The following is a 57,671-nucleotide window of genomic DNA, read 5'->3' as shown; positions in this document are numbered from 1 at the left end:
AAAAAATAAAGAGGCTTAAAGCCTCTTTATTTTTAATTTAAATTGATTAGTTCTATATCACTCTCCTTAACTTTTTTGTTCAGATTTTTAACATCATTTTCAAAAATAGCATAAATTTTAGCCAGTTCCTCATCAATTAAAAGTGTGATTTCTTTTTTAAATTCAACAGACTGGTCAGTGGGTTTAAAGTCTCCAATGGAGCTCAGCGAATTTAAATGTGCCAATTTATTATTTAACTTGATTGGAAAGTTTAGTGGGTCTTGCGAGCTTTTACTTTTTGTTTGATATAAATTGTTTTCGAGTGTGGTCAATTCCTTCATGATTTTATCTGTCAAGTCAAGAATTTCTTTGTTTTTTTCTTTGTCAGAAATTGATTTTTTCAATTTTTCTAATTGTTCTTTAACTGTTGTAATGTTCTTCAATGTTTTATGAATTTCAGTTAATTTTTCCTGAATTTCAATGATAAAATCAAACTGTGCCTGCAAATCTTCCCTGGTTGCGTTGCTTCTTGGGTCTTTTAACAAAGTGAAATTTTGTTCAGAAATTGATTTTCCGTTTTTGCTTAATTTTACTTTGTATGCTCCCGGCAATGCTTTTGGTCCTTTTAGCGATGCCCACCATAAAATCATGCCTTTTATTTTTTCGGCATCAGGATATTGCATCTCCCAATTAAATTGATTTGAACCCTTTTCAACTTTTAATTTTTCTTCATTTTGGTCTTCATTAGGGTTGGTTGAAAATGTTTTTATATGTTTTCCTGAATTTTCATAAATAGAAAGGTTGATGGTATCTTTCTCTTCCATATTTTTCACAAAATAATTAATGACAACACCGCCCGGGTGGTTTTGTCCGGCCGTTTTGGATTTTCTGTCGCTGCCGCCCATCCTGTAACTGTCCATGGGTTTGAAAATAAAAGCTTCTTTTGCGATGATCGATTCATTTATTTGATGCAAAGGAGTGATATCATCAATGACCCAAAATGAACGACCTTGTGTTGCTGCAATTAAATTATTATTTTTAGTGGCTAAATCCGTGATTGGGACAATGGGTAAATTCAACTGAAAAGAATCCCAATGATTTCCATCATCAAAACTTATATACATTCCGTTTTCAGTTCCGGCATAAAGCAATCCTTTTCTTTTTGGATCTGCCCGTAGCGCTCTGGTAAAATGTTCAGAAGCGATTCCTGTTGTTATTAATTTCCAATTTTTGCCATAGTCTTCCGTTTTATAAATATAAGGTGCGTAATCTCCCAATTTATAACGCGTGCCAACAATGTAGGCCCCACCTAATGTAAAAGGATCAACTTCAATGCAATTGAACATCATCCATTCAGGCATTTTTTTAGGAGTCACATTTGTCCAATTTTTTCCGCCGTCACGGGTAATATGAACCAAACCATCATCAGAGCCGGTCCAGATCAGGTCTTTTTCAAAAGGAGATTCGACCGCGGCAAAAATAGTTCCGTAATATTCCACTCCTGTATTATCTTTGGTAATAGGACCTCCAGAAGCTCCTAAAGTTTTTGGATCGTTTCTTGTCAAATCGGGGCTGATAATCTCAAAAGACTGGCCTTCATTAGTTGTTGTATGAAGATGATTTGAAGCGACATATAACTTCTTTTTATTATGTGGCGAAAAGAAAATAGGATAATTCCATTGAAAACGATATTTCATATCTTCAGCACCATGTCCCATAGGATCATCCGGCCAAACGTTTATAGCTCTGGTTTCATTGGTCTTGTGATTAACTCTTGTTAGCAAGCCGCCATAACTTCCTCCATAAACGATATCGTTATTTAAGGGGTCTACTGCAATATGGGCACTTTCTCCGCCGGCCGTACTTTCCCAATCACTTTCTCCAATTGTTCCGTTATCCGTTCTGTGAGAAATTCTAATGGTCGAATTATCTTGTTGAGCGCCATAAATTCTGTATGGAAAATGGTCGTCGGTTACAACTCTGTAAAATTGTGCAGTAGGCTGATTCAGGTAAGTGCTCCAATTTTCGCCGGCATCAAAACTTATTTGTGCACCACCGTCATCACCAATTATCATGTGTTGATTGTTTTCCGGAGAAATCCATAAATCGTGGTGATCGCCATGCGGAGCATCAAATGATTTAAAAGTTTTACCGCCATCTTTTGATTGATGGTAATTTACATTCAAAACATAAACAGTATTTTCATCTTGAGTATCAGCATAAATACGGGTGTAATACCAAGCACGTTGTCGTAATTCACGGTCATTGTTAATCAATTTCCAGGTTTTCCCCGCATCGACAGATTTATAAAGACCACCGTCATTATTTTCAATTAAAGCCCATACAATATCTGAATTCACGCTGGAAACGGCAACACCGCTAATTCCCCAAATTCCTTTTGGCAAACCTTCATTTGCTGAAATATTGACCCAGGTTTCTCCTTCATCAGTACTTTTCCATAAGGCAGAACCCTCTCCTCCGCTTGATAAACTGTAGGGAGTTCTTCTTACATTCCAGGTTGAAGCGTACAGAATTCGTGAATTATTGGGGTCCATAATTAAATCTACTGCCCCGGCGTCAGCATTTGCAAACAATACTTTTATCCATGTTTTGCCTCCATCTTTAGATTTATAGACCCCTCTATCGTCAGTAGATTTATACAAATCCCCTAAAACGGCCGCAAATACAATATCCGGATTTTTAGAATGAATTCTTACTCTTGGTATATGGCGTGAATTTTTTAAGCCAACGAATTCCCAATTCTTACCGGCATCAACCGATTTCCACATTCCGTCGCCAGAGGAAACGTTGCCTCGTACGGTAACTTCGCCATTACCAACATATATTACGTTGTTATCTGATTCACTTACGGCGATAGCACCAACAGAGCCTCCAAAAAAACCATCAGAAATAGAACCCCAGGTGTTTCCGGCATCAGTGGTTTTCCATACACCGCCTCCTGTAGCTCCAAAATAGTAGAGATTTGCCTTGTTTGGAACACCAGTAACAGCAGCACTTCTTCCGCCTCTGAATGGACCAATATTTCGCCATTGAATTGCATTGTAAAATTCTTCACTAAATTTGGATACTATTTTTTGTGCGTTAACTTTGTGAGCTGAAAGAAAAAACAAAAAGCCAAAAAATAAAATGTATTTTTTCATAATGTTTGGTTGAAATAATTGAAAAGTAAATCTATTAAAAATAATTTTATTTTAAGCTACTAATTATAATAAGGATGGAATCATTGAAAATCAATAAAATCAATAAAGCTGTTAACGGGAATATCCAAATTACCGGATCAAAAAGTGAAACAAACAGGTTGTTAATTTTACAGCAGTTTTATCCGAATTTAACGATTGAAAATATTTCAAATTCCGATGATTCCGTTTTGATGCAAAAGGCGTTGAAAAGCACCACTGCCGAAATAAATATTGGGCATGCAGGCACGGCAATGCGTTTTTTAACAGCTTATTTTTCGGTGAAAGAAGGCACTGAAATTGTGTTGACCGGTTCGCACAGAATGAAAGACAGGCCTGTAAAAATATTGGTTGAAGCCTTAACTTCATTAGGCGCTAATATTCAATATTTAGAAAAGGATGGTTTTCCGCCGTTAAAAATTTCTGGAAAAAAGTTAGCGAAGGATTTTGTTGAAATTGAGGGAAATGTGAGCAGTCAATACATTTCTGCATTGTTATTAATTGCGCCTACGTTAAAAAACGGACTGAAATTAAAATTTAAAGGAGAAGTAACTTCTGTTCCCTACATAAAAATGACGTTGCGATTGTTGGCTGAATTGGGTATTGACTATGTTTGGGAGGACAATTTAATTACTGTTCAACCGAAGCCAGCCATTATATCAAAAACGATTGTGGTTGAATCCGATTGGAGTTCGGCGTCTTATTACTACAGTTTATGCGCGCTAAGCCCAAATGCTGAAATAACCCTTTCATCTTATAAAAAAAATAGTTTACAAGGCGATTCTGTTTTAGCGACTGTTTATAAAAAGTTAGGTGTTGAAACTATTTTTAAAGATAATGCTATAATATTATCAAATCAACAACCATTAACTAACAACCAACAACTAACTTTAGACCTCGTAAACGCTCCTGATATTGCGCAAACTATTGCCGTTACCTGTTTCGGTTTAGGGGTTGAGTGTTATTTAACCGGACTTCATACGTTGAAAATTAAGGAAACCGATAGGTTGATTGCATTAAAAAATGAATTGGAAAAATTGGGAGGTGATGTAATTATTACAAATGAATCGTTGCTTTTAAAACCTTCAACCAAAATAAATGAAAATATAAGTATTGCAACTTATGACGATCATAGAATGGCCATGGCTTTTGCGCCATTGGCTGTAAAAGTCGCGATTGAAATTGAAGATGCCGGTGTAGTTTCAAAATCTTATCCTGCTTTTTGGGAAGATTTTGAACATATTTGCCTTTAATTGGCTGCAAAACAAACTTTTATTTTAAAAACACTTGACAACGCCTATGCGGATGTTGTATCTTTGCCCTCGTTCTATTAAAAAATAGATGAAACGAGCATAACAGATTTTGATACGAGAAGGAATGATTAATGGCGAACAGCAGCTGTTACCGCTAAAATAAAATTTAAACAGATGAAACAAGCAGAATAAAAGGCTCCCTATAAGAGCACATAATTAATGGCTTGTTCCTCGCAACCAATAAATAAAAAGAAAAACAAACAAATGAAATTATCAAAATTTAAGTTCGAATTACCAGAAGATTTATTGGCAGAATATCCTGCAGAACATAGGGATGAATCGAGGTTAATGGTTTTGGATAGGAAAAAGAAAACCATTGAACACCATAGTTTTAAAGAAATAATCAATTATTTTGATGAAGGAGATTTAATGATTTTAAACAATACCAAAGTTTTTCCTGCTCGTATGTACGGAGAAAAGGAAAAAACCGGGGCGCGAATTGAAGTTTTTTTATTGAGAGAATTGAACGCTGAAAGCAGGTTGTGGGACGTGTTGGTTGATCCGGCGCGTAAAATAAGAATAGGAAACAAATTATTTTTCGGAGATGATGAAAGTTTGGTTGCTGAAGTTATTGATAACACTACTTCAAGAGGAAGAACATTGCGCTTTTTATATGATGGAACCTATGAAGAATTCAGAAAAAAATTGGAGGAATTAGGAGAAACACCATTGCCAAAATATATTAAAAGAGCCGTTGAAAAGGAAGATGAAGAGCGTTACCAAACAATTTATGCAAAGCATGAAGGCGCAATTGCCGCTCCAACTGCGGGATTGCATTTTTCCAAACACTTGTTGAAGCGTTTGGAAATTAAAGGAATTGACTTTGCCGAAATTACTTTGCATGTGGGCTTAGGAACTTTTAATCCTGTGGAAGTTGAGGATTTATCTAAACATAAAATGGATTCTGAAAGGTTAATTATTATGCAGGAGGCTGTAGATGTAGTGAACAGAGCTATTAATCAAAAAAGAAGGGTATGTGCTGTAGGCACAACGGTAATGCGTGGTGTTGAAAGTGCGGTTTCATCTAACAATCACTTAAATTCTTTTAACGGTTGGACCAATAAATTTATTTTTCCTCCTTACGATTTTAGCATTGCCAATTGCATGATCACAAATTTTCATACGCCAAAATCTACCTTAATGATGATGGCTGCCGCTTTTGCGGGTTACGACTTTTTAATGGAGGCCTATGAAGTAGCCGTTAAAGAAAAATATAAATTTTATTCGTACGGCGATGCGATGTTAATTATATAATTAAAAAAAAACTATTTTTTAATAATTAAATTCCCGCCCTTTGCGGGAATCTTTTTATAAAGGTGATTCAAAATGATTAAAAAAAAGGACATACGTGCTTTAACTAAAACCCAATTGCGCGAATTTTTTGTGGAGAAAGGGGACAAGGAATTTAGGGGGAATCAGGTTTATGAATGGCTATGGGTTAAAAGTGCCCATTCTTTTGAAGACATGACTAATATTTCAAAGGAAACACGTCAAATGCTGGAAGAAAATTTTGTGATCAACCATATTGAAGTTGATACGATGCAACGTAGTTCAGACGGAACAGTGAAAAATGCGGTTCGGCTGCACGATGGTTTAATTGTGGAATCGGTTTTAATTCCTACGGAATCAAGAACTACAGCTTGTGTATCAAGTCAGGTTGGGTGCAGTTTAGACTGCAGTTTTTGTGCCACCGCACAATTAAAAAAAATGCGAAACTTAAATCCCGATGAAATTTATGATCAGGTGGCTGCAATAAATAAGGAGAGCTTATTGTATTATAATCACAAATTGTCAAATATTGTTTTTATGGGTATGGGTGAACCATTAATGAATTATAACAATGTTTTAAAGGCTATTGATAAAATTACATCTGCCGAAGGGTTGGGAATTTCGCCCAAACGCATCACGGTCTCTACTTCCGGAATTCCAAAAATGATCAAAAAATTGGCGGATGATGAAGTTAAATTTAATTTAGCAGTTTCTTTGCATTCAGCAATTGATGAAGTTCGAAATCAAATAATGCCTTTCACCAAAGATTTTCCTTTACAGGATCTAAAAGAAGCCTTGGAATATTGGTATGCCAAAACAAACAACAGGGTTTCTTATGAATATGTTGTTTGGAATGGAATTAACGACACCAAAGAAGCGATAATGGCTTTAGTTAAATTCTGTAAATATGTGCCTTGTAAAGTAAATTTAATTGAATATAACCCAATAGGAGACCCAAATTTTCAACAGGCAAAGCCACAGGTCATTTCCGATTACATCAGTATTCTTGAAATGAACGACATTATTGTAAATGTTCGAAGAAGCAGGGGGAAAGACATTGATGCTGCCTGCGGGCAGTTGGCAAATAAAAAAAGCTAGCGTAACGCTAGCTTTTTTTATACTCTTTTTTAAGAGTGTTGCTTTATGTGAGGTTAAACTTATTAGTTTCTTTTCAGTTTTTTCTTAACTTCAACTTCGTGGTAAGCTTCTATTAAATCACTCATTTCAATTTCATTAAAGTTTTTAATTTGAATTCCGCAATCGTAACCTTTTGCTACTTCTTTAGCGTCATCTTTAAAACGTTTTAATGAACTTAGTTCCCCTGAATGAATCACTACGCCGTCTCTAATAATTCTAATTTTAGAATTTCTGAAAATTTTACCGCTTATTACCATACATCCGGCAATAGTTCCAATTTTAGAAATTTTATAAACTTCCCTAACTTCAGCATTACCAGTAACTTCTTCTTTTACTTCAGGAGATAACATCCCTTCCATAGCATCGCTTAAATCGTTAATGGCATCATAGATAATAGAATATGTTCTGATGTCAATTTCTTCATTATCGGCTAAAGTTCGAGCATTTCCTGATGGTCTTACGTTGAATCCGATAATAATGGCATCAGATGCAGAAGCCAGTAATACGTCAGATTCTGTAATGGCCCCAACACCTTTATGAATGATATTTACCTGAATTTCTGCAGTTGAAAGTTTTTGCAATGAATCTGCTAATGCTTCTACTGAACCGTCAACATCACCTTTTAAGATAATGTTTAATTCTTTAAAGTCACCTAATGCAATACGTCTGCCAATTTCATCTAGCGTAATATGTCGTTGTGTTCTAACAGATTGTTCACGTTGTAATTGTGAACGTTTGGTTGCAATTTGTTTTGCTTCTTTTTCATCTTCAAAGATGTAAAATTTATCTCCTGCTTGTGGAGCTCCGTCTAAGCCAAGTACAGAAACCGGTGTTGAAGGTCCTGCTGTTTTCATGTTATTTCCACGTTCATCAAACATAGCTTTAATTTTACCGCTATGTTTTCCGGCAAGCATATAGTCACCAATTTTTAATGTTCCGTCTTGAACCAATATGGTAGAAACATATCCACGACCTTTATCTAACAAGGCTTCTACTACACTTCCAACAGCTCTTTTATTTGGATTTGCTTTTAAATCTAACATTTCAGCTTCAAGCAATACTTTTTCAAGCAATTCTTCAACATTCTGTCCTGTTTTGGCTGATATTTCCTGAGACTGGATTTTTCCGCCCCAATCTTCCACCAATAAATTCATTTGAGAAAGTTGTTCTTTAATTTTTTCAGGGTTTGCGTTTGGTTTGTCAATTTTATTGATGGCAAAAACGATTGGCACACCAGCAGCTTGCGCATGACTAATGGCTTCTTTAGTTTGTGGCATCACATCATCATCAGCTGCAATAACAATAATCACCAAATCCGTTACTTGAGCACCACGAGCACGCATTGCCGTAAAGGCTTCGTGACCTGGAGTATCTAAGAATGCTATTTTTTGACCGTTTTTTAAATTTACGCCATAAGCGCCTATGTGTTGTGTAATTCCTCCAGATTCACCGGCAATTACGTTTTCTTCACGGATATAATCCAATAAGGAAGTTTTACCATGATCCACGTGTCCCATAACGGTAACAATTGGTGCTCTTGGTTTTAATCCTTCAATGTCATCTTCCTGTTCTTGAATTGCTTCCTCAACCTCTGCGCCTACAAAGTCTAAGGTATAGTCAAACTCTTCTGCAACAATACTAAGCGTTTCGGCATCTAATCGTTGGTTCATGGTTACCATCAATCCTAAAGACATACATGTTGAAATAACATTGGTAACAGGAATATCCATCATGGTGGCAATTTCACTCACTGTCACAAATTCTGATACTTTTAGGACTTTACTTTCAGCTTCCTGTTGTTCAAAGTCCTTTTCAGTTTGTATTCGGAACGTATCTCTTTTATCTCTTCTATGTTTTGCGCCTTTTCCTTTTTTAGATTTACCTTGAAGTTTTTCTAAAGTTTCTCTAATTTGTTTTTGAACGTCAGCTTCAGAAGGCTCTTCTTTTACCAAAGGTTTTCTGCCACGCGCTAATGCGGGTTTGTTGGCTCCTTTTTGGGCAAGTATAGGTTGTTTTTTAACACCTTGTATAGGTGTTATTTTTTTTACTATTCTTCTGCGTTTCTTCTTATTTGCATCGCTGTCTTCTTTTTTAACAGCAGGTTCAGGCTTTTTCTTCTTAGGGCGTTCGAATTGTTTTAAATCGATTTTGTCACCAATAATTTTCGGTCCTTCTAATTTTGAATATTTCGTTTCAATTGTTTGTGGCTCAATTATTTCAGGTTCTGTAGGCTCTTTTTTCTCTTCGATTATTTCAGGCTGTTGCTTATCTTTGTCCGGTTGAGGAGCTGCTTTCTTTAGAATTGCCTTTTTTTGAACCTTAACAGCCTTCTCTTCAGCTTTAGGTGTTTCTACAGGCTTTTCTTCAGGTATTTCTTTAATTTCGGTTGCGGCTTTTGGCGCTTCTTCTTTAACTGCTTCAACAGGTTTAGGCTGCTCAACAATTACTTCAGGTTTTTCTTCAACAATAACCTTAGGTTCCTCTTTAGCTTCAACAACAATGGCTGGTTTTTCTTCAATTTCAGCCTCTTTTGGCTCAATATCAATTTTACCGACAGTCTTAATCTCTAATTTTTCAGCTTTGGCTTTAATAATAACTTTTTTGGCTTCTTCCTCAAGACGATGTTTTTCAACCAATTCTTCATGAGCAATTCTTAAGGTCTCTTTTTCTTTCCTTTTTTCCTCACCTACCTCTTTTGAAGCTGCTTTTTTACTTCTGTCAGTCTGAAAACCATCCAATAATATTTCATACTCTTCATTAGATATTTTTGTTGTAGGTCTTGCTTCTATTTCAAAACCTTTAGATGCTAAATGCTCAACAGCTCTATCTAACGAGATATTCAATTCTCGCAATACTTTGTTCAGTCTTAATGTTTTGTCTTCAGCCATACAGTGTTTATTTTTGCCAATTTGTGTTGAATAATTAAAGATTAATCTTTAAATTCTTCTCTTAATATTTTTTGAACTTCTAAAATGGTTTCTTCTTCTAAATCGGTTCTGCTTACAAGTTCATTGATGTCTTTTTCCAACACACTTCTTGCAGTGTCTAAACCAATATTTTTAAATTCCTGAATGATCCATGCTTCAATTTCATCAGAAAATTCTGTCAATTCAACATCATCTTCTGCTTCAACGCCTTCACGTTGAACATCTAATTCATAACCTGTTAATTGTGAGGCTAAACGAATGTTTACACCATTTTTTCCAATCGCTTTTGAAACTTCTTCAGGCAACAAATACACATCAACTCTTCCCTTTTTACCATCTTCACGTCCTTCTTCTTCATGAATTTTCATGGAAACTACTTTTGCAGGGCTCAAGGCTCTTGCAATGTAAAGTTGTGTATTTTTGGTATAGTTGATCACATCTATATTTTCATTTCCCAGCTCACGTACAATGCCATGAATTCGAGATCCTTTCATTCCTACGCAAGCGCCAACCGGATCAATTCTGTCATCGTAAGAATCTACAGCTACTTTTGCTTTTTCGCCAGGAATTCTTGCAACGCCTTCAATAGTAATGAGTCCGTCAAAAACTTCAGGAATTTCTTGTTCAAATAATTTTACTAAGAATTCAGGTGCGGTTCTCGATAAAATAATTACGGGTTTGTTGCCGCGTAATTCTACAGATTTAATGATTCCGCGAACAGAATCCCCTTTTCTGAAGTAATCTGAACGAATTTGTTCATTTTTTGGCAATATGATTTCATTGCCATCGTCATCTAACAATATAATTGCATTGTGACGAATGTGATGAACTTCAGCAGTGTAAATATCTCCTTCTAACGTTTTAAACTGTTTAAAAGTATTTGTGCTGTCGTGTTCATGTATTTTTGAAATCAGGTTTTGGCGCAAGGCTAAAATAGCTCTTCTCCCAAGATCTACCAACTTAACTTCTTCCGAAACGTCTTCGCCGATTTCAAAATCGGGTTCAATTTTTCGGGCTTCTGAAAGTTCAATTTCTTCATTATCATCTTCCGACATTCCGTCAGCAACCACAACGCGATTTCTCCAAATTTCTAAATCGCCTTTATCCGGATTTATAATAATATCAAAGTTGTCATCAGATCCGAATTTTCTTTTTAAAGCAGCTCTAAAAACTTCTTCAAGTATTGCCATAAGCGTTACTCTGTCAATATTTTTATCTCCTTTGAAATCTGAAAACGACTCAATTAATGCTAAATTTTCCATGCACTCTCTTAATTAAAATATTATTTTCACTTTTGCTTCTAAAATATTGCTAAAAGGGACGGTCGAATTTTTAGTAACCGTAATTTTTCCTTTACCTATAGGTTTTGGTTCACGGGTTTTCCATTCCAACGCTATCTCATTATCAGTAACATTTTTAAGCACACCTTCAATAGTTGTATTGTCTTTTAACTTTAAGGTTAAAACCCTATTGATATTTTTTATATACTGCCGCTTAACTTTTAAAGGGTTTGCAATGTCGGGTGAAGCAACTTCAAGAGAAAAATCTTCTATTTCTCTGTCTAAATTATGCTCAATTCCCCGGCTAATTCTTATGCATTCTTTTAAAGTCACGCCATGATCGCCATCAACTTCAACAGAAATCTTATTGTCCGGCAAAAATTTTAAGTCTATCAAAAACAACTCAGGGTTTTCTTCGACAGCCTCTTTTACCAAATTTATAACTTTTTCTTTTTGTATCATACTATAAAAAGAGGGGACTTATTGTCCCCTCCTAGTCCTTTATCTGTTCTAATTCGGTGCAAATATACTAAGATTTTTTGAAATGATAAAAATTCATGTTTATTTTTAATTTAAAATTATTAACTTAGCGTTAGGATAATAAACTATACAACAATTTTTTATGAAAAGTATTCTGGTCCCTATTGATTTTTCCGAACAAGCAAAATATGCTGCAAAAGTGGCGTCTGATATCGCCAGACACACAAATTCAAAAATATATTTGTTGCACATGCTTGATCTTCCGACAGGCATTATAGATCCTGCAGGCTTTGGCACTTCAAATAACACACCTTCCGCTTTGTTATTTTTAAGTAGGGCTCATGAAAAGTTTGAGGAATTTAAAAAATTGCCTTTTTTAGAAGGTCTTGAGGTGGAAGATTCTGTACAGTTTCATAAAGCTTATGATGGCATTATTGATGAAAGTAAAAAGCAAAACGCCGATTTAATTGTCATGGGTTCAAAAGGAACTTCGGGACTTGAAGAAATGTTGGTGGGCTCTAATACTGAAAAAGTGGTCAGAAATTCCGACGTTCCTGTACTTGTTATTAAAAAAGAGATTGCTAAGTTTAAAATTGACAATATTGTTTTTGCCTCAAATTTTAAATTTGAAAACAGAAAAACATTTCAAAAAATATTGGATTTTGTATCACTTTTTAACGGGCGATTGCATTTGCTTAAAATAAATACGATTCATAATTTCGAGACGACCAAAGAATCCAGCGACGCAATCAGAAGCTTCATCAACGATTTCGATTTGGGTGATTATACTTTAAATATATACAATGATGTTTCAGTGGAAGCTGGAGTTTTAAATTTCTCCAAAGTGATTGAAGCGGATGCCATATTATTAAACACCAGTGGAAGAAGAGGTTTGTCTCATTTATTTAACGGATCCATAGGGGAGGATTTGGCAAATCACGCGAAATTGCCGGTGATTACATTTAAGCTGTAGCAAAAATCCCATAATTTAACGTCAGCGCAGAAAGTTTATGCTTTTACTGCATCGGGAATTTCACAAATAGGTATTGGAATCATTTTGTGCTTGTTTGAGCGGTTTCTTTTTGTATAAATTTCTAGCACTTCTTTTTCCCTGTCACTAAAATCAGTAATTTTTTTGCCCAGTTCAACTTGTTTCATGGCCCATTCCAATTCGTCATAACTGGCGCCAATTTGATCTTCGTCGGTGCGGCTGTCACCAAATAAACCGTCGGTCGGTTTGGCTTTTTGTATGGAATCCGGAATGTCTAAAAATTTGGCAATTTCATAAACTTCAGATTTTATTAAATCGGCTATCGGACTTATATCAACGCCGCCATCACCATATTTAGTAAAAAAACCTACGCCAAAATCTTCAACTTTATTTCCTGTTCCTGCAACCAAATAACCTTTTATTCCCGCAAAATAGTACAAGGTGCTCATTCGTAAACGCGCACGTGTATTGGCTAAAGATAAGTTTACAGAATCTAAATTGCCATCAGTTGGAACTGCGGCTTTGAATTCTTCAAAAGTTGCCGTTAAATTTATTTCTTCAGAATTCACTTTTTGAAAATTATTTTTAAGTTGTGCAATATGTTCTTTTCCTCTGGAAACCTGATTTTTATCTTGATGAATTGGCATTTCCACACATAAAACTGGAAAACCTGTTTTGGCACAAAGTGTTGAAGTGACTGCAGAATCTATGCCGCCAGAAATGCCAATAACAAAACCATTTACATTCGATTTTTCAGCATATTCCTTTAACCAGGAAACAATATAGTTAACAACTTTTTCGGCGTTCATAATTAATTTAATTTAGTAATTTTGACGTTTTAAACTAAGAAGTGTAAATATAGAAATTAATGAACAGACTTTTAATTCTTGCAATTGTTTTATTATTTTCAGTTTCCTGTAAAAAAGAAATTGTAAAAAATGTTGATGTGTCAAACATTAAGGTTACTGTTTCTGTAACTAGGTTTGAACAGAAATTCTATGAAGCTGATAAAACAACGCTTTCATCTCTTATAAATGAATTTCCTTATTTGTTCCCCGTCCAAAACGACAGTATTTGGCTGAATAAAATAAAGGATAAGGAAGAAAGGGAATTGTATAAAAAGTCACAAGAAGTTTTTGGAGATTTTGAAAATGAAAAAATGCAAATAGAAGACCTGTTTAAGCATTTGAAATATGAGCACTCAAACTTTGAATCTCCTAAAATAATTACCTTAATCACAAACCTGGATTACCAAAACAAGATTGTCTATGCAGATAGTTTGTTGTTTGTGTCGTTAGATATGTATTTGGGGAAAAATAGTGAAGTGTACCAGGATTTTCCGGTATATTTATCGCAAAACTTCGATAAATCACAATTGGTTGTTGACATGGCCAAGGCCATAAGCAATCATTATTTTGTAGAAAATAAAAGTCGGCAGTTTCTGGACATGGTTATCGGTTCTGGTAAACAAATGTATATGATTGACAGCTATTTACCTTCATTTTCCGATGCGCATAAAATTGGATATAGTGAAGCAGAGTATGAATGGGCGATGGCCAATGAATCCCAAATATGGAAGTATTTTATTGAAAATAAAGTATTGTACAGTACGGATTCAGGTTTATACGATCGTTTCATGGCGGAAGGCCCATTTTCAAAGTTTTATATCGATATTGATAAAGAATCTCCTGGCAGAATCGGAGTTTGGTTGGGCTGGCAAATCGTGAGATCATACATGAATAACAATGACGTAACTTTGCAGCAACTTTTACGAACAGATGCTGAAGAAATATTTAAAAATTCAAAATATAAACCCAAAAAATAATGGCAGTAATACAAAAATCAAAAATTGAATTTGTTGTAGGCTTAGACGAAAATAAAGTGCCTGAAACAATAAACTGGACAGCTGATGACGGCGAAATTAAAGATGAAAAAGCAAAAGCATTGATGATATCTGTTTGGAATCCAGAAAAAAAGGAAACACTTCGTATGGATTTGTGGACAAAAGATATGCCCATTGATGAAATGAAACAATTTTTTCATGAAACATTGATTTCGATGGCAACTTCATTTGACCGCGCCACAAATGACCATAAAATGAGCGCCACTATGCTTGATTTTTGTGATTATTTTGCGGAAAAACTGGAGTTGAAGAAAAAGTAAAAGTTTAAAGTTTTTTCAAGAAAAACCTTTATCCTGTGCGTAGCCGAAGGGAACAACCAAAAACTATTGCCTGTTGCCCAATGCCTATTGCCTTTTTATTAACGCTATAATTTCTTTGTATTCTTCAGGATTGTTCAAAAAATCTTTTTGGGAAACATCAATAATGAGCGTTTTCAGATTTTCTTCAGTTTTAATAAAACTCGAGTAACCCCGATGAATTTTATCTAAATATTCCGGAGCGATATTCTGTTCATATTCCCGGCCTCTTTTTTTGATATTTTTAAGTAATTGCGGGGTATCCTGATAAAGATAAATGTACAAATCGGGTTTTGAAATTTCTTTGTACATAATGTCGAACATTTTTCTGTACAAATAAAATTCATCTTTCTGTAAAGTGATTTGCGCAAAAATAAGTGACTTAAAAATGTAATAATCCGAAACAATAAAGTTTTTAAACAAATCAAACTGAGCCAAATCATCTGAAAGTTGCTGATAGCGATCGGCTAAGAAGCTCATTTCCAGCGGAAAAGCGTAACGATCATGGTCTTCATAAAATTTAGGTAAAAAAGGATTGTCGGCAAAGCGTTCCAGTATAATTTTCGCATTAAAATCTTCGGCAATCATATTGGCGAGTGTCGTTTTTCCTGAGCCTATATTTCCTTCAATAGCAATGTAATTGAATTTTTCGGATAGAGAAGTTGGGCGCTTAAGTGTTAAATCGGTTTTTTCAATAGAACTGTTGTCGGTGCAATTTTCCAGACAAGTTTGAATGCGTTGTTTGGTAATTGGATGGATCAAATTAGGTGCAATTTCAGCCAAAGGAACCATAACAAACTTTCTGTTCAGCATGTCTTTATGAGGCACAATCAACGCCTTTGAAATAATAATTTCAGTATCAAAAAGCAATACGTCAATATCAATATTCCGTGCTTTATAACCTTTTTCAGAAGTGCGGATTCTACCTAAGGAATGCTCAATTTCGTGAATGGAATTTAATAATTTTTCTGGGTTTAACCCCGTAGAAATTCTGATGCAAACATTTAAGAAATCTTCACTTTTAAAACCCCAGGATGCTGTTTTATAAACGGAGGAAATTCTGTCAACAGCACCTATTTTTTCTGCAATGAAATCAATAGCCTGCTGCAAATTTTCAAGCTTGTTCCCCTGGTTGCTTCCCAACGATAAATATGTAGGTCTTAATATTTGCATAAAGTGAATGCAAAGAAAAGAAAAGTATCAGATAAATACATATCTTTGCCCTTCAATTTATAAACATTTATAAACTTTTTTTGTATTTAAAATTCAAGGTTAGCATGAGATTTTTGAGAAATTTAATAGCGTCAATTTTAGGGACGCTAATTGCATTAGGTATTTTGTTCATTTTATTTATAGTGATAGCCCTGGCTTTAGGAGAATCGGAAAAAGTGGTGGTTAAAAGCAATTCAGTACTGGAAATAAAATTGGATGGCGAAGTGAAAGATTATGCCCCAAAAGGGACAGATTTTCTTGAGGAATTTTTAGCGTTTAGAGATGAAAAAATGGGATTGAATGAAATTGTCAATGCCATTGAAAACGCAAAAAACGATAAAAATATTAAGGGAATAAGCATTAATACGCTGAATGTAAATGCAGGGATTTCACAAACTCAGGCCATCAGAAATAAATTGGAGGAATTTAAGGAATCCGGTAAATTTATTATGGCCTACGGAGATGTTTACAATCAGAAATCTTATTATTTAAGTTCTGTGGCCGATTCTGTTTTTATGAATCCTTTGGGAGGAATAGATTTTAAGGGGCTGTCTTCTGAAGTATTGTTTTTTAAAGATTTTCAGGACAAAACCGGCGTGAAAATGGAAGTAATCAGACATGGAAAATATAAAAGTGCTGTTGAGCCATTTTTATACAATAAAATGAGTGATGAAAACAGAGAACAAATTACCACATTTTTACAGTCTATTTGGGATGAATTATTAGTGGATATCTCAAAAAGCAGAAATAAAGCAATTGAGGAGTTGAATGATGTTGCCGATAATTTATGGGCACGAACCGCTACATTGGCCGTTGAAAACAATATTGCTGATGCTGCTGTTTATATAGATGAATATGATGCCAAATTAAAAATGGCTTCAGGTATTTTAGCGGATGATGAATTGTCTAAGATTACGCTTTCGAAATATATTTCTACAGGAAAAGGTCGGGTTATTTCAACCGCTTCCAATAAAATTGCGGTAATTTATGCGCAAGGTGAAATTATTTACGGCAAGGGAAATGAAGATCATATTGGACAGGAATTAATCATAGAAGCACTACGCAAAGCTAGAAAAGACAAGAACGTAAAAGCAATTGTTTTACGGATAAATTCACCAGGAGGAAGCGCGTTGGCTTCAGAATTAATTTGGAGAGAATTGGAATTGACTAAAAAGGAACTTCCGTTAGTGGTTTCTATGGGTGATGTTGCCGCTTCTGGAGGATATTACATAGCTTGCAATGCAGACAGGATTTTTGCGGAGCCAACAACCATTTCAGGATCTATCGGTGTTTTTGGCGCTTTGCCAAATATGAGTAAGTTGGCCGATAATATTGGAATAAATGCCGAGCAGGTGAGCACCAATAAAAGCCCAAATTATAGTCTTTTTGAACCCATTACCGATGAGTTTAGAACGGTAACCACAGAAGGTGTTGAATACATCTACACAACATTTGTTGAAAGAGTTTCTGCAGGAAGAAATATGACCGTACAAGCAGTTGACAGTATTGCTCAAGGTCGTGTTTGGTCTGGGGTAGACGCTTTACAAATTGGGTTGGTGGATGAGCTTGGCAGTTTGGACGATGCTGTAAGTTATGCCGCTGAATTGGCAGCAGTTGTTGATTATAAAGTGCGCAATTATCCTGATTATAAATTAAATTTAGGAGATAAATTGAGTGGTTTTCCTTTCATGAAATCAAAAGAAAAAGCGATGATTGAAGCATTGGGATTGGAAAATTATAAAACATACCAAATCCTTAAACAATTTTCTGAAATTAAAGGAATACAGGCAAGAATGCCTTTTGTGCTGGAAATTAAGTAAGTTAATTATAGGCGCTGAAAGGTAACAAAACTGTAATCGTATTTATTTTTTTCGTCGGCTTTAAAATCTTCTCGTGATCTTTCTTTCCATATTGTTTTATCAATTTCAGGAAAAAAAACGTCTGCATCAAATTTATGGTGAACAAAAGTTAAATCGAGTTTGTCTGCAAATGGCATTGCTTGTTTGTATATTTCTGCGCCGCCCAAAATAAACGGATTCTCATCTTCCTCTTTGGCAGCCTTAAGCGCTTCTTTTAAAGAATTTACGATCACACATCCTTCAGCTTTGTAATTTTTATCTCGCGTGATAATAATATTTATTCTGTTTGGAAGTGGTTTTCCCAAAGATTCAAATGTTTTTCGGCCCATAATAACGGCGTGATTTAAGGTCATTCTTTTGAAACGTTTTAAATCGCCCGGTAGATACCAAATCAATTGATTGTCTTTTCCCAATGCATTATTATCGGCTATGGCAGCCATTATAGTAATCATTCTTTTATATAATTTTTTGTGTGTCTTCCGTTGTATTTAATTCGGAACTAGATGGTGTATTTTCATTTTTTATAGCAGCTTTGCTGGCCATATCTTTTTCTAACTTTGCGATTTTCAATTCTTGTTTTTGGACTAGTTTTTCTGTTTCGATGCGTTCCCACTCTTTTCCCATGAATTTATGGGTAACAAATACATTGATGAAATGTAGGACAAAAAAGAAAAACCATAATGTTATGGCCCAAACAAACCAATTTTCAACAAACGATTCCCCTACATTTAGCACCTTGTTAAGCAGAATTAAAAAAACGGAGCCTACTAAAAAAATGATAAAATGGTTATAAAGTCTCTTTTTTTGTTTTGTGCGATTTCGGGCATTTTCGTATAATTCGTGTTGTTCGTTCATTGCGTTCATAGTTACATGCTTTTGACCCATTCTTTAATATAAGCAGTGAAATCTTCTGTTTCATTTGCATGATCATTTTGAAATTTTCCAGATGCATTTGCTAAAAATTTTGAAATATTTTCATCTGAAGTATTAAAAAGGCGAGCAATGCATTTTAATAGTTCAACATCTTCAATTTCGGTTATTCTTTGAATTATTTTGCTTTTTAGTTCTGGTGCGTTCATTTTGCTTTTTTTTAAATGAAGTCTAAATATATTAAATGTTTTACTAATTCTGTATTAAAGAATTAATAATTTTTTAAGTATTATTCGGCATCAAAATATTTTAATATTGATTGAAGATTCTATGATTCCTCTTTTTATACGGAAACTTCTCCTTTAATATGTGGGTGTGGATTGTAACCAACTAAATTAAAATCCTCAAAGTTAAAATCGAAGATGTTTTTTATTGATGGATTAATTTCCATTTTTGGCAAACCCTTTGGTTCTCTTGACAGTTGTAAATCAATTTGTTTGCTGTGGTTGTTGTAGATATGCGCGTCGCCGAAAGTATGAACAAAATCACCTGGTTTTAAATCGCAAACCTGCGCAACCATCATGGTGAATAAGGCATAAGAAGCAATATTAAAAGGTACACCTAAAAAAATGTCGGCACTTCGCTGGTACAATTGGCAGGATAATTTACCATCGGCTACATAAAATTGAAAAAAGGCGTGACAAGGAGGTAAAGCCGCTTTGCCATTGGTCACGTTGTCGGAAAAAGAAACAGAGGTGTTAGGCAAAACACTTGGGTTCCATGCTGAAACTAACATTCTTCTACTGTCGGGATTGGTTTTTATAGTATTTATAACTTCAGAAATCTGATCAATACCTTCACTATTCCAGTTCCGCCATTGATGTCCGTAAACCGGTCCTAAATCACCATTTTCATTCGCCCAGGCATCCCATATTTTTACATTGTGTTCTTTCAAATATTGAATATTGGTATCCCCTTTTAAAAACCACAACAATTCATAAATGATAGATTTTAAATGCAATTTTTTTGTAGTCAACATAGGAAAACCTTCGCTTAAATCAAACCGCATCTGGTAGCCAAATACACTTTTTGTTCCAGTTCCTGTTCTGTCCTCTTTTAGCGTTCCTTTCTCTTGAACGTATTTAATTAAGTCTAGATATTGTCTCATTTTGTTGTTTAGTCGTTTAGTTGTTTACTTGTTTATTTGTGAAAGTGTATATGATTAAACGATTCAACTAATAAACAGCAATACAATTTATTATCCAATAATCATCCCTGCAATTGTTGCTGAAAGTAAAGAGGCTATGGAACCTCCAATAACTGCTTTTAATCCAAGCTCCGACAATGTTTTTCTTTGACCCGGCGCTAGGGAACCAATGCCTCCAATTTGAATTCCGATTGAAGCAAAGTTGGCAAAACCACACAACATATATGTTGCCATAATGACTGATTTGCTATAGGTAAGATGGGTTATATTGGCCATGTTTTTTAATTCAGCCAGTTGAATATATCCCACAAACTCACTCGCAGCTAATTTTACGCCCAATAATTGTCCCATCAGCATCATATCTTCTCTGGCTACGCCAATTAACCACATTAATGGCGCAAAAATAGTTCCTAGAATAGATTCCAAAGAAAATTGTTGGTATGGAGTATATTCAGTTATCAACCCATTTAAATGGGTAACGGAGCCAACCCACCCTAAAATACCGTTTAGCATAGCGATTAAAGCAACAAAAACCAGCAACATTGCAGCAACATTGGCGGCTAATTTTAATCCTTCCGTAGTACCATTAGCGATGGCATCTAAAATATTTGATCCAATTTTTTCCTGGGAAACTTTTACGTCTGTATTAATTTCTTCGGTTTGTGGATACAGGATTTTTGAGATTACTATGGCTCCTGGTGCTGCCATTACTGAAGCAGCCAGTAAATGTTTGGCAAATTGCAGACGCAAAACAGGATCACTTCCGCCTAAAAATCCAATGTAAGCCGCTAAAACACCTCCCGCAACTGTGGCCATTCCGCCAATCATCACCAATAATATTTCTGAACGATTCATGCGTTCCAAATAGGCTTTTATCATTAAAGGCGCTTCTGTTTGTCCTAAAAAAATATTTCCTGCAACCGATAAACTTTCAGCGCCTGAAATTTTTAATAATTTGGTCAATACCAATGCCAGTCCTTTGACGATAATTTGTATAACGCCCAAATAAAATAACAAGGAAGTCAATGCGGAAAAGAAAATAATTGTGGGTAGAATTTGAAACACAAATATAAATCCGTAGGAATCAATATTCATTAAACCACCAAATAAAAATTGGCTGCCGGCTGCCGTAAAATCTAAAATATTGGTAAAAATTCCACCAACAAATTCGAATATTCTCTGAACAAAAGCAACTTTTAAAACACCAATGCCAATAAGCAATTGGGCAGTTATACCTATGCCGACTGTTTTCCAGTTAATGGCTTTTCGGTTACTGCTTAACAAATAGGCAATAAGAAGCAAAGACACCATTCCCAAAACCCCGCGCCACAATGAAGTTGTTGTGAATCCTTGGTTGTCGATAATTGTGTTTTGGAGGGTTTCTTGTGCGTTTATTGAAAAAATACTGAAGAAGCAAAGGATTGCTAAGCTTGTTTTTTTTAGCATAAAGTTTGTTGTTAAGAAGTGCGTTTAGTTATTTCGTCGCGAATTTTTGCGGCCAATTCATAATCTTCATTTTGAACAGCTTTACTTAAGTTTTTATTTAATTCTTCAAGAGTATCTTTTGAAAATGAACTTGCTTTTTCAGGTTCATCAATTAATTTTTCAATGCTTAAGGTATCCTTCTCGTCCGTTAATTCATCTTTGGCTTTTAAATAGATTCCTGCTTTATCCAAAATATTTTCATAAGTATAAATTGGCGCATTAAATCTTGTTGCCAAAGCAATAGCGTCTGAAGTTCGGGTATCAATAATTTCTTCAATTTTATCGCGTTCACAAATTAAACTTGAATAAAACACGCCATCAACCAATTTATGAATGATAACCTGTTTAATTGCAATGTGAAATCGGTCGGCAAAAGATTTAAATAAGTCGTGTGTAAGCGGGCGGGGAGGTTTAATTTCTTTTTCCAAAGCAATGGCGATACTCTGTGCTTCAAAAGCCCCGATAACAATCGGCAACGTTCTTGACCCCTCTACTTCGCTCAAGACCAAGGCGTAAGCGCCGCTTTGTGTTTGACTGTAAGATATTCCTTTTATATTTAGGCGAACTAAACTCATAAGTTAAAATTAACAAAAAAGACTGTCTAATCAAAGGATTTTATCCCAATAATTAGGCAGCCTTATTTAGAGGCACAATTTAATAAAATTATGCGTTATTTGCTTTAAATTCTTTTAACTTTTCAATTAATTTTGGAACTACTTCAAAAGCATCACCAACAATACCGTAATCTGCAGCTTTAAAGAAAGGCGCTTCAGGATCAGTATTAATAACCACTTTAACTTTTGAGGAGTTTACACCGGCCAAATGCTGTATGGCGCCTGAAATTCCAATGGCAATGTATAAATTTGAAGAAACGGGTTTTCCTGTTTGTCCAACATGTTCACTGTGAGGTCTCCAGCCCAAATCCGATACGGGTTTAGAACACGCTGTCGCTGCTCCCAATACGCCGGCCAGTTCTTCTATCATTCCCCAATTTTCTGAGCCTTTCAAACCTCTTCCTCCTGAAACTACAATATCGGCATCGGCAATAGTAACTTTACCGGAAGTTTGCTCAATAGACGTTGAGGTAAGATTGCTTTCAGCCAAAACAGGAGAAAATTCTTCTGTGGTTCCCGAAACCATGTTTTCAGCCAATCCGAAGGAATTTTTTGCAAGTGCAATCACTTTAATTTCGGTTAGTATTTGAGTGTTGTTAAAAGCTTTGTTGGAAAATGTTTTTCTTTTTATCGTAAAAGGAGACGTTTCACTTGGCAACGCAATCACATTGCTTGCGTAACCTGCATTTAAACTGGCGGCAACCATTGGAGCAAAGTACAATCCGTTTGTATTTGATTCGATGATTACAACTTGTGCGCTTTCTTTTTCAGCAGCTTGTTTAACAATATTGGCATATACTTTCGCATTAAAGGGTTTCAATGCGGTATTTGCGACTGTTAGAATTTTTTCGGCACCATAATTATATAGTATGGCTGACTCACTTGAATTTATCGTCAATACCACTAAGTTGGTTCCCAATTGCTCAGCAACTTTTTTCCCGTAGGAAGTTACTTCTAAAGCAGATTTTTTAAATTTTCCTTCCGATGATTCGGCAAAAACTAATACTGACATATTATTTTTAGATTTTGGATTTTGGATTTTAGATTTTAGATTTGTTTTTTCTAAAATTAAAACTAAAATGAATTTATATTTTTAATTCTTTTTTAACAATAATGCATTAAATTACTTTTGCTTCGTTGTGTAATAAATTAATGAGTTCTTCTACATTGTCTGCATCCACTAATTTACAAGCCGATTTTGCTGGCTGTTTTTCAAAAGAAACTATTGAAGTTGTTGGATTTCCATTGGAAGGTTCAACAATTGTTAATGGTTTTTGACGCGCCATCATAATGCCGCGCATATTTGGAATTCGCAAATCTTTTTCTTCAACCAAACCTTTTTGTCCAGCTATAATTAAAGGAAGGTTTGAGGAAAGAATTTCTTTTCCGCCGTCAATTTCACGGGAAATAGTGGCTTTATCTCCTTCAATTTCAAGTCCGATACAAGCATTTACGAAATTATAGTCTAAAAAGGTGGCAAGCATTGCAGGCACCATTCCGCCATTATAATCGATAGATTCTTTTCCGGCAAGCACCAAATTGTACCCGCCATTTTTTATCACTTCGGCCAATTCTTTTGCAACGGTAAAACCATCTAAAGCTTCAGTATTTACCCTAATGGCATCATCGGCGCCAATAGCTAAAGCTTTTCGCAATGTAGGTTCGGTAGTGGCATTCCCAACAGTAGCAGCGGTTACGGTAGCTCCTTGTTTTTCTTTAAACCACATGGCTCTGGTTAGGGCAAATTCATCATATGGATTTATCACATATTGCACTCCGTTACTGTCGAATTTTGCATTATTTTCTGTAAAATTAATCTTCGAAGTAGTGTCCGGAACGTGACTGATACAAACTAATATTTTCATGAAATCTGGGTGTTTGGATATTTGGTATAAAATTACACGTCTTTTTATTTATTATGCTACGAATATACTATTTTTTTTAAATATATTATGCACGCATAGTAATTTTTTTATTAAAACATTATTTTTTTGATTGAATTGTTATATTGCTTAATTTTGCAAATCCTAAAAAACTGATTAAGATGAGGACTATACAATTTAGAGAAGCCATATGTGAGGCAATGAGTGAAGAAATGCGCAGGGATGAAGCCATTTACCTGATAGGAGAAGAAGTTGCTGAATACAATGGTGCTTACAAAGCTTCAAAAGGGATGTTGGATGAGTTTGGAGCAAAACGCGTTATTGACTCTCCAATTGCAGAATTGGGATTTACGGGAATCGCAATTGGATCTGCAATGAACGGTAATAGGCCAATTGTGGAATATATGACCTTTAACTTTGCCTTGGTAGGCATTGACCAAATTATAAATAACGCCGCAAAAATCAGACAAATGTCGGGCGGACAAATAAATTGCCCAATCGTGTTTAGAGGTCCAACAGGATCTGCAGGCCAATTGGGAGCTACGCATTCACAGGCATTCGAAAACTGGTTTGCAAATACGCCCGGTTTAAAAGTGGTGGTGCCTTCAAATCCTTATGATGCAAAAGGATTGTTAAAAGCCGCAATAAGAGATGATGATCCGGTTATTTTTATGGAATCAGAACAAATGTATGGAGATAAAGGTGAAGTGCCTGATGGAGAGTATATTGTTCCAATTGGGGTTGCCGATATAAAAAGAGAAGGAACAGATGTAACAATAGTTTCTTTTGGAAAAATAATTAAGGAGGCTTATAAAGCCGCTGAAATTTTAGAAAAAGAAGGGGTTTCCGTTGAAATTATAGATTTACGCACCATTAGACCAATGGATAGTGAAGCCATTTTTAAATCGGTAAGAAAAACAAACCGATTGGTTATTTTGGAAGAAGCATGGCCATTTGGCAGCGTTTCATCAGAAATTACTTTCCAGGTACAAGAAAATGTATTTGATTATTTGGATGCACCTGTTAAAAGAATTACCACTGCAGATACACCTGCACCTTATTCTCCTGTTTTATTGGAAGAATGGTTACCAAATGCGAACGATGTTGTAAAAGCTGTAAAAGCAGTATTGTATAAAAAATAAGGGCATAGAATTTGCCCAACAATTACCTTTCAAAATGATAATGATATTGAAAGGTTTTTTTATGATGACTAAAAAAAATATTCCCCTAAGTTTTCTGTTTTCGCTTGTTTTTTTTGCTGGGTTTTCCCAGGTAAAAATCGGTGGTGTTGTTAAGGATGAACACAATGAATCCATTCCATTTGCCAATATTGTTTTTGTGGGTTCATCCACAGGAACAGTTTCTGATGAAAACGGCAAGTTTTATATGGAATCCAGTAAGACCTATAACCAAATAGAGATCTCTTTTTTGGGCTATGAAACCAAAACAATTTCTATAAAAAGCAGAGATTTTAATTTAACAATTATTTTAAAAGAACAAGCTGCACAATTAGAGCAAGTTTTTATTTACAGTGGAAAGGTGAAGAAAAAAGGGAACCCGGCCATTGCCATATTAGAGAAAATTTGGGCTAAAAGACGACATAACGGCATCTATTTATTCGATCAATTTCAATATGAAAAGTATGAAAAACTGGAATTTGACATGAATAATGTGGATAGTGCAATGATAAAAAGTAAGCTTTTTAAAGGGATGGAATTTATTTTTGACGGAATAGACACTTCATATGTTACCGGAAAAGCCTTTCTGCCTATTTTTATCAATGAATCTGTATATAAGTCTTACGGCAAAAACAAGGGCGGTAAAAAACTTCGGGAAGATTTGGTGGCCAATAAAAATTCAGGATTCAATAACAATCAAAATGTAATTGCATTTATAAAAGATCTCTATGTGGACTATAATATTTACGACAGCTACATTAAAATTTTCGACAAAAGTTTTGTAAGTCCAATTTCAAAAGCAGTGGGCGTTTCAACCTACAACTACATTTTGGCCGACAGTGCCTTTATTGACAATAAATGGTGTTTTAATATTCTGTACTATCCCCGCAGAAAAGGCGAACTGACTTTTAAAGGTAATTTTTGGGTGAATGACAGCACTTTCGCCATCAAAAAAATTAATATGCAGGCCAACAAAAGCGCCAATATTAACTGGGTAAAAGATATTTATATTGAGCAGGATTTTGATGTTTTAAATGATTCGGTGTTTTTGTTGCAACGGGATTATATGATGTCTGATTTTAGTTTGAACAAAAAGGACAAATCAAAAGGTTTATATGGAAAAAGAACCACCATGTATAAAGATTACAATTTCAACCAAAAGAAGGAAGATGCTTTTTATAATGAGGAGATAAACCCTTATGATAAAAATATTTATACAAAAAATGATGACTACTGGGGCGAAAACAGACATGAAAAGCTAAATGAAAATGAATTGGGAATCTATAAATTGTTAGATACCTTAGCCACAGTTCCTAAATTTAAACGCATCTATAATTTGGTTTCCATTTTAGGGTCAGGTTATATCGAGTTTAATAAATTTGATTTCGGTGATGTTTTTTCAACCTTTGGAAAAAATGATGTTGAAGGATGGCGTTTACGCGCTGGTGGAAGAACTTTTTTGGGTGGAAATGAACCTTGGCGCCTGCAAGGATATACGGCCTACGGATTTAAAGACGATAAATTTAAATACGGTTTATCAGGAAAATGGATGTTAAATCCTAAAAGCAGATTTACCATTGGAATGGGGAACAGGCGCGATGTAGAACAAATAGGCGTTAGCTTAACCACGACCAATGATGTTATGGGCAGAAGTTTTGCTTCATCTTCCTTATTTTCTTCGGGAGACAACAGCAAGCTGACTTCAATTAATTTGTCAAATTTCTATATGTCGATTGAACCTCGTGATAATTTAGAATTTCGGGTAGGTACATCTTACAGAACACTGGAATCGGCTTCGCCGGAAACTTTTAATCTCGATTATTGGGTGGATAAAGAAAACAATATTAAAAAAGCGGAATTGGCACAGTCCGAAATCGATTTTTCTGTGAGGTATACTCCAAACAGAAAGACCATTGGTTATGGCGTGGAACGCAATGAAGTAACCGACACCTATTCCACCTTATTTCTAAATTATTCAAAAGGTATTAAAGGCGTATTTAACAGCGATTTCGATTACCAAAAAGTTCAGTTTTATTACCGTCAGCCTATCCTAATTGGAGGTCTTGGAAGAATGTTTACCACTTTTGAAGTTGGGAAAACATTTGGCGAAGTGCCGCTCGGACTGCTAAATGTGGTGCCTGGAAATCAATCCTATTTCACCATTGAAAACACCTATTCCCTGTTGGATTATTATGAATTTGTGACAGACACTTATGCCTCACTTCATGTTGAACATAATTTTAACGGAAAATTCCTTTCTAGAATTCCATTATTAAGAAAACTAAACTTGCGCGAAATTGTTGGCGTAAAAGGGGTTTGGGGAGAAATTTCCGATAAAAACATAGCATTAAGCGCATCAAACATAAATTATGTAGCACCTACAAAAGGGTATTATGAATACAGTGTTGGAATAGGCAATATATTTAAAGTTTTCAGAATTGATTTTAGCTGGAGAGGAAACTATAGAGATATACCAAACGCTAATAATTTTGCCATTAAGGGCGCCTTCGGTTTTCATTTCTAATAATTGAATAAATTAACACATAAAAAAGTATAAATTAGGTACTTTTGTAAAAATTAAATAAAAAGAAAATGGGTTCTAAAACCAAAAATACCTTTGATGTATTAATTGAAATACCAAAAGGAAGCAGGAACAAGTATGAGTATGATTTTGTGTTGCATAAAATCAGATTCGACAGAATGTTATTTTCCTCTATGATGTATCCTGGGGATTATGGATTTATTCCTGAAACATTGGCATTGGACAAAGATCCATTGGATGTTTTAGTGTTGGGCGGTGAACCAACGTACCCTATGTGCGTTATGGAAGTTAAGCCTATTGGCGTATTTCATATGACCGATGAAAAAGGACCGGATGAGAAAATTATTTGTGTGCCTATTTCTGATCCAATTTGGAATGAGTTAAATGACATTTCCGACATGAATCCTCATCAGGTAAAAGAAATTGAACACTTTTTTCAGGTATATAAAGATTTGGAAAAAAAGAAGGTTGATGTTGGCGGTTGGGGAGATGTAAAAGAAGCTTATGAGATCGTGGCGCAATGTACAGAACGCTACGATTTGAGTGAACACAAGAAAAAGAGAACATTTACCATATAATTGATAAATTAAAGACCTTAAAATTAAACCTTCTTTAAAAATTAAAGATGGTTTTTTTTATCTGTCTAATTTTATTAATTTTAGCCCCATTAAAAAAAATTAACTAATGATAACTAACAAATAATAATAATGGAATTAATCGTAAAATTTTTACCCCTATTTGGTGTTGCAGCACTTGTTTTTGTGTTTTTCAAAAACTCTTGGGTGACTAAACAAGATGCAGGAAATGAAAAAATGACTAGAATTGCAAAGAATATTGCCGATGGAGCAATGTCATTTTTGAAGGCTGAGTACAAAATACTTTCAATTTTTGTGGTTGCCGTAGCCGTCCTTCTTTACTTTAAAGGAACTTATGAAGTAGGTTCTAGCGGAATGGTTGCCGTATCATTTATTGTTGGAGCTTTTTGTTCAGCATTAGCCGGTTTTATCGGAATGAGAGTTGCCACCAAAGCGAATGTAAGGACTACACAAGCTGCCAGAACTTCCTTAGGAAAAGCATTAGAAGTTGCTTTTGCAGGGGGTGCTGTAATGGGCTTAGGTGTTGTTGGTCTTGGCGTTTTAGGTTTGAGCTCATTATTTATGATTTATAGCGGACAAGGATGGGAAATTTCAGAAATACTTAATGTGCTTTCTGGATTCTCATTAGGAGCATCGTCAATTGCTTTATTTGCACGTGTTGGTGGTGGAATTTATACCAAAGCAGCCGATGTTGGAGCTGACCTTGTTGGGAAAGTTGAAGCAGGTATACCTGAAGATCACCCATTAAATCCTGCAACCATTGCAGATAATGTTGGAGATAACGTTGGTGATGTTGCTGGTATGGGAGCCGATTTATTTGAATCATTTGTTGGTTCAATTATTGGAACAATGGTATTGGGAGCTATAATTATTACTCCGGGATTTGACGGATTAGGTGCGGTATATTTACCATTGGTGTTAGCTGCAACCGGGATTGTGATGTCAATTATTGGAACTTTTTTCGTAAAAGTAAAAGATGGCGGTAATCCACAAACTGCTTTAAATATTGGTGAATTTGGTTCAGCAGCTTTAATGGTTGTTGCCTCTTATTTTGTTATTAATGCTTTAATACCTGAATCAATTGAAGGATTGCCTTTTGGAGCTATGGGTGTCTTTTGGGCAACAATTGCTGGTTTAGTAGCTGGTTTATTAGTAGGGAAAGTTACAGAATATTACACAGCAACTGGTAAAAAACCAGTAATGTCTATTGTAAGACAATCTGAAACTGGAGCAGCAACAAATATTATTGCCGGTTTAGGCGTTGGAATGATGTCAACAGCCATTCCAATTTTGTTAATTGCGGCTGCTATTTTAGTTTCTCATCATTTTGCAGGTTTGTACGGTATTGCTATTGCAGCCGTTGGGATGTTGGCAAATACAGGAATTCAATTGGCTGTTGATGCTTACGGTCCAATTTCCGACAATGCCGGTGGTATTGCAGAAATGGCTGAATTGCCTAAGGAAGTACGTCAGCGTACAGATAAATTAGATGCTGTTGGAAACACAACTGCAGCGGTTGGTAAAGGATTTGCAATCGCTTCTGCAGCATTAACAGCTTTGGCTTTGTTTGCAGCGTTTATGCAAACTGCCAATGTTACTTCTATTGATGTGTCTCAGCCAAAAATTATGGCTGGTTTATTAATAGGAGGTATGTTACCGTTCGTTTTTTCTGCATTGTCTATGAATGCCGTAGGACGAGCAGCTATGGCAATGATTGAAGAGGTTCGTCGCCAGTTTAGAGACATTCCTCAGCTAAAAGCTGCGCTAGAGGTTATGAAAAAATATGATTCGGACATGACTAAAGCAACTCCGGAAGACAGAAAAATATTTGATGAGGCTGACGGTGTTGCGGATTATGCAAAATGTGTTGAAATCTCCACAAAAGCATCTTTAAGAGAAATGGTATTTCCAGGATTAATGGCAATTGCAGTACCTGTAATTGTTGGTTTTGGTGATAAATGGTTTGGTATTGGCGGACCTGAAATGTTAGGTGGTTTATTGGCCGGTGTAACAACGACAGGTGTTTTAATGGCTATTTTCCAATCGAATGCAGGTGGAGCCTGGGATAACGCGAAAAAAACTATTGAAGAAAAAGGACTAAAAGGAACAGATGCCCATAAAGCGTCAGTAGTTGGAGATACTGTTGGTGATCCATTTAAAGATACTTCAGGACCTTCATTGAATATTTTATTGAAATTAATGTCAGTTGTGGCCTTAGTAATCGCGCCAAGCATTATGTTACCAGATAATAATGCTGACTTTTCTTCAGAAAATGCGCCTACAGAAATGGTTACTCAAGAAATTTCTAAAGAAGTTCAAGTTATAATGACGACGAATGAAGATGGGTCTGTAAAAGCTGTTGTAACAACTACTACAACAGAAAAAGGGACAATTTCGACAGACGAAAAAGTTTTTGAAGGAACTGAAGCTGAGGTTAAAGCTGAAATTCAAAATCTTAAAGGCGTTAAAGTTGAGGTGATTACACCAACAACTGAAGAGTAAATTCTAAAGAAGCTTAAATTTTAAAGTATTTTATAAAAAAAATCCTGCCAACTGGCAGGATTTTTTTATGAGGTAAGCTGGATGAAAAGAAATATTTCAGCTGATTTTCTGAATCATTGGGTTGAAAGCTTTTGAGGCCACCAATACTTTTGTCCCTACTTTTAACTCATTTATTTCATCTTCAGTGGCAATTACTTTTATGATATTTGATCCCGACAGCACACTTATGATGTAAATCACATCGCTTTTTTGAATAGCGATAATTTCTCCGTTGAGTTTAAATTTACTACTTAATTTATCTTCCGAAAAAATAAAAGAGGGGGTTCCTTCTTTTATGATTTTTCCCTTTTCAAGCAAAATTACTTTATCGGAAAGTTTAAATATTTCAGGTAGGTGATGGCTCACCAAAATGGTAGTGAGTTGGAAATGCTGGTGCGCTTTTAAAATATAATCCTGAAGCTTAAATCGCATTTCGTCATCAAGTGCAGAAAGCGGCTCGTCGAGCAACAATATTTTTGGTTTACTTGCAATTGCCCTAGCCAAAGCGACACGCTGTTTTTGTCCGCCTGATAAATGTTGGGGTTTGCTGTTTTGCAGAGATTGCAATTCCATCAATTCCAACAACTCATTTACAATGTTTTTATCATGGCCTTTTTGAAGTGCAAAAGCCAAATTTTCTCGAACGCTTAAATTAGGAAATAAGGCATAATCCTGAAATACAAACCCGACCGAACGTTTTTGTATGGGCAGCATTATTTTTTTTTCGGTGTTGTTCCAGCATTCACCATCCACTTCAATCAGTGATTTTTCTGTGTTGGTGAGTCCTGCCAAAACTCTGAGAATGGTCGTTTTTCCAGCACCTGAATTTCCGTAAATGGTAACAAACTGTCCTTTATCAACAGAAAATGACACCTCCAAAGGAAGTTTTCCGTCGGCTGTTTGAAGTGTTTTAAATGCGTAAAATTTAATCATTATTAAACGGATTTGCTTTACTGAAGGTGTTGTTAATGAGGTAAACACCCAAAAGAATTGAAAAAGTGAAAACAAACAGGATGCCGGCATATAAATTTGCGGCATCATAATTCATGGCCTGCACTTCATCATAAATGGCAATGGAAGCCACTCTGGTTTCTTTAGGGATGCTTCCGCCAATCATTAATACAACGCCAAATTCACCAACGGTGTGCGCAAAAGTCAATACAATTCCTGTTAAAATGGATGATTTTATATTGGGTAGCAAAATTTTGGTAAGCGTGGTAAATCTCGATTTTCCCAAGGTGAAAGAAGCTTCTTTAAGTGAAGCTGGCAGATTTTTTAATCCCGCCTGAATGGGGTGAACCATAAAAGGCAAACTGTATATTACGGAAGCAATAATCAATCCTTCAAATGAAAAAACCAAACGGATGTCAAAATACTGGTCTAAAAATTTACCAAAAGCATTTTGCGGACTAAAAGCAACCAATAAATAGAAACCCAAAACAGATGGGGGCAATACCAGTGGCAGACTTACAATGGCCTCCGCAACAGATTTAAATTTGAATTTACTGTAGGCAAGCCAATAACTGAGCGGTAAGGAAACCACCAGTAAAATAACCGTTGTTATCAAGGCCAGTTTGGCAGTTAACCATAAAGGATCTAAATCAATCATTGGGAGATAAACTAATTTCGTTCGTTTTTATCAATGCCAAAACAGCATCACCATTTTTCAAATTTAAGGTTTTGCAGGCATTGGTGGTTATAAGAGATTTAATGTCAAAATCTTCAAATCTCAAATGCAATTCCGTTAAAATTTCTCCAAGTTTCATGGAAATTATAGTACAGGGAATTTTATTCTGTATGCTGATGTTCAGTAGCTCATTTTTAGCAATAATCACTTCGGTTTCTTTAAAATATACGTTAACCCTATTCCCGATTTTAAAATAAACTTCGGATTCTGGTGTATCAATAATAATGGAAGTGAAAATGACGCCTCCAACTTCAATTTTAACCAAAGAAAGTGATTCGCTGCCATGGATACCTGTGATATTTCCTATAAGAACATTCATTAAAATTTAGTTTCTTTTTGGGTAAATCCGAAGTGTTTTAAAATCATGATTGCTTTTGACGATGCCATAAAATTATAAAATTCTAGAACGTTCGGGTTATTTTTGGCGTGTTCTAAAATGACATAGCCCTGTTCCAGTGGCTTGTGTGATTTTTCGGGGATGACATAATATTTCCCTCCTTCTTTCTTCATGTTGGGAGATAAAGCCAATGACAATGCCACAATACCAATATCGGCAGCGCCAAGCTGAACAAACTGGGCGGTTTGGGAAATATTTTCTCCAAATACAAACTTGCTTTTTACGGTATCGTAAATTTTATAATACATCATGCTTTCTTTGGCTCTTTCACCGTAAGGGGCGTGTTCAGGGTTTGCGATGGCTATTTTATTCAGGTTGGGATTGAGAAGTGCGTTCATTTTTTCAATATTTGGATCAATTTTTTTGCTCCAGATGACAATGCTGCCAATGCCATAAGTTTTTACATCAGAAAGGGTTAATCCAAGTGCTGTTAGTTTTTGTGGATAGCTCACATCCGCAGAAAAATACAAATCAAATGGCGCACCGTATTGAATTTGTTCTAAAAATTTACCTGACGAACCATAGGTTACCTCTATTTTATGAGTCGGATATTGTTTGTGATAAATCGAAATAACGGAGTCTAACGCAAATTTTAAATCGGAGGCTGCCGCAACAGAAACTTTATGGGCCTGAACATTGCAACCTTCAAATATAAAAGTTAAAATTAGTCCTAAAAATAATTTTTTTATCATTTTATTCGTCGTTAAGAACAGAGGGTCTTGTAATTGCTCCAGACTTTCAAACATCGTCCTTAAACATTCAAAAATACTAAAAAGCGGAAGAACTTAGGGCTGTTTAAGGAGTTTTAAATAAATATTGGGAAAACCGCCATAAATAAGATGAGTTAAGAAAAGTATCTAATTTGTAGCTAAATGGCACTCTTGGTATTGTATTTTTTATATTTAATTACAATATTGTTTTACCTCGACTTTTAACGATTAATAAACAGAAATTAAGCAGATTTATTCGGTGTCATTTGATGCCATGATTTTAAATGCCAGCTCATTTTTTCCATTGATTCTATATTCATAAATAGACCTGCCCTGAATATGCCCGTCACTATAGTCGGCAATGACCCACCTGTTTCCGAGCAATTGAATTTTTCCATAGTTCATAGTTCCTCCCAAAACGCCTTCAGGAATTAAGTCTGCCCTTTTTTGAAGGGCGTTTTCAACAAATTTCTCAGGATTTGTAATTCCCTGACGGGTTAAATGAGAACCGTTGAAATCAGGATCAAACCAGTAATTTTTCTCGTCTTGGCTTATTTTAATTAAAGAGTCGTTTAAACTTTTCAGGAGTTTAATTTCCCTTTTTAAGGAGTCGTTTTTAAAGTTTAACTGCTCAGTTTCATTAGGTAATTTGTTAGTTTTAACAGCATCATTTTTACAGCCCAAGAATAAAAATCCAATAATTAATAAAATTGATATATGTTTCATTTTTCTGAGTGAATTAATGTATTACGACTTATTTTAAAACGTTGTTCATTTTAAATTATTTCATTAAGGCAATTTTGGTTTTTGTTTATTTAATTTCAGACAATCTGTAAAAAAACTTTAATTAAACAACCTTTTGAAAAACCCTGTAATTCCCGTTTCGTGGTAAGGGTCACATTCCATATCATCATAAATATGATAAGGAATTGAAAACGGGGTGAGGAATTGTTTTCTCAATTTGGCGTCCTGTTCTATGCCGCGAAGCACATTTCCAACAATAGGCAATGCCAATGAAGATCCCGATCCTTGCCCACTGTAAAAATGAACATCTGGCGTGCTGGCTCCTACCCAGGTGCCAATTACCAAATCGGGCGTATAGGCAATAAACCATGCGTCTGTATAGTTCTGGGCTGTACCCGTTTTACCGGCAAGATCTGCATAAACTCCATACTGATTTCGTATTCTCGTTCCAGTTCCCTGATTGATGGCTTTTTGCAAAATAGCCGTAATCATTTGGCTGGTTTTTACACTGAAAACTTTTTCAAGTTCGGCAGCTTCTCTTTTATACAATATTTTTCCGCTGGCGTCGGTAATTTTATTGATCATCACAGGCTCGGTTGTTTGACCTTTATTGGCGAATGCACCATAAGCACGTACAATTTCAAAAAGCGATAAATCGAGTGTGCCCAAAGCAATTGAAGGCGCATCATCCTTAGTGTGAGGAAAATTTAGTTTGTTGCAGGTATTAAGAAGCTTCTCTCTACCCACTTTAAAGTATAAGTCAACCGTTGGCAGATTCATGGAGTGGGATAGTGAATACCATAACGCTACTGTGCTGTCCTGAGTGGATTTGTAATCAAAATTTTTAGGCGCCCAATTTTCGTATTCAGGATATACTTTTTCAACATTCTCCATATAGTTGCAGGGTTCAAAGTCATCTTCAAATGCAGTGGCATATAAAATGGGTTTAAAAGCCGAAGCGATTTGCCGGTGCGACTGTACCACATCAAAAGGAAGCTTCCTGAAATCATTGCCGCCAACCCAGGTAATGACGGCGCCGTTTTTTGGATTGGTGATGAGCACCGCAGCATTTAACATTTTATAATAATGCCATAAACTGTCTATTTTACTCATTTTTTTTGTTTCGACCCCTTTCCAGTCAAAAACTTCAATATTTCTTTTTTCCTGGTCTTTATCTGTTAGGTTACGCTCAGCTTTTAGTTTCCTGAGCCATTCTTTTTTAAAATTTCGGTTTTCAAGCTCTTTGTCCAGCACTTTTTGCATTTTGGCCAAATGTTTTTGGATGCCGTCGGTAGCCATTTTCTGAACCTGCATATTCAGGGTCGTGTATATTTTAAGGCCGTCTTTTTCAAGGTTATATTCCTTTTTGTTTTCGTCTTTGAGATTTTCTAAGATTTTCAACGCTTTTTGCTTTACCTGATGTACAAAATAACCTGCAGGCGCTTCCAAAGTAATGTTTTCATAGTGAAGTTTTAACGGCAATTTTTGCAGGCTGTCTGCTTCTTTAACCATCAAATAAGCTTGTTTCTCCATCAAATCCAAAACCATATTTCTGCGTTCAAGCGAATTTTTTGGATTCAAACGCGGATTAAAAGTGGTGTTTGCTTTTAATAAACCCACCAAAACAGCCGATTCTTCCACCTTTAATTTGCTGGCTGGTTTGTTAAAATACCTTTGGGAAGCAGTTTCAATTCCATAAAGATTTTCTCCAAATGGCACTGAATTCAGATAAAGCAATAAAAGTTCCTCCTTGGTGAACAAAGACTCTATACGCGCTGCAATAATAATTTCCTTCACTTTATTTACCGGCATACTTAAAATGCTGAAATCATGACGGCCATATAAATTTTTAACGAGTTGTTGGGTCAAAGTGCTTCCGCCTCCTTTATTGTCGCCCATCAGGACACTTTTGAAGAAAACGCGAAAATAACTTTGAAGGTCATAACCTCTGTGGGTAAAGAAACGTTTGTCTTCGGTGGCAATCAAAGCGTTTTTAAGATGATCGGGTACTTGATCCCAGGTGATATTTGTACGATTTTGGGCAAAATATTTCCCTATGATTTTGTTGTCGGAAGAAATGACTTGTGTTGCTTCCTCATTGCTGGTTGAAGCCAGTTCCGCTTTGTTGGGCAATGGCCCAAAAATTCCTATATATACAGCAAAAAAGAACAGGACGCTTAGCAATATTAACGATGAGATTGCTATTAAAAAGTATTTCAGGTATTTTTTAAAAAGAGGATTTTCCAGGAACTGCATACATCTACGTCTATAATTATGGTGAATTTAGGCTAAAGATTTTAGAAAAGACAACAAATTATGAAATACGCATTTATTGTTTTCACCTAACTTCTTTATAACTATGTGCGAGGACTCAACAATCTTGCCAAAAGAATGCTCATGTGATTTTCTTCTTTTGTGTAAAATCTTTGTAAAAAAATGACAGATTAATTCTTAATTTGTTTATGTCCTGTTTAAAATTATTTAAATGGACATTTCTTGAAATTTCTTTCTAAATTTTAAAGGGTTTGAAATGTTAGGGAACACTTCTTTTGTGCCTCCAGAGCCAACAATTCTAATAGTTCCATAGCCTAGTATTCTGCCCAAAATTCCCTGATCAACATTTACGCTTTCAATTTTTGAGTGGTTCATTTCGAAAGTTTTTCTGCTAATTAGGCCTGTCTTAATAATGACCCGTTTGTTTGTGATTGCAAATTCGTCGGTGTATCTGTCAATCATTGGCGCAATAAACAAAGTAAAGATTGATCTTAAACTGAAGAAGATAATCCAATGATAAGCGGTTTCCAATTCAACACGTTCATCGTTGATTAAATTGTTGTCTATGTATTTCCCCATTTTTTATATGTCTCACTCTTTTAAATTGAACGTTTGAAAAGTTTAGTTTAAAAAAGTCCGTTTATTTGGGCGTCAATTTTGTTGATTACAGAATATAAATCTTCAGGGTTGTCCACAAAATTTAATTTATCAACATCTATAATCAATAAATTTCCTTTGGTGTATTTGGTAATCCAGGCTTCGTAGCGTTCATTTAACCTGCTTAAATAATCAATGCTGATGGAGTTTTCGTATTCGCGGCCTCTTTTATGAATTTGGCCAACCAAAGTTGGGATGGTGGCTCTTAAATAAATTAATAAATCGGGCGGGGAAACCAAACGTTCCATCAATTCAAACAGTGATTCATAATTCACAAAATCACGATTGGTCATTAAGCCCATGGCGTGAAGGTTTGGGGCGAAAATTCGGGCATCTTCATAAATGGTCCTGTCCTGAATTAGGTTTTTGCCGCTTTCTCTTATTTCCAATATTTGGCGGAACCGGCTGTTTAAAAAATAAACCTGCAAATTAAACGACCAGCGCTCCATTTCACCGTAAAAATCATCTAAATAAGGATTCTCTTCAACAGATTCGTAATGGGGTTCCCATTTGTAATGTTTGGCTAACAGTTTAGTAAGGGTGGTTTTACCTGCGCCTATATTACCGGCAATTGCTACGTGCATAATTTATTTTTAAGTGAATATGAAAAAAGCTAATTTACTTAAATTTTTTATGTTTTACCAATACAAATTTCAGTGCTTTAAAAAATTAACTTATAGCCATAACCGCGAATATTAATAATTTGGATGGAAGCATCGTCTTTCAGCTTTTTTCGAAGCTTGGTGATAAAAACGTCCATGCTGCGGGCATTGAAGAAATCATCGTCTCCCCACAATTTTTTTAGAATAAAAGAACGATCCAAAACCTGATTTTTATGCTTGATTAAATGGTGTAACAATTCCGATTCTCGGTGCGTTAATGTTTCTGAATCGTCGTTTAAAACAAGTGTCTGATTTTTGACATTGAAAAGATAGTTGCCTATTTTAATAATGTCGTTACCGTTTTCGTTTTCGCCTCTTTTTAAAAGTGCATTGATGCGAACTATCAATTCTTCCATACTGAAAGGTTTTCTTAGATAGTCGTTTCCTCCTAAATTAAACCCTTTGACAACGTCTTCAGTCTGAGATTTTGCCGTTAAAAATATGATGGGAATTTCCATATCTTCTTTTCTTATTTCTTTGGCAAGCGTAAATCCGTCTTTTTTTGGCATCATCACGTCCAACACCAGTAACAATGGATTTTCTCGTTTATATGTTTCATAAGCCAGTTCGCCGTCGGCACAAAGCAGCACTTCAAAATTTCGGGTTTCTAAACTTTCCTTAATAATTTGGCCTAAAGAAGGTTCATCCTCAGCCAGCAATATTTTTATGGGATTACTCATTTGGCAATACAATTTTAAAAAGCGTGGCGTTATTTGCATCGTACACTACAGAAATGGTGCCGCCGTGTTTTTCGATAATATTTTTGGTGTAATACAAACCAATGCCAAAACCTTTTACATTGTGCATGTTGCCTGTAGGAATTCTGTAAAATTGTTCAAAAACTTTGTCTTTCTGTGTTTTAGGTATCCCGTTTCCGTTGTCTTTGATAAAAATGACAACATTGTTTTTTAGGGAAGACAATTCCACGGTAATTGTTTTTCCGCCATATTTCAGCGCATTATCAATAATGTTTCCTATAGCATTAGCGAAGTGAAATTGATCCACGTTTAAGGAACTATCTCCAATAGTATTTTTGAAGTTAATTATTTTTTCTGGCGCCGTTATTTTATAGTTATCAACCACATGAGCAATAAGTTCGGCAATAACCACTGGTTGTTTGTTTAGTGCCAATTGCTCATTATTTAGGACGGCAGTTTCCAATATCTTTTCGACCATTATATTTAAATTGGCTACTTGTGCATTTGCGATGGAAATATATTTTTCAGCCTTAACTTTATCATCCAAAGCATTGAAGTTTTTCATGGCTTCCAGTGCGGTTGAAATGGTGGCGATAGGCGTTTTAAATTCGTGCGTAATGTTATTGATTAAGTCGTTTTTTACTTCGGCAAGTTGTTTTTGTTTGTAAATGGTTTTTAGCAAATAAATCAAACTTGCAATAATGCTTATTGACAAAACCAACGACAGTAAAATACTTATGAATGAATTTTTCAGCAAAATGGCAGTTTCGTTGGTAAACTGAAGTTCTAAATGGCTTCTGTGGGGTAAATAAGCCGATTTTGACATGACTGTCAAATGTTTTTCGGGGAAATTTTCAAGTTGGTAGTCAATTGTTTTTTTATCGAAATTATCTTCAGAAATCCACTCAAAATAATCGTATTTTAAGGCATAATCAATTCCAATGTGTGTCCGTTTAAACTCTTCAGACAAATAAGTATCCAACTTTTTTAAGTCTAAGGTGTCTCTCGAAATTGAAATAAAAACTTTGGAAATTAAACTGTCAATATTTTTTGGAATCACATCATTTGGGGTAAAAAACGCGTGATTTCTTTGGTTGTTGATGAATAAAGGTTTCTGGTTTTTAAGTTTTGCGATATTTTGTAAGGTGCTGTCCACTTTTTTTCGCAAACCCCATCTCGAATTGGTGCTTACCACAATAGTATCCGTTATTTCATTTGAGTTTTTTTTGTCTGAAGAAGTAAATGTTATAATCCCCGATTTTGTTAAATTGGCAAAATACGCTTCAACCGAATTGTCCAGACTTTGCTGTACTTTACTGATTAAATTTTGTTTGTTTAACTCATATTCCCTGTAATTCCAATACACCTGAACTGCAATGGTGGTAACTATAGTCACCCCAATAAAATACACCACCCATTTGTAGTTTTTCTTATTCATAAGTCAAAAGTAAGCACATAAATTGGTTTATCCGAATCGCTTAACAATCGTTAACACTAATTAACGGTATTGTATTTTTTTAGCACTTATATTTGTTCAGAAATTAATTTAAAATAATTAATATGATAAATATTCTTCTAAAAAGCATTGTGTTGGTTTTCTTATTAATACAAACAGCCTTAAGTGCCCAAGATTTCCAAGGTAGTGCGGTTTATCAAACAAAAACAAAATTTGAAATGGACCTGTCATCTTCTGGAATTCCTGCGGATAGAATGAAACGCATTCAGGAAATGATGAAAAATCAATTGGAAAAAACCTATATATTAACATTCGACAAAACAGCTTCTATTTATAAGGAAGAAGAAAAACTGGATCAAGGTGCCGGTGGCAGAGGCGGAATGCGATTTATGATGATGGGTGGGGGTGCAACAGGGAAATATTATAAAAATATCCAAACAAAAACATTGGCAAAAGAAAATGAATTCAGCGGTAAAAATTTCCTGATTAAAGACTCCTTAAAAACTTACGAATGGAAAATGGAGCAGGAAACCAAAATGATTGGTGAAAATCTGTGTTTTAAAGCAACCACCATTATTGAAATGCCGGCAAGTGCCAATAATTTTACTTTTGGAAGACGAAATAATGACAACAAAGACAAGGAGAAAGAAGAAGAAGAAAAGATCGAGCTGGTTCCAGTTATTGCCTGGTACAGTATGGATATTCCTGTGAGTCACGGCCCTGGAGATTATTGGGGATTGCCGGGTTTAATTTTAGAGATAAATGCCGGAAACACCCAAATATTGTGTACAAAAATTGTGATGAATCCTAAAGAAAAAGCAGATATAAGCGAACCTTCTAAAGGAAAAGTGGTGACCCAAAAAGAATATGACGAAATCCTGAAAGAAAAAATGAAAGAGATGAGAGATCGAATGAGGAATGAAAGAGAAAAAAGTGGAGATGGAGGCATGCATATGAGAATAGGAGGATAAAACCAATTGATAATTAAGGTTGAGTTAGCCAATTCGCTGATGAGGCAATTAGCCAATTAAAATTAACAATTCAATGCCCATACATAACAATTTCTTTAGACCCATTTTTTAAATGAAAAAACTGTCATCTCTATTTATAGCATCACTTCTCCCGTTGCTTATTTCCGCACAGACCGTTAAACTGGAAGGAACCGTTAAAGACAAGGCTGATAATCCTTTGGAAATGGCAAATGTGATCGCTTTTAAAAAGGGCACCAACATATTGCAGTCATATTCCATTACCGATTCAAAAGGGAATTATAAATTGAGTTTGGGGCAAAATGAAGCATATACCTTAAAAGTGAGCTATTTGGGATTTAATACAAAAAATGTGGATATCATAGTTACAAATTCTGATGCGGATATGGTTGAGCATATAATGTTGGAAGAGTCTAATGAATCGCTTAATGAAGTCCAAATTACCTATGAAATGCCTGTGAAAATTGTGGGCGATACCATTGTGTACAATGCCGATTCGTTTACTTCAGGGAAGGAAAAAAAGCTGGAAGACGTGCTTAAAAAATTGCCCGGAATTGATATTGATTCCAATGGTGAAGTTGAAGTTGAAGGAAAAAAAGTGCAGAAAGTATTGGTGGAAGGAAAGGAATTTTTTGATGGCGATTCAAAATTGGCGACCCAAAATATTCCGGCAAGCGCCATCGATAAAGTGCAGGTACTAAAAAACTATAATGAGGTTGCAGGAATGCGAGGTGTTACCAATAATGAAGACAATATTGTGATCAATATTAAATTGAAACAAGGAAAAAAAAGATTTTGGTTTGGTGAAGTGAATGCCGGTGTTGGTGACAATGAAAAACACAGTGCAAAACCGAAACTGTTTTACTACAGTCCGGAAAAAAGCATCAATCTGTTGGCCGATTTCAACAATATTGGTGAAGCGCCGTTTACCATGCGCGATTATTTTAGATTTACAGGTGGTTTGCGAGGAGGAATGAGGGGTAGCGGAACCAATTTTAACATATCATCGGGCGGATTGGGTTTTTTGACCTCGCAAAATAATCAGGCACAGCAAATCACGTCAAAATTTGGGGCTTTAAATTTTAGTATGGCGCCTAAAAAAATAATAGATTTTAACGGCTTTGCCATTGTAAATAATTCGGAAACGGATATGTTTACACAGTCAAATACCGTTTATAACAAACTAAATTTAACCGAAATAAGCGAAACATCGGCCATACAAGGCAGTAAATTGGGAATGTTAAAATTCAGCACAACCTACAAACCAACAAATAATTTGCACATTGATTATGATGTTTTTGGAAAGCTGTCTGAACAAACCGAGCTTTTGGATGTTACCTCAACGCAACGAAGTGCAGATACTTACAAAGAGGAAAAACCGGCAACATTAAACCAAAATTTCAATCTTTACTATACCATTGATGATAAGAATATTTTCGCTGCCGAATTGCAATATCTTTATGAAAAAGACAAACCATTATACAATTCCTTGTCAGCTTCACAGCCATTTGAAATCATTCCTTCCAACAGCGAAGCCATTATCGACCTTATTCAGCATAAAAAAACAAGCACCAATAAACTTGACGCCAAGTTTGATTACTATTATTTGCTGACTCCAAAAAGCAATATCAACGTAACACTGGGAAGTACTTTAAGCGCCCAAAGTTTAACATCGGGCATTTCTCAAAATTTAAATGATGGAAGTGTGCTTAATTTTAATGACACTGTCTTGAATAATGAGGTGGATTTTAATTTTACCGACTTGTTTTTAGGGCTTCATTACAAAGCTGTTTCCGGCAAATTTACCTTTAATCCAGGCATAAGTTTACACCATTATATCACAAAAGACAACCAATTAGGCGCTGAAAATAAAGACAATCAAACAAAAGTATTGCCCGATATGTATGCCAGTTTACAGTTAAAATCTTCAGAAAGTTTGCGTTTCAATTATTCAATCTCCACGCAGTTTTCTGATGTAAATAAAATTGCGGAAGGCAATATGTTGTCCAATTACAATTCGTTGACTCGTGGAAATAGGCTTTTGGAAAACGCCTTGTACCACAGTTATTCGTTAAATTATTTCAGCTTCAGTATGTTTTCATTCACCAATGTAAATGCATCGGTTAATTACAATAAAAAGGTTAACGTCGTAAAAAATAGTACAGAATTGAAAGGGATTGACAGGATTTCGTATCCTGTAAATTCAAACTTGGCAGATGAAACATTTTCCGCAAATTTCAGGTACGGTAAAACATACAGCAAACTTAAAACAAATTTCAGGGCAAATTTCTCAAATTCCACTTTTAACAATACGGTAAATAACGAACAAATTAAATCAAAATCGCTTTCGCACAGCTATCAGGCAAGTGTGGCATCTAAATTTAAAGATGCTCCAAATTTTGAAGTCGGTTACCAAAAATCGTTTTCCGAATATTCAAAAACTGGAAGCGCTACTGATAGGCCATTCGCCAATATGGAAATCGGATTTTTGAAAAACTTCATTTTTACGGCCAATTATAGTTATTATAACTATAAAAATGATGAAAATATGGTTAAAAACACCTATTCATTTTTAAACGCAAACCTGTATTATCAACAAAAGAAAAGCAAATGGGAATTTAAAATTTCAGCAGATAATTTAACAAATAACCTGTCCATGAATACAGACAGTTACAACGAAATTTCTGATAGCAATTCAACCTCACTGTACTTTATTCAGCCAAGATTGTACATGTTTTCCGTGAAGTATAATTTATAGGGCGTTCCCCCTTCGGGTCGGGCTTTTCGCTGCAATCTTTTTATCGGTAAAAATCTCAAAAAAGTATTTTTGCTTTAATCCCTAACGCAAATTGAATTACGAATTGAGAATTGTAATTTTTGATATTTGATGCCAGCTACAAATTTAGAACCCCGTTTTCACCCACGGCAAAATCATTCCACAAATAATCGTCGGCTTCTTCGTCGTTGACATAATCTCCGTCAACAACATATCTAAATTCATACGATTGACCTTTCTGCAAACCTACAGTTCCTTTAAAAGTGCCGTTTTTTAATTTTTTTAATGGGGCAGCTTTAGCATCCCAGTCATTAAAATCCCCAATTACAGCCACTTTATTGGCATCTTTTGCGGCAATGCTAAATGTCACCTTGCAAATGGGTTTGTTTTTTAAATACTGTTTTTTAATTGCCATAATTCATAGTTTTTATTCAAAACAAAAATAAAAAAACAAATTCATTTAATTCTCAAAAACAAGGAATTGTAACAAAAAACTGTCATTTTGTTAATAATGAATTCATAAACTGTTCCTTTTGGAAATATTTATTCAAGTAAATTCCAAAATATTTGGACGAAAAATTGGGTCAAAATTCTATTAAAATTCAAGTTAAATGGTTAACTTAGTGTAGTAAATCTTTTACAATAAGTATTTTTCTTTATTTCCGGTTAAAAAATAGTCTAATAAAATGAGCCAGAATAATTTTAAATACCAACCAATAGATCTTATAGGCGAATTAAATTTATCCATTAAAAACAAATAGATATAAACAGATGAAAATCTCTTTTAAAACAAAAATTATTTTGGGTTACATGATTAACCTTTTAGTGATTTTGGCGCTTGGATTCATTTATTGGATTAAAATACTTACTGAAACTCCCCTATTGTGGGATTGGATTTCTCTGGCATTAATTGCACTTTCTTTGGGGATGTTAACAGTTGTTTATTTTATCCTCCGTGCTCAGTTTAAAGAAAAAAATGAAGCTGAACTAAAATTGTTGGAGAATCGTAAATTGTTGCATTCCATCATTGACAACACTACAAATCCTATTTCCGTCAAAAAAATAAATGGCGAATACTTATTGATTAATAAGCAATATGAATCTCTTTTCAAGTTGAAAGAGGAAGACGTAAAAGGCAAAACGGATCATGATTTCTTGCCTAAAGAAATTGCGGATAGATACCGAAGCACAGATTTGGAAGCCGTAAAATTAGAAAAGGAAATCCAAGTAGAGGAAGTTGTTGAGCAATCGGACGGCCCACATACTTATCTTGCAGTTAAATTCCCTTTGTTTGACGCCTCTAACAGGGTATTTGCGGTGGGGACCATTGCTACAGACATCACTGAGAGAATAAATTCGAGGGAATTGCTAGTGGCTGGGAGCACCTTCTTTAATATGTCCAAAGATATGTTAATTATTGCCTCCCATAACACTTTTAAAAAGGTCAATCCGGCAACGCTAAATATATTGGGTTATTCCGAACAGGAACTTTTGGGGAAACCTTTTATGTCCTTCGTTTACGCCAAAGATATAGATAGCACTCTACAAGAAGTTAAAAAACTTCAGTCCGGAGCAGTCACAGCGAATTTTGAGAATCGTTATATTTGTAAAGACGGCTCTTTAAAATGGCTGAATTGGACCACCTATCCCGATGTGGAAACTGGACTTTTATATGCTGTTGCAAGAGATGTCACAGCTAATAAAGAAGTTGAGGATTCCTTAAAGGCAGCTGATACTTTTTTCAAAATGTCATTAGATATTTTGATTATTGCCTCAAAAAATATGTTTTTAAAAATTAATCCATCTTTAAGCAAGGTATTGGGGTATAGTGATTTGGAGCTAAAAACAAAACCTTTTACGACCTATATTTTCCCGGAAGATTTAGAAGTCACCGAAAAAGCAATTGATGAACTTCAAAAAGGCACTCCCCTTGTAAATTTTAAAAATCGTTGGGTGTGCAAGGATGGCGATATAAAATGGTTGTCGTGGACAGCAACAACAGATACTGCCACGGGAATTTTATATGCAATAGCACGAGATATAACTGACCAGTTAAAACTGGAAGAAGAAGAAGAAGAGGCTTTGAAGGAATTATATGAAAATCAGCAAAAATTAAATATGGTTCTTGAGAATATTAGCGATGGTGTTATTGTAGCCAATTCACAGAAAAAGGTGGTGTTGGCAAATAATATGGTAAATAAACTTTTCAGAACAGAAGATGACAATAAGATTTCCGCTGATTTTTCTAATCACTTTGAACTTTATTATCCTGATGGCAAAACAATTTTCCCTACTCAAAAACTTTCAATGGAGCTTGCTTTGGAAGGGGAAGCAACTGATGATGTAGATGTAATACTTTCAAACCCGGAATTGCAAGAGAAGAGAAGGGTTTTGCTAAGCGGAAGACCAATATTGGATCAACAAAATCAGGTAGTTGCCGCCGTAATAACGATCAAGGATATCACCAGATACAGAAAGTTGGAGGAAGAACTCAAAAAGACCGAGCTCAAATATCGCAGTTTAATTGGTTTCAGAAAGAAAAATAACAATAAAGAAAGTGACGACAAAGAAATAGAAAAAGACAAAGAAATAGAAAAAGACAAAGGCAAAGAAAAAGACAAAGAAAAAGACAAAGACAAAGGCAAAGAAAAAGACAAAGAATCAGATAAAAACCCAAAATAACAAAATAAGTGGTGTTCATAAATTTGCTAATTTTTTTAAACTTTCAACTTGAAACTTAAAACTTTCAACTTAAATTTACGGAGACAAAACAATCCAAATGATTTTAATTGACCAGCCCTATATTTCAGCATTTCTGCTCCAGACCATCAAAGAAAAGAACCTTAAAATTGTGTCCACCAAAGCGGCGAGAGCCATGATTCAGGATGAGTCCCTAAATTGGATTCCGGAGAAAGAAGCGGTTGAATTCATAAAAAATAATCCAGGTTATCCACTATACACCAACTCGGAAAACAGCATCAGCTGGGTAGAAAAAAACGTAGCTTCCACAAAATTTCCTGGACAGATTCACGTATTCAAAAATAAAATAAAGTTTCGTGAATTGCTGAAAGACACTTTTCCCGATTACTTTTTTAAAGGCATTAAATTTGAAGATTTAGCACAGTTCTCGCTTCAAAATATAAAATTTCCTTTTATCATAAAACCGGCAGTGGGCTTTTTTAGTTTGGGTGTCCATAAAGTTGATCAACCTGAAGAATGGCCTCAGGTTTTAAACAAAATTATCGACGATATTGATAAAATTAAAGGTTTTTACCCAAATGAAGTGGTGGATACCGATTATTTTATTTTGGAAGACTGCATTGAAGGTGAAGAATATGCCATGGACTGCTATTTCAATAAAGAAGGTGAACCAGTGATTTTATCTATTTTACACCATCGTTTTTCAACAGGAAAAGACGTAAACGATCGGGTGTATACCACTTCACAAGAAATTATTGAAACCCACTTGCCAAAAATGCAAATCTTTTTAAATACGCTTGCTGCATTGACCAATTTTAGAAATTTTCCTTTTCATATGGAAGTTCGGATCGATAGAAAAGGAACAATCATTCCCATAGAAGTAAATCCTATGAGATTTGGCGGCTGGTGCACCACGGCCGATTTGTCGTATTTCGCTTTTGGCTTTAACTCATACCTGTATTTTTTAAACGGAACAAAGCCAAATTGGGAGGAACTATTTAAAACAGGTGAAAATAAAAAATACAGCCTCATTCTGTTAGACAACAATTCAGGAATTCCCGAAAACAAAATTGCGACTTTCGATTATGACTTGCTGCTTTCCGACTTTGAAAATCCACTGGAATTAAGGAAAGTGGATTTCAATGATTATCCGTTTTTTGGGATGGTGTTCGTGGAAACCACCCCAGGAAACGAAAAGGAACTCGACCAAATTTTAACTTCCAATTTGAGAAAATACATTAAAGTGAAAAAAGAATAAGGGAATCCAATAAATTAGAAATCAACAAAAAAGCGCCTTCATGAAGGCGCCTTTTTGTTGTATTTGTTTTGGAAGGTTATTATTTTTTCCTAATTGTGCCCCGAACCGCAACATTCCTGCACCATAAAACTGTTGCTTTCTTCATGCCAAGGAAATGAGGCGTTATATTTATTGTTTTCCCAATAAAATTGTGCACGCACTTTAGGTTCGTTGCCCACTTGATTCATCGTGTTGCTGTCGTACAATCTGCCGTTTGCCATGGTAAATATTAAGCTGTTTGAGTTTTGGATATTTTCCAAAGGATTTTTCTCTAATACCAGTAAATCAGCAAGTTTACCGACTTTTAAAGAACCAATATCTTTTCCAGCGCCAATATAATTTGCGGCATTTATGGTGGCTGTTTTTAAAGTTTCCATATTGCTCATTCCGCCTTGTTGAAGGCTCCACAATTCCCAATGCGCACCCATTCCCTGCAATTGTCCGTGCGCGCCCATATTCACTTTTACACCTTTATCCGAAAGTGCTTTTGCTGTTTTGGAGGTAAGAATATGGCTGTTTTCATATTCTTCATCGGGAATCATCATTCGGTGACGGGAACGCGCATCAATAATGCTTCTCGGCGTAAATTGCAGCAATTTTTCATTTTCCCACACATTCGTTTTTTGATACCAGTAAATTTCAGCATTGAGTCCGCCATAATTTACGATTAAAGTTGGGGTGTAACCAACTTCACTGGCGCCCCAAAGTTCAAGAACATCTTTGTAAACAGGCGCTATCGGAATGTTGTGTTCCACACCGGTGTGGCCGTCTATCACCATAGTAAGGTTATGGAAAAAGGTAGAACCGCCTTCAGGAACTACATTAATGCCTTCTTCACGGGCAGCCTTCAACACTTGCTGGCGCTGGTCGCGACGTGGTTGATTATAACTCTTCACCGAAAGTGCACCAAAAGCCTTGGTTCGCTTAATCGATAAACGGGCATCATCAATATTGTTGATTACTGCTTTAAAATCACCTTCAGCACCATAAAGTATGTAACCGGTTGAGTAAAGGCGAGGTCCAACCAATGCACCGCTTTTAATCATTTCTGAAAGCGTAAAAATGGTTTCGGTATTGGCAGACGGATCGTGGGATGTAGTTACCCCAAACGCTAAGTTGGCATAAAATTGCCAGTTTTGTTGGGTGGTCAATCCATAGCGGAAACCGCCAACATGAGCGTGTGCATCCACCATTCCGGGCATAATGGTTTTTCCGGCAATATCATATATTTTAGCATCATTTGGAATGGTCACTTCTGAAGATTTTCCAAGAGCTTCTATTTTGTTTTGGTTGATGACAATACTTCCGTTTTCTATAACTTCGTCGCCTTCCATAGTGATAATTCGGGCATTTGTAAAAGCAATTCTGCCTTTAGGTTTATCCACTTTCGCCTTTAACCCTATAGAAATTCCTTTAGTTGAAGTGCTATCTACTTTTTCGGGCGAACCCGGTAAAAAAGTAAAACGGTCTTTAATGTTATTTTTAAAATACGTTTCACCCAACGTCCACATCACTTGTTGACTGTTTGCCGACCAATGCAAATTGATGCCTGCATCTTTTGCCAGTTGAGATACGGGAACCGAAGTGGTTTTATTGTCCAAATCCACCGTTTGCCCATTAAGGTTAAGGGGTGCAAGGTATACTTTATGCAAATGTGAAAAGACAATCCAATTATTGTCCGGACTCACAACCAGCCTGTTTGCATATTTTGATTGAATATGGGAACGTTCATCATTTCCGTTTAAATCCATACTCTTTATTTCTTTGGTAAGGTCTCCGAAGAAAACACCGCCGGTTTGATAAAATATGCGTTTTCCGTCTTTGGTAAATGTTGGATATTCTCCATTTTTATCGATGAATTTTTGATTTCCTCCAGAAGCATTCATTGAATAGATACCGGGATTTTTGGTAAAAGCAAGTCCTTGGTCGTTGTTGCCGCTTTCTTTGCGAAATACAAGGATTTTTCCATCAGGTGAAAAAGCAGGAGTTCTGTAAATGCCTTTTTCTGAAGTAAGCGTTGAAAATGCGCCTCCATTAACCGAAATTTTTTTGATAGCCCCAAGTTCTAAATCGTTCCAAGTCACAAAAACAATTTCTTTTCCGTTTGGAGAGTAAGCAGGTTCAGCTTCAAAATCGGTTCCCGAAGTCAATCTTTTTGGGTTGCCGTTGGGCAGGTTTTTTGTCCACAAATAACCTAAAGCTCTAAAAACTAAAGTTTTTCCGTCAGGAGAAGTTACGGCATCACGTATCATTTTCACATCGAATTCCTTATCATTTATTGGTGTTTCAAAATGAACCCTTTCCGCAATAGCAATGGCAACATCTGTTGTAAAAGGAATCGTTGAAACTGCCATGGTTTTTACGTTTACTTTTTGGAATTTCCCTTTCGCCCATATTACAATATCTTCATTATTGGGCATCCAGCTGAAATTTGGATACACACCAAAAATAGCCCAAGATGTTTGCTGGTCTTTATTTAAATCATCATAAACCGGCCATTCTTCTCCGGTCTGTAAATTGTGAATGTATAAAACAGTTTTAGTGCGCACACGTTTTACAAAAGCAAGCAGGTTCCCGTCTCTTGACATTTGCGGTCTTGCAGCACCACCTGGTCCACCAGTGATTTTCTCGATTTCTCCGGTTTCAAAATCATAACGTTTAATGACATAAATTTGCTTATTCGCATCTTTATTGTATTCAAACACGCTGCCCGATGTAGCATCCTCACTATAATACATATATTTTCCGTCTGGGGAAACAACAGGTTCATTTACGTCTTTTTGATCATTTTTACGTTTGATGAGTTGAATCCCGCTTCCACCAGTAATGTGGTATTGCCAAATTTCCCCCGCTCCTAAAGAACGTTTTGAAGTGAAATGTTTACGCGCAACCAAATAGTTGCCATTTGGCATCCACGCGGCATTGTTCAACAGTTTAAAATCTTCCTTGGTGATTTGCTTTGCATTGCTGCCATCGGAATTCATCATCCAAATATTGTCGCCTCCGCCGGCATCACTCGTAAAGGAAATGTGTTTTCCGTCGGGACTGAAGCGCGGCTGTACTTCAAAAGGAATTCCTGCGCGAAGCGGTTTTGCTTTTCCACCGGATATTGGCAGACTATAAATATCTCCTAACATGTCAAAAACGATGGTTTTTCCGTCCGGACTTACATCAAGATTCATCCAGGTTCCTTCATCGGTGCTGAAATTGTGGGTTTTGTAATTAAAAGTTGAACCCGGATTTGCCACATCCCATTTTGGGGTTTCTTGCGAATAGGTTAAAAAAGTTAATGTGGTAATAATAAGTGCAGAAAAATAATTTTTAGTCATTTTTTGAATTTTGGACACCAAAGGATGAAAAATCCTTAAGTGTAAATTTTTGCTAAATATAAACAAATTCAGATAATTTGATTATTAATCATTAAATTTAAAAACTGGAAAAAGAAATAAGAAGGTTTATTAAAAGTTTCCTAGTTATTAACTAGTCAACGATTGAAAATGAGAAAGAATTCAACCAATATGTAACAACAAAATAAAACGAAAATGGGAAAAAATGAATTTGACAAAGGAATAAAATTCTCTTTCAACAATAGTATTGCTTATGCCGAAAGTGCGGTGGTAAGCAAGCAAATACTTAAAAAAGAATCCGGTAACATCTCTTTATTTGCTTTTGACAAAGGAGAAGGGTTGAGCGAACACACCACGCCTTTTGATGCCGTTGTTTTTGTGGTGGATGGGAAAGCAGATATTATCATTGACGGAAAATCAAATATTCTCGAAGCCGGAGACACCATTATTATGCCGGCCAATGTTCGTCATGCCTTAAAAGCCGTTGAAAAATTCAAAATGGTGTTGACCATGATTAGAAGTAAATAATTTCTTTAAAAAAACAAAAACCTCATGAATTAAATTTTATGAAGGTTTTTTATTGTTATTTAAACTTAATTGAGAACTCTATAGACTTCTTCTTTTACGTTATCATTTTCAGAGGGAAATGATACTAATAACCGACAGGCCTTCTTTTGCAAATAGTATTACAGAAGCTTCTCTTAGGCAAGCGGAAGGGGAATTTAGAAATTTACAACGAGTTATTTCTCAATTTGGAAGTGAAGATTTTGGTATTTGCTTAAAATGTAAACTGCCAATTCCGGCAGGAAGAATTTTAACAAGACCCGAAAGTTTATTTTGTGCAAACGGCGCTCAGCAACAACTGTTTTTAGAAACCCAAATTATTATAGGAATTATTTTTAATTATTGTAATGAAAATTATTTTATACATTTGCAGAGTAGAATGAAGCAAAAAATGAACAAAATAGGAGCTGTTTTAATGGCATTAGTAGTTTTGATATCTACAATGTCATTTACAATGCACAAGCGGTATTGTAATGATTATTTAGTTGACATAACCCTGTTTTCAAAATCTGAATCTTGTATAATAGTAGCAAATAACGATTGTTGTGTAGTTTCAGAAACTTGTTGTGATCACGAACAAATTGTTGTTGATGGACAAAATGAATTATTATCAAAAGATGTAAATAATTTACAAGTAACCAAGCAGTTTTTTGTTCGCAATTCAACAAATTTTAGGCTTAAAAATTTTGAATTTAAATCGAGAAACAACATTCAATATAAAGATTATATTCCTCCTGCCATGATTTTTAACAAACAGGTAATTCACCAAGTTTTTATCATTTGATTTTAAATTGTTAATTCAAACTTTATTCTGATTTTACGAAAGTATAAATTATTATAATTTTGACAGCTAACCTCACAATTAATTTAAAATATAATACTTTGAAACAAATAAATTTAATATTTATATTGTTTCCTTTATTACTATGCTCTCAAGAAAAAATTGAAGGAATAGTTTTGGAAACAAATGCTTACAATAAACAAGTAGGCTTGCCGGGAGCAAATGTTCATTGGCTTAATACATCAATTGGTGCAATCACCAATTTTGATGGAAAATTTACAATTCCGTATAAAAAGGAGCATTCAAAACTGATAATTAGTTATGTTGGTTTTAAAACTGATACCTTAATAATAACACAACAACATGGAGTAAAACATATATTAACCTCAATCAATAAATTGAAGGAGGTGGTGCTTGAAACTAGAAAAAAAACATCTTCTGTTTCGTATTTGACATCTATGAATATATCAAATATGAGTAGTGGTGAATTACTAAAAATGGCCTGTTGTAATCTTTGCGAGAGCTTTGAAACAAACCCATCTATAGATGTTAATTTTGCGGATGCACTTACAGGAACGCGACAAATTAAAATGTTAGGTCTAACAAGTCCGTATATCTTAATTGGTGTAGAAAGTGTTCCTGCAATTAGAGGAGCGGCACAAGCATTTGGCTTAAGTTTTATTCCGGGAACTTGGGTAGAAAGTATTCAAATTACCAAAGGAGCAGGAAGTGTTGTTAATGGTTTTGAGAGTATTGCTGGACAAATAAATGCAAAACTTCAAAAGCCCTTAAGTGACAGTAAATTATTTATTAATACTTATGGTTCTCTTGATGGACGATATGAAATAAACACCCATTTAAACACTAAACTTACTAATAAATGGAGTGCTGGTTTATATATCCATGGAAATAGTCGCGATAAAAAGTTTGATAAAAACAATGATACTTTTTTAGATGCACCGTTGGTAAAACAAATAAATTTAATGAATAGATGGCAATATGTTGATTTGGAAAAGGGTGTAGTAAGTTTTTTAAACTTTAGATTTTTGAATGATGAAAAGCAAATGGGACAAATTAATTTCAATCCGTCAACAGATAAGCTTACTAAAAATGCCTGGGGAAGTGAAATAGATACTAGACGAGTAGAATTTTCGGGTAAAATTAGTTATGCAAATCCAGAGGTAACGCATCAAAATATTAACGCACAAATTGCTTTTAGCAATCACGATCAAGGTTCGTATTTTGGACAAAATGGCTATAATATTTCTCACAATAGTTTTTATTCTTCAGCCATTTATAGCTCAATTTTAGGCGATTCTAGGCATAATTTTAAAACAGGTGTAAATTACACCTACGACAAATATGATGAAACCACAGTTATAAAATTGGAGGAGGTTGATTATAAAAGAATGGAGAATTCAATAGGAACTTTTTTCGAATATAATTTTGATGATTTAGCAAATTTTAATCTAACAGCTGGTTTGCGTATTGATAATAGTAACCTTTTAGGAACTTTTGTTACGCCTAGATTGCATATGAGATATACGCCTTGGGAAAAGGCGGCAATTAGAGCTTCTTTTGGAAGAGGGAAACGAAGTGCTAATATTTTTGCAGAAAATCAAAATATATTTTCCACATCCCGAAGCATTAATATTTTAAATACTGAAGGTAAAATATATGGTCTTGATGCCGAAATTGCTTGGAATTATGGAGGGTCTTTTTTACAAGGATTTAATTTGTTTGAAAGAAAAGCAGATTTAACTATTGATTATTACAGAACAGATTTTAAAAACCAAATTGTGCTAGATTTGGAAAATCCACTTGAAGCTAATTTTTATAATTTAGAAGGAGAGAGTTATGCTAATAATGTTCAAGTAGAATTGAATTACAATGCTTTTAAAGGTTTTAATTTGCGTTTGGCATATAAATATTACGATGTAAAAACACAATATAAATCAGGTAAACTAGAAAAACCATTAGTGCCTACACAGCGTATGTTTGCCAACGCGGCATATGAAACTGAAAAAAATAGCAAAAACAGCTCTCAATGGAAATTTGATTTTACATACAATATGGTAGGGAAACAGCGTTTTTCTTCAACATTAAGTAGTCCAATACAATTTCAATTGCCTGAATATTCACCGTCTGTTGCAACAATAAATGCTCAGGTAACAAAAGTGTTTTCTCCAAAATTTGAAATCTATGTAGGTGGTGAAAATATGACAGATGTGAAACAAAAAAATCCAATTTTGAGCTCTGAAGATCCGTTTGGTTCATATTTTGATACTACTATGGTATATGGACCCATTTTTGGAAGTAGTTATTACGCTGGATTACGATTTAGAATAAATTAAAAACAATTAAGTAACAGTTGTTTAGAAATCATCATAACAACATAAAATTAAAACAAATGAAAAAAATATTAGTAGTACTTATTTTCTTAGTAGGAACAGTTGGTTTTTCCCAAAATAAAAACGCGAAATTATCTTTAGAGGTAGATGGCGTTTGTGAAATGTGTAAAAAACGTATCGAAACGGCTTGCATTAAAACAAAAGGTGTGAAATCGGCTGTTTGGAATGTGAAAACTCATGAACTAAAAGTAGTTTATGATGAAAATAAAACTAATTTAAATACGATTAAAAAAAGTATTGTTGCTGTAGGACATGATACTGTGGGAATGAAAGCCAGTGATGAAGCTTACAATAAATTACATGGATGTTGTAAATACAGAGATGAGATAGTTAGAAATGATCATAAAAATTAGAATTAACTTTAAACTAAATAAAAAGTCCAAATGTTTTTCATTTGGCAGTATCCAATAAACTGTGTAAACATAATTCTCAGGGTTCAAGAACCTTGAGAACTTTATTCTAAATCAAAACCCTCATAAAATAGTTATTTTATGAGGGTTTTTTGTATTACGAGTAAGTTTTTTTACAATCCGAAAGCTGCCTTTATTTTAGCTACAAAGTCTAATTTTTCCCACGTAAAAAGCTCAACATCCATGGAAACTTCAGTACCGTCAACATTTTGAAATGTTTTATTTACAATACAGTTTTCGCGTCCCATATGTCCATAAGCAGCTGTTTCCAAGTAAATTGGTTTGCGTAATTTTAAGCGTTCTTCTATAAATGCCGGGCGCATATCAAATAATTGCTCAACAATCACTGCAATTTCACCATCGGTCTTGTTAACACTTGAAGTGTTATAGGAATTCACATAAATACCCATTGGTTTAGCTTCCCCAATAGCATAAGAAACTTGAATTAAAATTTCACTTGCAACACCGGCAGCAACCAAGTTTTTAGCAATATGACGTGTGGCATAAGCAGCACTTCTGTCTACTTTACTAGGGTCTTTTCCTGAAAATGCACCGCCACCATGAGCGCCTTTGCCGCCATAGGTGTCTACAATAATTTTTCTGCCTGTCAATCCGGTATCTCCATGAGGTCCGCCAATCACAAACTTTCCGGTCGGATTTACGTGATACAAAATGTTGTCATTAAATAACGCTTTTATGCCGACAGGTAATTGAGCAATAACCCGTGGAATTAAAATAGTGATTACGTCACTTTTAATTTTAGCCAACATGGCTTCATCATTGGGACCGAAGTCATCATGTTGTGTTGAAACCACAATATCTTTAATCCTTATAGGAACATTGTCATCAGTATATTCTATAGTAACCTGACTTTTTGCATCGGGACGCAGATAAGTGATTTCTTTATTTTCCCTGCGTAATTCAGCAAGTTCAAATAAAATTTTATGACTTAAATCTAAGGCCAAAGGCATATAATTCTCTGTTTCATTGGTGGCATAACCAAACATCATTCCCTGATCACCTGCCCCTTGTTCTTCTTTAATTGCCCTGTCCACACCTTGATTAATATCTTGAGATTGTTCGTGGATGGCAGAAAATATACCGCAGGAATTCCCGTCAAACATATATTCGCTTTTGGTGTACCCAATTTTATTGATGACATCTCTGGCTATTTTTTGAACATCCAAATACGTTTTTGATTTTACTTCTCCCGCCAAAACCACTTGTCCGGTTGTTACCAATGTTTCACAGGCAACTTTTGAATTTGGGTCAAACGCCAAAAAATTATCGACTAAGGCGTCTGAAATTTGATCTGCAACTTTATCTGGGTGTCCTTCTGAAACGGATTCAGACGTAAATAAATATGACATAATTATTTAGTTATTTTTATTAATTAAAATGAAGGAAGCTGAGTGGTTGCGTTCGTCGCTAAAAGAAGTAAATAATTACTGCTTTAGCATTTTTTTATGAGGTTGCAATCAGTTCAAATTTTTCCTCCTGAAATTCAGTGAGCAAATTTAGGAAAAGTAAAAATTATAAAATGTAAAAAATTCATTTTTATTTTTAAATTACTTGTGTATTAAAAAAATGTGATTACATTTGTGGCATTAAAAAAAGATAAAATGACAATTAATTTTAACAATATGAGCAATATGATGTGTATTATTTACACAGAGGCTGCTATTGTTTAAAAATTAATAAAACATAAAAACAATTAAAAGCCTCTGAATTATCAGAGGCTTTTTTATGAACAAAACTAAAATGAACTTAAAATTCCAAAATACCATGTTTATTATTTGTTGTATGCAAATGCAAATGATGGAAAACATCATGAAAAGATATTGCCAAAACTGATTGGAATAAAATAATCAATAATGATTAAAGTCCCTTTGGTAATATCTAAAACCAAAGGGACTTTTTATTTCAAAAAATTAAAATATAATTATAAAAACATAAAAAAATGAGCACACAAAAATTTTCAACACAGGCATTGCACGCAGGACATGACGTAACTAAAAATGCAGGAACCAGGGCGGTTCCAATTTACCAAACCACTTCATATGTTTTCAACAATTCGGAGCATGCAGCCAATCTTTTTGGGCTTGCCGAAGCGGGTTTTATTTACACCCGTTTAAACAATCCAACCAACGATATTCTCGAACAACGACTTGCTGCGCTTGAAGGTGGTATTGGCGCGGTTGTTACGGCTTCCGGAACTGCGGCAATTACAACGGCTTTATTGGTTTTGCTGAAAGCGGGCGACCATATTGTGGCGTCAAACAGCTTATACGGCGGAACTTTTAATTTGTTTAAAGTTACTTTACCAAGATTGGGAATCACCACAACGTTTGT

48 protein-coding genes (1 of these 48 running past the window's edge) are annotated in these 57,671 nt (G+C 35.1%); 21 read left to right on the top strand and 27 right to left on the bottom strand.

The genetic code is table 11. The features are described from left to right. Positions 1 to 9, top strand: the end of a protein-coding gene (locus ABY285_RS03240) for a hypothetical protein (RefSeq protein WP_372766965.1). 135 nt of this gene lie to the left of the window's left edge; the window shows 9 of its 144 coding nt (coding positions 136–144); its start codon lies off the left edge, out of view; it ends in the stop codon at positions 7 to 9. A gap of 23 nt (positions 10 to 32) precedes the next feature. Here ABY285_RS03240 and ABY285_RS03235 read toward each other — a convergent pair whose 3' ends face one another. Next, positions 33 to 3,140 carry a glycosyl hydrolase gene (locus ABY285_RS03235; protein ID WP_372766963.1) on the bottom strand — a complete coding sequence of 1,036 codons (3,108 nt, stop codon included), beginning with the start codon at positions 3,138 to 3,140 and terminating at the stop codon, positions 33 to 35. Positions 3,141 to 3,214: 74 nt separating this feature from the next. Here ABY285_RS03235 and ABY285_RS03230 point away from each other — a divergent pair, with 74 nt between their 5' ends. The 3 genes from ABY285_RS03230 to rlmN all read left to right on the top strand — a co-directional run bounded on the left by ABY285_RS03230 (position 3,215) and on the right by rlmN (position 6,856). Beyond that, entirely contained in the window at positions 3,215 to 4,429 is a 1,215-nt protein-coding gene (locus ABY285_RS03230; protein ID WP_372766961.1) for a 3-phosphoshikimate 1-carboxyvinyltransferase, read from the top strand. A gap of 264 nt (positions 4,430 to 4,693) precedes the next feature. Then, complete coding sequence (queA, locus tag ABY285_RS03225; protein ID WP_372766959.1) at positions 4,694 to 5,743, top strand: tRNA preQ1(34) S-adenosylmethionine ribosyltransferase-isomerase QueA; 1,050 nt, start codon at positions 4,694 to 4,696, stop codon at positions 5,741 to 5,743. A 72-nt stretch (positions 5,744 to 5,815) separates the two neighbouring features. Beyond that, positions 5,816 to 6,856 carry a 23S rRNA (adenine(2503)-C(2))-methyltransferase RlmN gene (gene rlmN / locus ABY285_RS03220; protein ID WP_372766957.1) on the top strand — a complete coding sequence of 347 codons (1,041 nt, stop codon included), beginning with the start codon at positions 5,816 to 5,818 and terminating at the stop codon, positions 6,854 to 6,856. A 62-nt stretch (positions 6,857 to 6,918) separates the two neighbouring features. Here the strand turns inward: rlmN and infB are convergent, their stop codons facing one another. The 3 genes from infB to rimP are packed head-to-tail and all read right to left on the bottom strand — an operon-like array spanning position 6,919 to position 11,564. After that, positions 6,919 to 9,783, bottom strand: a complete 2,865-nt coding sequence (infB, locus tag ABY285_RS03215) for a translation initiation factor IF-2 (protein WP_372766955.1) — start codon at positions 9,781 to 9,783, stop codon at positions 6,919 to 6,921. 41 nt (positions 9,784 to 9,824) lie between these two features. Continuing rightward, positions 9,825 to 11,084, bottom strand: coding sequence for a transcription termination factor NusA (nusA, locus tag ABY285_RS03210; protein ID WP_372766953.1), 1,260 nt, complete (start codon positions 11,082 to 11,084; stop codon positions 9,825 to 9,827). A 12-nt stretch (positions 11,085 to 11,096) separates the two neighbouring features. Then, positions 11,097 to 11,564: a ribosome assembly cofactor RimP gene (gene rimP / locus ABY285_RS03205; protein ID WP_372766951.1), complete on the bottom strand. Its 468-nt coding sequence runs from the start codon at positions 11,562 to 11,564 to the stop codon at positions 11,097 to 11,099. Between the two features lie 160 nt (positions 11,565 to 11,724). On the opposite strand from rimP, the gene ABY285_RS03200 reads away from it, so the two are divergent. Next, complete coding sequence (locus tag ABY285_RS03200) at positions 11,725 to 12,555, top strand: universal stress protein (protein ID WP_372766949.1); 831 nt, start codon at positions 11,725 to 11,727, stop codon at positions 12,553 to 12,555. Between the two features lie 35 nt (positions 12,556 to 12,590). On the opposite strand, the gene nadE is transcribed toward ABY285_RS03200, so the two are convergent. Further along, positions 12,591 to 13,382: an NAD(+) synthase gene (gene nadE / locus ABY285_RS03195; RefSeq protein WP_372766947.1), complete on the bottom strand. Its 792-nt coding sequence runs from the start codon at positions 13,380 to 13,382 to the stop codon at positions 12,591 to 12,593. A 59-nt stretch (positions 13,383 to 13,441) separates the two neighbouring features. Between nadE and gldB the strand changes: the two genes are divergently transcribed. Together gldB and gldC are read left to right on the top strand one after the other, a co-directional pair. Continuing rightward, entirely contained in the window at positions 13,442 to 14,398 is a 957-nt protein-coding gene (gene gldB / locus ABY285_RS03190) for a gliding motility lipoprotein GldB (protein ID WP_372766945.1), read from the top strand. After that, on the top strand, positions 14,398 to 14,736 hold the full coding sequence (gene gldC / locus ABY285_RS03185; protein ID WP_372766943.1) for a gliding motility protein GldC: 339 nt from the start codon (positions 14,398 to 14,400) through the stop codon (positions 14,734 to 14,736). The genes gldB and gldC overlap by 1 nt, the downstream gene beginning before the upstream one ends. Before the next feature lie 84 nt (positions 14,737 to 14,820). On the opposite strand, the gene folK is transcribed toward gldC, so the two are convergent. Next, entirely contained in the window at positions 14,821 to 15,945 is a 1,125-nt protein-coding gene (folK, locus tag ABY285_RS03180; RefSeq protein ID WP_372766941.1) for a 2-amino-4-hydroxy-6-hydroxymethyldihydropteridine diphosphokinase, read from the bottom strand. Between the two features lie 104 nt (positions 15,946 to 16,049). Here folK and sppA point away from each other — a divergent pair, with 104 nt between their 5' ends. Further along, positions 16,050 to 17,804, top strand: a complete 1,755-nt coding sequence (sppA, locus tag ABY285_RS03175; RefSeq protein WP_372766939.1) for a signal peptide peptidase SppA — start codon at positions 16,050 to 16,052, stop codon at positions 17,802 to 17,804. Positions 17,805 to 17,809: 5 nt separating this feature from the next. Here sppA and ABY285_RS03170 read toward each other — a convergent pair whose 3' ends face one another. From ABY285_RS03170 to ABY285_RS03135, 8 genes are all read right to left on the bottom strand, one after another. Beyond that, positions 17,810 to 18,295 carry a dihydrofolate reductase gene (locus ABY285_RS03170; protein ID WP_372766937.1) on the bottom strand — a complete coding sequence of 162 codons (486 nt, stop codon included), beginning with the start codon at positions 18,293 to 18,295 and terminating at the stop codon, positions 17,810 to 17,812. Positions 18,296 to 18,299: 4 nt separating this feature from the next. Next, positions 18,300 to 18,707 carry a 2TM domain-containing protein gene (locus ABY285_RS03165; protein WP_372766935.1) on the bottom strand — a complete coding sequence of 136 codons (408 nt, stop codon included), beginning with the start codon at positions 18,705 to 18,707 and terminating at the stop codon, positions 18,300 to 18,302. A gap of 2 nt (positions 18,708 to 18,709) precedes the next feature. Continuing rightward, positions 18,710 to 18,922 carry a hypothetical protein gene (locus ABY285_RS03160; RefSeq protein ID WP_372766933.1) on the bottom strand — a complete coding sequence of 71 codons (213 nt, stop codon included), beginning with the start codon at positions 18,920 to 18,922 and terminating at the stop codon, positions 18,710 to 18,712. A 134-nt stretch (positions 18,923 to 19,056) separates the two neighbouring features. Then, the gene (locus ABY285_RS03155) at positions 19,057 to 19,881 is read right to left on the bottom strand and encodes a thymidylate synthase (protein ID WP_372766931.1); all 825 of its coding nucleotides are present in this window, start codon (positions 19,879 to 19,881) and stop codon (positions 19,057 to 19,059) included. A gap of 90 nt (positions 19,882 to 19,971) precedes the next feature. Beyond that, positions 19,972 to 21,366: a NupC/NupG family nucleoside CNT transporter gene (locus ABY285_RS03150; protein WP_372766929.1), complete on the bottom strand. Its 1,395-nt coding sequence runs from the start codon at positions 21,364 to 21,366 to the stop codon at positions 19,972 to 19,974. Between the two features lie 11 nt (positions 21,367 to 21,377). Then, entirely contained in the window at positions 21,378 to 21,980 is a 603-nt protein-coding gene (locus ABY285_RS03145) for a bifunctional nuclease domain-containing protein (protein ID WP_372766927.1), read from the bottom strand. Positions 21,981 to 22,068: 88 nt separating this feature from the next. Beyond that, complete coding sequence (locus ABY285_RS03140) at positions 22,069 to 23,031, bottom strand: electron transfer flavoprotein subunit alpha/FixB family protein (RefSeq protein WP_372766925.1); 963 nt, start codon at positions 23,029 to 23,031, stop codon at positions 22,069 to 22,071. Between the two features lie 106 nt (positions 23,032 to 23,137). After that, positions 23,138 to 23,884 carry an electron transfer flavoprotein beta subunit/FixA family protein gene (locus ABY285_RS03135; protein ID WP_372766923.1) on the bottom strand — a complete coding sequence of 249 codons (747 nt, stop codon included), beginning with the start codon at positions 23,882 to 23,884 and terminating at the stop codon, positions 23,138 to 23,140. Positions 23,885 to 24,063: 179 nt separating this feature from the next. On the opposite strand from ABY285_RS03135, the gene ABY285_RS03130 reads away from it, so the two are divergent. The 4 genes from ABY285_RS03130 (at position 24,064) to ABY285_RS03115 (ending at position 30,720) form a co-directional block, all read left to right on the top strand. Next, positions 24,064 to 25,044, top strand: coding sequence for a pyruvate dehydrogenase complex E1 component subunit beta (locus ABY285_RS03130; RefSeq protein ID WP_372766921.1), 981 nt, complete (start codon positions 24,064 to 24,066; stop codon positions 25,042 to 25,044). A gap of 64 nt (positions 25,045 to 25,108) precedes the next feature. Next, positions 25,109 to 27,604 (top strand): DUF5686 family protein, encoded by a 2,496-nt coding sequence (locus tag ABY285_RS03125; protein WP_372766995.1) that lies wholly within the window; start codon positions 25,109 to 25,111, stop codon positions 27,602 to 27,604. A 68-nt stretch (positions 27,605 to 27,672) separates the two neighbouring features. Beyond that, positions 27,673 to 28,200: an inorganic diphosphatase gene (locus ABY285_RS03120; protein ID WP_372766919.1), complete on the top strand. Its 528-nt coding sequence runs from the start codon at positions 27,673 to 27,675 to the stop codon at positions 28,198 to 28,200. A 129-nt stretch (positions 28,201 to 28,329) separates the two neighbouring features. Beyond that, entirely contained in the window at positions 28,330 to 30,720 is a 2,391-nt protein-coding gene (locus ABY285_RS03115; protein WP_372766917.1) for a sodium-translocating pyrophosphatase, read from the top strand. Positions 30,721 to 30,816: 96 nt separating this feature from the next. Here ABY285_RS03115 and ABY285_RS03110 read toward each other — a convergent pair whose 3' ends face one another. The 10 genes from ABY285_RS03110 to ABY285_RS03065 form a co-directional block, all read right to left on the bottom strand. Beyond that, positions 30,817 to 31,692: an ATP-binding cassette domain-containing protein gene (locus ABY285_RS03110; RefSeq protein ID WP_372766915.1), complete on the bottom strand. Its 876-nt coding sequence runs from the start codon at positions 31,690 to 31,692 to the stop codon at positions 30,817 to 30,819. Beyond that, positions 31,685 to 32,368, bottom strand: coding sequence for a molybdate ABC transporter permease subunit (modB, locus tag ABY285_RS03105; protein ID WP_372766913.1), 684 nt, complete (start codon positions 32,366 to 32,368; stop codon positions 31,685 to 31,687). Before modB ends, ABY285_RS03110 begins: the two co-directional genes overlap by 8 nt. After that, positions 32,361 to 32,765 carry a molybdopterin-binding protein gene (locus ABY285_RS03100; RefSeq protein WP_372766911.1) on the bottom strand — a complete coding sequence of 135 codons (405 nt, stop codon included), beginning with the start codon at positions 32,763 to 32,765 and terminating at the stop codon, positions 32,361 to 32,363. Before ABY285_RS03100 ends, modB begins: the two co-directional genes overlap by 8 nt. Further along, on the bottom strand, positions 32,765 to 33,535 hold the full coding sequence (modA, locus tag ABY285_RS03095) for a molybdate ABC transporter substrate-binding protein (protein WP_372766909.1): 771 nt from the start codon (positions 33,533 to 33,535) through the stop codon (positions 32,765 to 32,767). The genes ABY285_RS03100 and modA overlap by 1 nt, the downstream gene beginning before the upstream one ends. Positions 33,536 to 33,805: 270 nt before the next feature. Then, positions 33,806 to 34,279 carry a hypothetical protein gene (locus ABY285_RS03090; protein ID WP_372766907.1) on the bottom strand — a complete coding sequence of 158 codons (474 nt, stop codon included), beginning with the start codon at positions 34,277 to 34,279 and terminating at the stop codon, positions 33,806 to 33,808. Positions 34,280 to 34,396: 117 nt separating this feature from the next. Continuing rightward, entirely contained in the window at positions 34,397 to 36,553 is a 2,157-nt protein-coding gene (locus ABY285_RS03085; RefSeq protein ID WP_372766905.1) for a transglycosylase domain-containing protein, read from the bottom strand. 225 nt (positions 36,554 to 36,778) lie between these two features. Then, positions 36,779 to 37,150 (bottom strand): PH domain-containing protein, encoded by a 372-nt coding sequence (locus ABY285_RS03080; RefSeq protein ID WP_372766903.1) that lies wholly within the window; start codon positions 37,148 to 37,150, stop codon positions 36,779 to 36,781. Between the two features lie 47 nt (positions 37,151 to 37,197). Then, positions 37,198 to 37,812 (bottom strand): deoxynucleoside kinase, encoded by a 615-nt coding sequence (locus ABY285_RS03075; RefSeq protein WP_372766901.1) that lies wholly within the window; start codon positions 37,810 to 37,812, stop codon positions 37,198 to 37,200. A gap of 77 nt (positions 37,813 to 37,889) precedes the next feature. After that, entirely contained in the window at positions 37,890 to 38,570 is a 681-nt protein-coding gene (locus ABY285_RS03070; protein ID WP_372766900.1) for a response regulator transcription factor, read from the bottom strand. Then, positions 38,563 to 40,026 carry a sensor histidine kinase gene (locus tag ABY285_RS03065; protein ID WP_372766898.1) on the bottom strand — a complete coding sequence of 488 codons (1,464 nt, stop codon included), beginning with the start codon at positions 40,024 to 40,026 and terminating at the stop codon, positions 38,563 to 38,565. The genes ABY285_RS03070 and ABY285_RS03065 overlap by 8 nt, the downstream gene beginning before the upstream one ends. 122 nt (positions 40,027 to 40,148) lie before the next feature. Here ABY285_RS03065 and ABY285_RS03060 point away from each other — a divergent pair, with 122 nt between their 5' ends. Both ABY285_RS03060 and ABY285_RS03055 read left to right on the top strand, forming a co-directional pair. After that, the gene (locus tag ABY285_RS03060; RefSeq protein ID WP_372766896.1) at positions 40,149 to 41,015 is read left to right on the top strand and encodes a GLPGLI family protein; all 867 of its coding nucleotides are present in this window, start codon (positions 40,149 to 40,151) and stop codon (positions 41,013 to 41,015) included. Between the two features lie 112 nt (positions 41,016 to 41,127). Continuing rightward, the gene (locus ABY285_RS03055) at positions 41,128 to 43,791 is read left to right on the top strand and encodes a carboxypeptidase-like regulatory domain-containing protein (RefSeq protein WP_372766894.1); all 2,664 of its coding nucleotides are present in this window, start codon (positions 41,128 to 41,130) and stop codon (positions 43,789 to 43,791) included. A gap of 136 nt (positions 43,792 to 43,927) precedes the next feature. Here the strand turns inward: ABY285_RS03055 and ABY285_RS03050 are convergent, their stop codons facing one another. Further along, positions 43,928 to 44,224 carry an isoamylase early set domain-containing protein gene (locus ABY285_RS03050; protein WP_372766892.1) on the bottom strand — a complete coding sequence of 99 codons (297 nt, stop codon included), beginning with the start codon at positions 44,222 to 44,224 and terminating at the stop codon, positions 43,928 to 43,930. A 356-nt stretch (positions 44,225 to 44,580) separates the two neighbouring features. Between ABY285_RS03050 and ABY285_RS03045 the strand changes: the two genes are divergently transcribed. Together ABY285_RS03045 and ABY285_RS03040 are read left to right on the top strand one after the other, a co-directional pair. Beyond that, entirely contained in the window at positions 44,581 to 46,491 is a 1,911-nt protein-coding gene (locus ABY285_RS03045; protein ID WP_372766890.1) for a PAS domain-containing protein, read from the top strand. 97 nt (positions 46,492 to 46,588) lie between these two features. Next, entirely contained in the window at positions 46,589 to 47,767 is a 1,179-nt protein-coding gene (locus ABY285_RS03040; RefSeq protein WP_372766888.1) for an ATP-grasp domain-containing protein, read from the top strand. A gap of 89 nt (positions 47,768 to 47,856) precedes the next feature. On the opposite strand, the gene ABY285_RS03035 is transcribed toward ABY285_RS03040, so the two are convergent. Next, positions 47,857 to 51,135: an amidohydrolase family protein gene (locus tag ABY285_RS03035; RefSeq protein ID WP_372766885.1), complete on the bottom strand. Its 3,279-nt coding sequence runs from the start codon at positions 51,133 to 51,135 to the stop codon at positions 47,857 to 47,859. A 213-nt stretch (positions 51,136 to 51,348) separates the two neighbouring features. Between ABY285_RS03035 and ABY285_RS03030 the strand changes: the two genes are divergently transcribed. The 4 genes from ABY285_RS03030 (at position 51,349) to ABY285_RS03015 (ending at position 55,262) form a co-directional block, all read left to right on the top strand. After that, entirely contained in the window at positions 51,349 to 51,681 is a 333-nt protein-coding gene (locus ABY285_RS03030; RefSeq protein WP_372766883.1) for a cupin domain-containing protein, read from the top strand. Positions 51,682 to 51,799: 118 nt separating this feature from the next. Next, on the top strand, positions 51,800 to 52,501 hold the full coding sequence (locus tag ABY285_RS03025) for a hypothetical protein (RefSeq protein ID WP_372766881.1): 702 nt from the start codon (positions 51,800 to 51,802) through the stop codon (positions 52,499 to 52,501). A 98-nt stretch (positions 52,502 to 52,599) separates the two neighbouring features. Beyond that, positions 52,600 to 54,852, top strand: coding sequence for a TonB-dependent receptor domain-containing protein (locus ABY285_RS03020; RefSeq protein ID WP_372766879.1), 2,253 nt, complete (start codon positions 52,600 to 52,602; stop codon positions 54,850 to 54,852). A 56-nt stretch (positions 54,853 to 54,908) separates the two neighbouring features. Continuing rightward, positions 54,909 to 55,262: a heavy-metal-associated domain-containing protein gene (locus ABY285_RS03015; RefSeq protein WP_372766877.1), complete on the top strand. Its 354-nt coding sequence runs from the start codon at positions 54,909 to 54,911 to the stop codon at positions 55,260 to 55,262. 170 nt (positions 55,263 to 55,432) lie between these two features. Here ABY285_RS03015 and metK read toward each other — a convergent pair whose 3' ends face one another. Continuing rightward, a complete protein-coding gene (gene metK, locus ABY285_RS03010; RefSeq protein WP_372766875.1) occupies positions 55,433 to 56,689 on the bottom strand; it encodes a methionine adenosyltransferase in 1,257 nt (418 codons plus the stop codon). Positions 56,690 to 57,279: 590 nt separating this feature from the next. On the opposite strand from metK, the gene ABY285_RS03005 reads away from it, so the two are divergent. Then, positions 57,280 to 57,671: PLP-dependent transferase (locus tag ABY285_RS03005; RefSeq protein WP_372766873.1), on the top strand; the 392-nt coding region annotated here is incomplete at its 3' end.

It is taken from the genome of Lutibacter sp., assembly GCF_041555395.1.
Lineage (GTDB): Bacteria > Bacteroidota > Bacteroidia > Flavobacteriales > Flavobacteriaceae > Lutibacter.
The sequence above is the reverse complement of the archived record's forward strand: the minus strand, read 5'-3'. Positions and strand labels throughout refer to the sequence as shown.

Bases quoted from the DNA above. Each gene is read 5' to 3' on its own strand.
- ABY285_RS03235 (WP_372766963.1), bottom strand. From the start codon at position 3,140: ATGAAAAAATACATTTTATTTTTTGGCTTTTTGTTTTTTCTTTCAGCT.
- ABY285_RS03230 (WP_372766961.1), top strand. From the start codon at position 3,215: ATGGAATCATTGAAAATCAATAAAATCAATAAAGCTGTTAACGGGAAT.
- queA (WP_372766959.1), top strand. From the start codon at position 4,694: ATGAAATTATCAAAATTTAAGTTCGAATTACCAGAAGATTTATTGGCA.
- rlmN (WP_372766957.1), top strand. From the start codon at position 5,816: ATGATTAAAAAAAAGGACATACGTGCTTTAACTAAAACCCAATTGCGC.
- infB (WP_372766955.1), bottom strand. From the start codon at position 9,783: ATGGCTGAAGACAAAACATTAAGACTGAACAAAGTATTGCGAGAATTG.
- nusA (WP_372766953.1), bottom strand. From the start codon at position 11,084: ATGGAAAATTTAGCATTAATTGAGTCGTTTTCAGATTTCAAAGGAGAT.
- rimP (WP_372766951.1), bottom strand. From the start codon at position 11,564: ATGATACAAAAAGAAAAAGTTATAAATTTGGTAAAAGAGGCTGTCGAA.
- ABY285_RS03200 (WP_372766949.1), top strand. From the start codon at position 11,725: ATGAAAAGTATTCTGGTCCCTATTGATTTTTCCGAACAAGCAAAATAT.
- nadE (WP_372766947.1), bottom strand. From the start codon at position 13,382: ATGAACGCCGAAAAAGTTGTTAACTATATTGTTTCCTGGTTAAAGGAA.
- gldB (WP_372766945.1), top strand. From the start codon at position 13,442: ATGAACAGACTTTTAATTCTTGCAATTGTTTTATTATTTTCAGTTTCC.
- gldC (WP_372766943.1), top strand. From the start codon at position 14,398: ATGGCAGTAATACAAAAATCAAAAATTGAATTTGTTGTAGGCTTAGAC.
- folK (WP_372766941.1), bottom strand. From the start codon at position 15,945: ATGCAAATATTAAGACCTACATATTTATCGTTGGGAAGCAACCAGGGG.
- sppA (WP_372766939.1), top strand. From the start codon at position 16,050: ATGAGATTTTTGAGAAATTTAATAGCGTCAATTTTAGGGACGCTAATT.
- ABY285_RS03170 (WP_372766937.1), bottom strand. From the start codon at position 18,295: ATGATTACTATAATGGCTGCCATAGCCGATAATAATGCATTGGGAAAA.
- ABY285_RS03165 (WP_372766935.1), bottom strand. From the start codon at position 18,707: ATGAACGCAATGAACGAACAACACGAATTATACGAAAATGCCCGAAAT.
- ABY285_RS03160 (WP_372766933.1), bottom strand. From the start codon at position 18,922: ATGAACGCACCAGAACTAAAAAGCAAAATAATTCAAAGAATAACCGAA.
- ABY285_RS03155 (WP_372766931.1), bottom strand. From the start codon at position 19,881: ATGAGACAATATCTAGACTTAATTAAATACGTTCAAGAGAAAGGAACG.
- ABY285_RS03150 (WP_372766929.1), bottom strand. From the start codon at position 21,366: ATGCTAAAAAAAACAAGCTTAGCAATCCTTTGCTTCTTCAGTATTTTT.
- ABY285_RS03145 (WP_372766927.1), bottom strand. From the start codon at position 21,980: ATGAGTTTAGTTCGCCTAAATATAAAAGGAATATCTTACAGTCAAACA.
- ABY285_RS03140 (WP_372766925.1), bottom strand. From the start codon at position 23,031: ATGTCAGTATTAGTTTTTGCCGAATCATCGGAAGGAAAATTTAAAAAA.
- ABY285_RS03135 (WP_372766923.1), bottom strand. From the start codon at position 23,884: ATGAAAATATTAGTTTGTATCAGTCACGTTCCGGACACTACTTCGAAG.
- ABY285_RS03130 (WP_372766921.1), top strand. From the start codon at position 24,064: ATGAGGACTATACAATTTAGAGAAGCCATATGTGAGGCAATGAGTGAA.
- ABY285_RS03125 (WP_372766995.1), top strand. From the start codon at position 25,109: ATGACTAAAAAAAATATTCCCCTAAGTTTTCTGTTTTCGCTTGTTTTT.
- ABY285_RS03120 (WP_372766919.1), top strand. From the start codon at position 27,673: ATGGGTTCTAAAACCAAAAATACCTTTGATGTATTAATTGAAATACCA.
- ABY285_RS03115 (WP_372766917.1), top strand. From the start codon at position 28,330: ATGGAATTAATCGTAAAATTTTTACCCCTATTTGGTGTTGCAGCACTT.
- ABY285_RS03110 (WP_372766915.1), bottom strand. From the start codon at position 31,692: ATGATTAAATTTTACGCATTTAAAACACTTCAAACAGCCGACGGAAAA.
- modB (WP_372766913.1), bottom strand. From the start codon at position 32,368: ATGATTGATTTAGATCCTTTATGGTTAACTGCCAAACTGGCCTTGATA.
- ABY285_RS03100 (WP_372766911.1), bottom strand. From the start codon at position 32,765: ATGAATGTTCTTATAGGAAATATCACAGGTATCCATGGCAGCGAATCA.
- modA (WP_372766909.1), bottom strand. From the start codon at position 33,535: ATGATAAAAAAATTATTTTTAGGACTAATTTTAACTTTTATATTTGAA.
- ABY285_RS03090 (WP_372766907.1), bottom strand. From the start codon at position 34,279: ATGAAACATATATCAATTTTATTAATTATTGGATTTTTATTCTTGGGC.
- ABY285_RS03085 (WP_372766905.1), bottom strand. From the start codon at position 36,553: ATGCAGTTCCTGGAAAATCCTCTTTTTAAAAAATACCTGAAATACTTT.
- ABY285_RS03080 (WP_372766903.1), bottom strand. From the start codon at position 37,150: ATGGGGAAATACATAGACAACAATTTAATCAACGATGAACGTGTTGAA.
- ABY285_RS03075 (WP_372766901.1), bottom strand. From the start codon at position 37,812: ATGCACGTAGCAATTGCCGGTAATATAGGCGCAGGTAAAACCACCCTT.
- ABY285_RS03070 (WP_372766900.1), bottom strand. From the start codon at position 38,570: ATGAGTAATCCCATAAAAATATTGCTGGCTGAGGATGAACCTTCTTTA.
- ABY285_RS03065 (WP_372766898.1), bottom strand. From the start codon at position 40,026: ATGAATAAGAAAAACTACAAATGGGTGGTGTATTTTATTGGGGTGACT.
- ABY285_RS03060 (WP_372766896.1), top strand. From the start codon at position 40,149: ATGATAAATATTCTTCTAAAAAGCATTGTGTTGGTTTTCTTATTAATA.
- ABY285_RS03055 (WP_372766894.1), top strand. From the start codon at position 41,128: ATGAAAAAACTGTCATCTCTATTTATAGCATCACTTCTCCCGTTGCTT.
- ABY285_RS03050 (WP_372766892.1), bottom strand. From the start codon at position 44,224: ATGGCAATTAAAAAACAGTATTTAAAAAACAAACCCATTTGCAAGGTG.
- ABY285_RS03045 (WP_372766890.1), top strand. From the start codon at position 44,581: ATGAAAATCTCTTTTAAAACAAAAATTATTTTGGGTTACATGATTAAC.
- ABY285_RS03040 (WP_372766888.1), top strand. From the start codon at position 46,589: ATGATTTTAATTGACCAGCCCTATATTTCAGCATTTCTGCTCCAGACC.
- ABY285_RS03035 (WP_372766885.1), bottom strand. From the start codon at position 51,135: ATGACTAAAAATTATTTTTCTGCACTTATTATTACCACATTAACTTTT.
- ABY285_RS03030 (WP_372766883.1), top strand. From the start codon at position 51,349: ATGGGAAAAAATGAATTTGACAAAGGAATAAAATTCTCTTTCAACAAT.
- ABY285_RS03025 (WP_372766881.1), top strand. From the start codon at position 51,800: ATGATACTAATAACCGACAGGCCTTCTTTTGCAAATAGTATTACAGAA.
- ABY285_RS03015 (WP_372766877.1), top strand. From the start codon at position 54,909: ATGAAAAAAATATTAGTAGTACTTATTTTCTTAGTAGGAACAGTTGGT.
- metK (WP_372766875.1), bottom strand. From the start codon at position 56,689: ATGTCATATTTATTTACGTCTGAATCCGTTTCAGAAGGACACCCAGAT.